61 protein-coding genes and 2 pseudogenes are annotated in these 55,991 nt (G+C 44.9%); 20 read left to right on the forward strand and 43 right to left on the reverse strand.

All coding sequences use genetic code 11. The features are described from left to right. The 6 genes and pseudogenes from ACOTYN_RS19750 to ACOTYN_RS19775 all read right to left on the reverse strand — a co-directional run. Positions 1 to 287: pseudogene (locus tag ACOTYN_RS19750) on the reverse strand (transposase); the annotation flags it as partial. A gap of 442 nt (positions 288 to 729) precedes the next feature. Then, positions 730 to 1,116 (reverse strand): hypothetical protein, encoded by a 387-nt coding sequence (locus ACOTYN_RS19755; RefSeq protein ID WP_000367710.1) that lies wholly within the window; start codon positions 1,114 to 1,116, stop codon positions 730 to 732. A gap of 189 nt (positions 1,117 to 1,305) precedes the next feature. Beyond that, a complete protein-coding gene (locus ACOTYN_RS19760; RefSeq protein ID WP_000228894.1) occupies positions 1,306 to 1,821 on the reverse strand; it encodes a hypothetical protein in 516 nt (171 codons plus the stop codon). A 564-nt stretch (positions 1,822 to 2,385) separates the two neighbouring features. Beyond that, positions 2,386 to 5,721 (reverse strand): hypothetical protein, encoded by a 3,336-nt coding sequence (locus ACOTYN_RS19765; RefSeq protein WP_000502666.1) that lies wholly within the window; start codon positions 5,719 to 5,721, stop codon positions 2,386 to 2,388. A 222-nt stretch (positions 5,722 to 5,943) separates the two neighbouring features. Next, positions 5,944 to 6,297, reverse strand: coding sequence for a hypothetical protein (locus tag ACOTYN_RS19770; protein WP_000769182.1), 354 nt, complete (start codon positions 6,295 to 6,297; stop codon positions 5,944 to 5,946). Between the two features lie 153 nt (positions 6,298 to 6,450). Then, positions 6,451 to 7,059, reverse strand: coding sequence for a hypothetical protein (locus tag ACOTYN_RS19775; RefSeq protein WP_000926374.1), 609 nt, complete (start codon positions 7,057 to 7,059; stop codon positions 6,451 to 6,453). Between the two features lie 193 nt (positions 7,060 to 7,252). On the opposite strand from ACOTYN_RS19775, the gene umuD reads away from it, so the two are divergent. After that, on the forward strand, positions 7,253 to 7,687 hold the full coding sequence (gene umuD / locus ACOTYN_RS19780) for a translesion error-prone DNA polymerase V autoproteolytic subunit (protein WP_000111290.1): 435 nt from the start codon (positions 7,253 to 7,255) through the stop codon (positions 7,685 to 7,687). After that, complete coding sequence (gene umuC / locus ACOTYN_RS19785; protein WP_001371894.1) at positions 7,677 to 8,930, forward strand: translesion error-prone DNA polymerase V subunit UmuC; 1,254 nt, start codon at positions 7,677 to 7,679, stop codon at positions 8,928 to 8,930. The genes umuD and umuC overlap by 11 nt, the downstream gene beginning before the upstream one ends. A gap of 45 nt (positions 8,931 to 8,975) precedes the next feature. Here the strand turns inward: umuC and ACOTYN_RS19790 are convergent, their stop codons facing one another. After that, complete coding sequence (locus tag ACOTYN_RS19790; RefSeq protein ID WP_000031378.1) at positions 8,976 to 9,785, reverse strand: DsbA family protein; 810 nt, start codon at positions 9,783 to 9,785, stop codon at positions 8,976 to 8,978. A gap of 262 nt (positions 9,786 to 10,047) precedes the next feature. Here ACOTYN_RS19790 and ACOTYN_RS19795 point away from each other — a divergent pair, with 262 nt between their 5' ends. Beyond that, positions 10,048 to 10,503, forward strand: a complete 456-nt coding sequence (locus tag ACOTYN_RS19795) for a hypothetical protein (protein WP_223230168.1) — start codon at positions 10,048 to 10,050, stop codon at positions 10,501 to 10,503. 59 nt (positions 10,504 to 10,562) lie between these two features. On the opposite strand, the gene ACOTYN_RS19800 is transcribed toward ACOTYN_RS19795, so the two are convergent. The 3 genes from ACOTYN_RS19800 to ACOTYN_RS19810 all read right to left on the reverse strand — a co-directional run bounded on the left by ACOTYN_RS19800 (position 10,563) and on the right by ACOTYN_RS19810 (position 12,185). Next, positions 10,563 to 10,823, reverse strand: a complete 261-nt coding sequence (locus ACOTYN_RS19800; RefSeq protein ID WP_001439466.1) for a hypothetical protein — start codon at positions 10,821 to 10,823, stop codon at positions 10,563 to 10,565. Positions 10,824 to 11,018: 195 nt separating this feature from the next. Then, positions 11,019 to 11,411, reverse strand: coding sequence for a hypothetical protein (locus ACOTYN_RS19805; RefSeq protein WP_000843243.1), 393 nt, complete (start codon positions 11,409 to 11,411; stop codon positions 11,019 to 11,021). Positions 11,412 to 11,435: 24 nt separating this feature from the next. After that, positions 11,436 to 12,185: a thioredoxin fold domain-containing protein gene (locus tag ACOTYN_RS19810; protein ID WP_000720274.1), complete on the reverse strand. Its 750-nt coding sequence runs from the start codon at positions 12,183 to 12,185 to the stop codon at positions 11,436 to 11,438. A gap of 147 nt (positions 12,186 to 12,332) precedes the next feature. Between ACOTYN_RS19810 and ACOTYN_RS19815 the strand changes: the two genes are divergently transcribed. The 4 genes from ACOTYN_RS19815 (at position 12,333) to ACOTYN_RS19830 (ending at position 15,213) form a co-directional block, all read left to right on the forward strand. Next, positions 12,333 to 12,872, forward strand: coding sequence for a lytic transglycosylase domain-containing protein (locus ACOTYN_RS19815; protein WP_000494968.1), 540 nt, complete (start codon positions 12,333 to 12,335; stop codon positions 12,870 to 12,872). A gap of 82 nt (positions 12,873 to 12,954) precedes the next feature. Then, positions 12,955 to 13,512, forward strand: a complete 558-nt coding sequence (locus tag ACOTYN_RS19820; RefSeq protein ID WP_001371950.1) for an HAD domain-containing protein — start codon at positions 12,955 to 12,957, stop codon at positions 13,510 to 13,512. Positions 13,513 to 13,635: 123 nt separating this feature from the next. Continuing rightward, positions 13,636 to 14,697 carry an HNH endonuclease signature motif containing protein gene (locus tag ACOTYN_RS19825; RefSeq protein WP_000902297.1) on the forward strand — a complete coding sequence of 354 codons (1,062 nt, stop codon included), beginning with the start codon at positions 13,636 to 13,638 and terminating at the stop codon, positions 14,695 to 14,697. A gap of 9 nt (positions 14,698 to 14,706) precedes the next feature. After that, on the forward strand, positions 14,707 to 15,213 hold the full coding sequence (locus ACOTYN_RS19830) for a YrhA family protein (protein WP_000654195.1): 507 nt from the start codon (positions 14,707 to 14,709) through the stop codon (positions 15,211 to 15,213). A gap of 122 nt (positions 15,214 to 15,335) precedes the next feature. Here ACOTYN_RS19830 and ACOTYN_RS19835 read toward each other — a convergent pair whose 3' ends face one another. From ACOTYN_RS19835 to ACOTYN_RS19855, 5 genes are all read right to left on the reverse strand, one after another. Continuing rightward, positions 15,336 to 19,286, reverse strand: a complete 3,951-nt coding sequence (locus ACOTYN_RS19835; RefSeq protein ID WP_000386160.1) for a conjugal transfer protein TraG N-terminal domain-containing protein — start codon at positions 19,284 to 19,286, stop codon at positions 15,336 to 15,338. Positions 19,287 to 19,294: 8 nt separating this feature from the next. Next, positions 19,295 to 20,710 (reverse strand): IncHI-type conjugal transfer protein TrhH, encoded by a 1,416-nt coding sequence (gene trhH, locus ACOTYN_RS19840; RefSeq protein ID WP_001257292.1) that lies wholly within the window; start codon positions 20,708 to 20,710, stop codon positions 19,295 to 19,297. Beyond that, positions 20,700 to 21,746 carry a thioredoxin family protein gene (locus ACOTYN_RS19845; RefSeq protein WP_094935607.1) on the reverse strand — a complete coding sequence of 349 codons (1,047 nt, stop codon included), beginning with the start codon at positions 21,744 to 21,746 and terminating at the stop codon, positions 20,700 to 20,702. Before ACOTYN_RS19845 ends, trhH begins: the two co-directional genes overlap by 11 nt. A gap of 591 nt (positions 21,747 to 22,337) precedes the next feature. Beyond that, positions 22,338 to 22,850 (reverse strand): hypothetical protein, encoded by a 513-nt coding sequence (locus ACOTYN_RS19850; RefSeq protein ID WP_001140952.1) that lies wholly within the window; start codon positions 22,848 to 22,850, stop codon positions 22,338 to 22,340. A 1-nt stretch (position 22,851) separates the two neighbouring features. Further along, positions 22,852 to 23,652 carry a hypothetical protein gene (locus ACOTYN_RS19855; RefSeq protein WP_000004208.1) on the reverse strand — a complete coding sequence of 267 codons (801 nt, stop codon included), beginning with the start codon at positions 23,650 to 23,652 and terminating at the stop codon, positions 22,852 to 22,854. Between the two features lie 759 nt (positions 23,653 to 24,411). Here ACOTYN_RS19855 and mobI point away from each other — a divergent pair. Genes mobI through ACOTYN_RS19895 form a run of 8 tightly spaced genes read left to right on the forward strand, consistent with a single transcriptional unit; the run spans position 24,412 to position 34,554 of the window. Further along, positions 24,412 to 24,897, forward strand: a complete 486-nt coding sequence (mobI, locus tag ACOTYN_RS19860) for a conjugative transfer protein MobI(A/C) (RefSeq protein WP_000071885.1) — start codon at positions 24,412 to 24,414, stop codon at positions 24,895 to 24,897. Continuing rightward, positions 24,894 to 25,631, forward strand: coding sequence for a hypothetical protein (locus tag ACOTYN_RS19865; protein ID WP_000995978.1), 738 nt, complete (start codon positions 24,894 to 24,896; stop codon positions 25,629 to 25,631). The genes mobI and ACOTYN_RS19865 overlap by 4 nt, the downstream gene beginning before the upstream one ends. A 9-nt stretch (positions 25,632 to 25,640) precedes the next feature. Continuing rightward, positions 25,641 to 28,787, forward strand: a complete 3,147-nt coding sequence (gene mobH / locus ACOTYN_RS19870; RefSeq protein ID WP_001011152.1) for a MobH family relaxase — start codon at positions 25,641 to 25,643, stop codon at positions 28,785 to 28,787. Next, entirely contained in the window at positions 28,787 to 30,871 is a 2,085-nt protein-coding gene (gene traD / locus ACOTYN_RS19875; RefSeq protein ID WP_001284073.1) for a conjugative transfer system coupling protein TraD, read from the forward strand. The genes mobH and traD overlap by 1 nt, the downstream gene beginning before the upstream one ends. Then, a complete protein-coding gene (locus ACOTYN_RS19880) occupies positions 30,871 to 31,980 on the forward strand; it encodes a hypothetical protein (RefSeq protein WP_000343600.1) in 1,110 nt (369 codons plus the stop codon). The genes traD and ACOTYN_RS19880 overlap by 1 nt, the downstream gene beginning before the upstream one ends. After that, the gene (locus tag ACOTYN_RS19885; RefSeq protein ID WP_000718549.1) at positions 31,967 to 32,629 is read left to right on the forward strand and encodes a DUF4400 domain-containing protein; all 663 of its coding nucleotides are present in this window, start codon (positions 31,967 to 31,969) and stop codon (positions 32,627 to 32,629) included. Before ACOTYN_RS19880 ends, ACOTYN_RS19885 begins: the two co-directional genes overlap by 14 nt. Positions 32,630 to 32,639: 10 nt before the next feature. Beyond that, a complete protein-coding gene (locus ACOTYN_RS19890; RefSeq protein ID WP_000952985.1) occupies positions 32,640 to 33,821 on the forward strand; it encodes a S49 family peptidase in 1,182 nt (393 codons plus the stop codon). A gap of 1 nt (position 33,822) precedes the next feature. Then, positions 33,823 to 34,554 carry a nuclease-related domain-containing protein gene (locus ACOTYN_RS19895; RefSeq protein ID WP_000338612.1) on the forward strand — a complete coding sequence of 244 codons (732 nt, stop codon included), beginning with the start codon at positions 33,823 to 33,825 and terminating at the stop codon, positions 34,552 to 34,554. Positions 34,555 to 34,840: 286 nt separating this feature from the next. Here ACOTYN_RS19895 and ACOTYN_RS19900 read toward each other — a convergent pair whose 3' ends face one another. From ACOTYN_RS19900 to ACOTYN_RS19950, 11 genes are all read right to left on the reverse strand, one after another. After that, a complete protein-coding gene (locus ACOTYN_RS19900) occupies positions 34,841 to 35,194 on the reverse strand; it encodes a hypothetical protein (protein ID WP_000210769.1) in 354 nt (117 codons plus the stop codon). A gap of 65 nt (positions 35,195 to 35,259) precedes the next feature. After that, on the reverse strand, positions 35,260 to 35,544 hold the full coding sequence (locus ACOTYN_RS19905) for a hypothetical protein (RefSeq protein WP_001091367.1): 285 nt from the start codon (positions 35,542 to 35,544) through the stop codon (positions 35,260 to 35,262). A gap of 356 nt (positions 35,545 to 35,900) precedes the next feature. Further along, positions 35,901 to 36,200 (reverse strand): hypothetical protein, encoded by a 300-nt coding sequence (locus tag ACOTYN_RS19910; RefSeq protein WP_000442693.1) that lies wholly within the window; start codon positions 36,198 to 36,200, stop codon positions 35,901 to 35,903. Positions 36,201 to 36,632: 432 nt separating this feature from the next. Next, entirely contained in the window at positions 36,633 to 37,001 is a 369-nt protein-coding gene (locus ACOTYN_RS19915; protein WP_000537761.1) for a hypothetical protein, read from the reverse strand. A 225-nt stretch (positions 37,002 to 37,226) separates the two neighbouring features. Next, a complete protein-coding gene (locus ACOTYN_RS19920; protein WP_000800251.1) occupies positions 37,227 to 37,763 on the reverse strand; it encodes a hypothetical protein in 537 nt (178 codons plus the stop codon). A gap of 67 nt (positions 37,764 to 37,830) precedes the next feature. Then, entirely contained in the window at positions 37,831 to 38,268 is a 438-nt protein-coding gene (locus ACOTYN_RS19925; protein ID WP_000286108.1) for a hypothetical protein, read from the reverse strand. Between the two features lie 44 nt (positions 38,269 to 38,312). After that, a complete protein-coding gene (locus tag ACOTYN_RS19930) occupies positions 38,313 to 38,609 on the reverse strand; it encodes a hypothetical protein (protein ID WP_000856246.1) in 297 nt (98 codons plus the stop codon). A 134-nt stretch (positions 38,610 to 38,743) separates the two neighbouring features. Next, a complete protein-coding gene (locus ACOTYN_RS19935; protein WP_000237191.1) occupies positions 38,744 to 39,445 on the reverse strand; it encodes a hypothetical protein in 702 nt (233 codons plus the stop codon). A gap of 314 nt (positions 39,446 to 39,759) precedes the next feature. Continuing rightward, positions 39,760 to 40,041, reverse strand: a complete 282-nt coding sequence (locus tag ACOTYN_RS19940) for a hypothetical protein (protein WP_000708863.1) — start codon at positions 40,039 to 40,041, stop codon at positions 39,760 to 39,762. A gap of 65 nt (positions 40,042 to 40,106) precedes the next feature. Beyond that, positions 40,107 to 41,291 carry a hypothetical protein gene (locus tag ACOTYN_RS19945; RefSeq protein WP_001272971.1) on the reverse strand — a complete coding sequence of 395 codons (1,185 nt, stop codon included), beginning with the start codon at positions 41,289 to 41,291 and terminating at the stop codon, positions 40,107 to 40,109. Between the two features lie 416 nt (positions 41,292 to 41,707). After that, positions 41,708 to 41,884: a hypothetical protein gene (locus tag ACOTYN_RS19950; RefSeq protein WP_001371930.1), complete on the reverse strand. Its 177-nt coding sequence runs from the start codon at positions 41,882 to 41,884 to the stop codon at positions 41,708 to 41,710. 510 nt (positions 41,885 to 42,394) lie between these two features. Between ACOTYN_RS19950 and ACOTYN_RS19955 the strand changes: the two genes are divergently transcribed. The 5 genes from ACOTYN_RS19955 to ACOTYN_RS19975 all read left to right on the forward strand — a co-directional run bounded on the left by ACOTYN_RS19955 (position 42,395) and on the right by ACOTYN_RS19975 (position 45,299). After that, positions 42,395 to 43,339 (forward strand): DUF5417 domain-containing protein, encoded by a 945-nt coding sequence (locus tag ACOTYN_RS19955; protein WP_000778029.1) that lies wholly within the window; start codon positions 42,395 to 42,397, stop codon positions 43,337 to 43,339. Between the two features lie 98 nt (positions 43,340 to 43,437). Next, a complete protein-coding gene (locus ACOTYN_RS19960; protein WP_001031420.1) occupies positions 43,438 to 44,037 on the forward strand; it encodes a hypothetical protein in 600 nt (199 codons plus the stop codon). Between the two features lie 59 nt (positions 44,038 to 44,096). Continuing rightward, the gene (locus tag ACOTYN_RS19965) at positions 44,097 to 44,447 is read left to right on the forward strand and encodes a hypothetical protein (RefSeq protein WP_000743059.1); all 351 of its coding nucleotides are present in this window, start codon (positions 44,097 to 44,099) and stop codon (positions 44,445 to 44,447) included. A gap of 46 nt (positions 44,448 to 44,493) precedes the next feature. Further along, positions 44,494 to 44,697 (forward strand): hypothetical protein, encoded by a 204-nt coding sequence (locus ACOTYN_RS19970; RefSeq protein ID WP_001015183.1) that lies wholly within the window; start codon positions 44,494 to 44,496, stop codon positions 44,695 to 44,697. Between the two features lie 281 nt (positions 44,698 to 44,978). After that, entirely contained in the window at positions 44,979 to 45,299 is a 321-nt protein-coding gene (locus tag ACOTYN_RS19975; RefSeq protein ID WP_000332796.1) for a hypothetical protein, read from the forward strand. 608 nt (positions 45,300 to 45,907) lie between these two features. Here the strand turns inward: ACOTYN_RS19975 and ACOTYN_RS19980 are convergent. The 17 genes and pseudogenes from ACOTYN_RS19980 to ACOTYN_RS20060 form a co-directional block, all read right to left on the reverse strand. After that, positions 45,908 to 46,027, reverse strand: a complete 120-nt coding sequence (locus ACOTYN_RS19980) for a type I toxin-antitoxin system Hok family toxin (protein WP_223152483.1) — start codon at positions 46,025 to 46,027, stop codon at positions 45,908 to 45,910. Then, positions 45,975 to 46,085: pseudogene (locus ACOTYN_RS19985) on the reverse strand (DUF5431 family protein); the annotation flags it as partial. The pseudogene ACOTYN_RS19985 and the gene ACOTYN_RS19980, both read right to left, overlap by 53 nt. Before the next feature lie 335 nt (positions 46,086 to 46,420). Then, positions 46,421 to 47,026, reverse strand: coding sequence for a hypothetical protein (locus ACOTYN_RS19990; RefSeq protein ID WP_000137794.1), 606 nt, complete (start codon positions 47,024 to 47,026; stop codon positions 46,421 to 46,423). A gap of 216 nt (positions 47,027 to 47,242) precedes the next feature. After that, positions 47,243 to 47,524: a hypothetical protein gene (locus ACOTYN_RS19995; protein ID WP_000703842.1), complete on the reverse strand. Its 282-nt coding sequence runs from the start codon at positions 47,522 to 47,524 to the stop codon at positions 47,243 to 47,245. A gap of 145 nt (positions 47,525 to 47,669) precedes the next feature. Continuing rightward, entirely contained in the window at positions 47,670 to 47,846 is a 177-nt protein-coding gene (locus ACOTYN_RS20000; protein ID WP_000802040.1) for a hypothetical protein, read from the reverse strand. A 53-nt stretch (positions 47,847 to 47,899) separates the two neighbouring features. Next, positions 47,900 to 48,211: a hypothetical protein gene (locus ACOTYN_RS20005; RefSeq protein WP_000633161.1), complete on the reverse strand. Its 312-nt coding sequence runs from the start codon at positions 48,209 to 48,211 to the stop codon at positions 47,900 to 47,902. Between the two features lie 222 nt (positions 48,212 to 48,433). Beyond that, positions 48,434 to 48,634: a hypothetical protein gene (locus ACOTYN_RS20010; RefSeq protein ID WP_000814953.1), complete on the reverse strand. Its 201-nt coding sequence runs from the start codon at positions 48,632 to 48,634 to the stop codon at positions 48,434 to 48,436. Positions 48,635 to 48,673: 39 nt separating this feature from the next. Then, positions 48,674 to 48,898, reverse strand: a complete 225-nt coding sequence (locus tag ACOTYN_RS20015; RefSeq protein WP_000551490.1) for a hypothetical protein — start codon at positions 48,896 to 48,898, stop codon at positions 48,674 to 48,676. A 54-nt stretch (positions 48,899 to 48,952) separates the two neighbouring features. Beyond that, positions 48,953 to 49,156, reverse strand: coding sequence for a hypothetical protein (locus tag ACOTYN_RS20020; protein WP_000781547.1), 204 nt, complete (start codon positions 49,154 to 49,156; stop codon positions 48,953 to 48,955). Between the two features lie 552 nt (positions 49,157 to 49,708). Beyond that, positions 49,709 to 50,200, reverse strand: a complete 492-nt coding sequence (locus ACOTYN_RS20025; RefSeq protein ID WP_259408559.1) for a DUF3085 domain-containing protein — start codon at positions 50,198 to 50,200, stop codon at positions 49,709 to 49,711. A 4-nt stretch (positions 50,201 to 50,204) separates the two neighbouring features. Further along, a complete protein-coding gene (locus ACOTYN_RS20030; RefSeq protein WP_001165367.1) occupies positions 50,205 to 50,516 on the reverse strand; it encodes a DUF957 domain-containing protein in 312 nt (103 codons plus the stop codon). A 516-nt stretch (positions 50,517 to 51,032) separates the two neighbouring features. Further along, the gene (locus tag ACOTYN_RS20035; RefSeq protein ID WP_000071366.1) at positions 51,033 to 51,353 is read right to left on the reverse strand and encodes a hypothetical protein; all 321 of its coding nucleotides are present in this window, start codon (positions 51,351 to 51,353) and stop codon (positions 51,033 to 51,035) included. 178 nt (positions 51,354 to 51,531) lie between these two features. Continuing rightward, a complete protein-coding gene (locus ACOTYN_RS20040; RefSeq protein WP_000336109.1) occupies positions 51,532 to 51,759 on the reverse strand; it encodes a hypothetical protein in 228 nt (75 codons plus the stop codon). Positions 51,760 to 51,933: 174 nt separating this feature from the next. Further along, entirely contained in the window at positions 51,934 to 52,827 is an 894-nt protein-coding gene (locus tag ACOTYN_RS20045; protein ID WP_000252081.1) for a hypothetical protein, read from the reverse strand. After that, entirely contained in the window at positions 52,817 to 53,929 is a 1,113-nt protein-coding gene (locus tag ACOTYN_RS20050) for a toxic anion resistance protein (RefSeq protein WP_000609386.1), read from the reverse strand. The genes ACOTYN_RS20045 and ACOTYN_RS20050 overlap by 11 nt, the downstream gene beginning before the upstream one ends. Continuing rightward, the gene (locus ACOTYN_RS20055; RefSeq protein WP_094935606.1) at positions 53,926 to 54,735 is read right to left on the reverse strand and encodes a toxic anion resistance protein; all 810 of its coding nucleotides are present in this window, start codon (positions 54,733 to 54,735) and stop codon (positions 53,926 to 53,928) included. The genes ACOTYN_RS20050 and ACOTYN_RS20055 overlap by 4 nt, the downstream gene beginning before the upstream one ends. Before the next feature lie 570 nt (positions 54,736 to 55,305). Further along, complete coding sequence (locus ACOTYN_RS20060; RefSeq protein ID WP_000280723.1) at positions 55,306 to 55,914, reverse strand: DUF6012 family protein; 609 nt, start codon at positions 55,912 to 55,914, stop codon at positions 55,306 to 55,308. Between the last annotated feature and the right edge of the window lie 77 nt (positions 55,915 to 55,991).

Here is a 55,991-nt window from a genome sequence, read left to right on the forward strand (position 1 = left end):
GGCAGGGCGCTATCCAGGGATAATCGGGCAAACAGGCGCATGGAGGCGATTTCGTACAGGGCATCTTCCATGGCACCGTCGCTCAGGTTGTACCAATGCTGCATGCAGTGAATACGCAGCATGGTCTCCAGCGGATAGGGCCGTCGGCCATTGCCCGCCTTGGGATAAAACGGCTCGATGACAGCGGTCATATTCTGCCATGGCAGAATCTGCTCCATGCGGGAGAGGAAAATCTCTTTTCGGGTCTGACGGCGCTTAGTGCTGAATTCACTATCGGCGAAGGTGAGTTAATGGCTCATGATGTCCCTCTGGGATGCGCTCCGGATGAATATGATGATCTCATATCAGGAACTTGTTCGCACCTTCCCTAGACTTAACGATGTTAAAATTTTGGTTGTATTAAAATCCTCCTGCGAAAGTGAAATCATCCATGTATTATCTTTATGATAGTCGGTGATATAAATAAAATGAGATGTAAAAGGCGTTGAGTGATTGAACTCTCCTAAGTTCCATCCATACTGTCTCACTGTATTTGAGCTAAGTTCTTTGTCGGTAATGTTCATAATTCATACCTTTCGATAAAGTCTGTAATGATAATTAGCTATCTCAAAGGCCCAGAACAACTCTTGAAATAACCTCACTCGAAGAATTTATCATATTGAACACCCCTACCTAATAACCTTGCCGACTTAATAAATCACAATAGCCCTCCCCTGTCATTTTAAAACGCTACTTGAATTTTTGATAGCTTATAGTTGTTTTACGTTCTTTGTGATACTCATATGTCATCTTCTCTTTCCAGTACCAATCTTGTAAATCCTGCAAGTCTAGCCCATTTTTCTCACGTATGCTTTCGTGTAATTCGCTAAGCGCGAGTTTATCATTAGGTTTATAAATGGCTAATTTTTCTTCAAATAAATCCAGCCAACGTTTCCCCATCTTTCGACGCAAAACAAACACCATCGTGATAATTGTACTGAAATGCACAGCAATTAGTTCCAACTTATGCGATTGCTGACCAGATAAAATTACTATTGTAACAACAGGGATGGCCGTATATAAAGCAATCAAAGCGACCATAAGTTGATATGGTTTTTCCCGTATTACCATGTCCATGGGTAAACCAGAGGACGCTACTGCTTGCCAAAATCTTAAATACCTTCCGATGGACTTAAACCTTTTCCCGTTTTTATGCATAAACCTGTTTTTATTTACTATCATGTTAGACCTCTATTTTTCTGTAATTCTAGAAGAATGTTACCTTAACCCTTAACAGGGATAACACCGCATGTATTATCTCCATAATCAAAGCGCAGGGCCGGTAATAAAAAGTACCATACCATCGATGTGTAGTTCGTTCAGTGCATCCCTGTCCGTGGATAGCTTTCTAATGTTGTCAGGAGTTGCATCAATCGGGTATAAATCTTGCGTCAGTTTGACGAGATTCTTCTCAGTGCAGGTAAGACCGCCTTCAGCGAGAGTGCGCAGGTAATCACTAAACACGACTTCTTTTTCATCAGAGGTAAGTCGCTCGAAGTACCCCATATGTTCGGACGTGAAATTCTCATCTGCAATACTTCTCACTACTGAGATGATATCCGACCTTATGACCAACTCCCGCACCGCAGCATAAAAAATCCTGCCGTAATGTCCTGACACGTTTTCCTTTGCGAGCCACCAGCGCTCATCCGTGGTAACGGGTACTGTGGTCGGGGATGCCAGTAGCAGAACGGGGCTTAAACCGGATCGCGATAACCCTTCAGCAAAAGCTTCTTCAGGAAGACTGCTAACAGGCTTGCCTTGATAACGTGCTTCTACCATCTATGCTTCTCCTTTCTGATGTAGGCATGACTGCCTTCTATTTAAGCAATCAGTAAACCGGATTGAGCTGAGCAACGTTATCCTTCTCCCATCATTGCTTGCCACTTTTACCATAAGCGCCAAACAATTAGCCCCATTATTCCGGTTGTAAACTGAACCTTAACACTAACCAGTATGAATCGGTCATCTGGGGCAAAGTGTCCACCGGGTTGAAGTAGCCAGGTTGTTAGCGGCGGATGGAAAGCCAGTACGAATCCGTAAACTATAAAAGCCAAGCTCAGTAAAAGAAGGAGCATGCGCCCAATACGTTTGAGTTGATAAGATAAACTCGCGCTAGTTTTTCGTGGGGGTACGATATGGTCTTTCAACACTGTCTCCTTGCCAGCAAATGCCGAAGCGCTGGCATAAAGATTAAACAATTTTTATGCCAGTTACTCCGGCGAGATGGGTGATAATCCTCGTTGCCATCATAAAGCCTTATCTCTTTCAAATTTGAGCGATAAGGGGTCTTTGAGCCTGTAATGGCTTTTTGTTTGATGTTTTGATGGCACCTGCCCCCGCGTTTTACCATGACCGAAGTACATAGCGGCTCACACCTTCTGCTGGCTGTTGCCACTCGCTATTCTCCGTTGACGGTCTGAGGCGCGTCGAGCCCCGGGAGATGTTTTTCATCGCCTGCTCAAGAGTGTCCATCCTGTAGGTTTTGATGTTCACCCCTTCTTCAGAAATAGGCCCCAGCAGTTCCGTAACCTCACGCTCACCCTGATAAATATCGACCCACTGTGTAATATTCACCTTATCACCATTCGCATCAATGCCACGTCGGTTAAAGTGGTCAATTTCAAACTCACACACGGTTACCGGTACCAGCCCCTCCGGGCGCGGATACCCGAGTATTTCATCAAAACCAGGTTCCCCTTCATCAGTGACCAGATCAGGCGTCAAATAGAGTTTTCCGTTACGGGAAAAATGCGCAACATGGCAGGACCACTGGTCATTTAACATCGTTGGCATGCTTGTGAACATTCCTGAATACCACCGTCTGGCATTATCAACTGATTTGGTGACGAGGATTTCATCTGGTACTTCCCCGTTGTCCATGGTGTAAAAACTGAGAGACAGAGCGGTATTTCTGCGTGAAAGTAGCTTTTCTTTATTGACCTCTTTATTTTCAAATTTGGACAGGTATTCCTCAAGGAACAGCGCCTGCAACTCGGGTGTCGGCGCTTTCTGATAAAACCAGTCGGCCAGGTCTTTAGTGCCAATATAGATGAGGCTGGCTTTACCTTTTTCGCTCTTGACCGCAACAGGAGCCATTAGGCTTACTTGCTGTACGTACTCACTGGTTTCATTGATACTTTCATAGGCCTCAATCCACTGGCCAAGCAGATTGGTGTAAATCACCGGATCGTTCAGCTTTAAAAACTGCTTAAGAGCCTGAGCGCCACGGGAGCATGTATCAAAATAACGCTGCTTCTCTTCGAAGCTTTTGAAAGCAGTCTTTTTGCCCGACCATGTGGCCACCAGCTGTTCATCTTCGAACAGGGTGTTTTCAGCTGGTAAGAAGTGTTTCATTTTCGCAAAACGTTGATGAGTGACGTTTAAGACATTTCGGGATGTAGCAAGTACCATTCGATGAACCCAGGCATGCCCTTCCATCCGGTTGTCGCATTCAAAATTTGCTGGTGCGGCATATGCAACAAGTTTCCCTGAAGCATTTACCGATAACCTGACCAGCTCATAGCCTTTGCTGCTAATAAAATTACGAACCCCGGGAAGATGTTTGAGCCCCACATCAGCGAGCATATAGAGCTGGTTCAGGAGCTCTTTGGAGCCCTTCTCTGTACTCATGGCAGCTTCCAGCGTCGCCCCCCTGTTATCAGCTCGCCAGGCTACAATGCATCGATCTATCAACTCTGATCTCAGATTAGGCTGGCCAATATTTCCATCGGCCAGAGCCTGGCTCAGCATCTGCCGGTAAGGTTCTTCTGCCTCACGCTCGGCACGAATATAATTTAAAGCCATCTTGAAGAAGCGAATGTAAAACAGGTGATTAGACCTGAATTTACGTCTGTGAATGTACCATTCGAGCTCCTCCGCTTTAATGGTATCCATGCACAGGAAACCCAGTTCAGCATCATTCCTGCTGGACTCCTTAAATAAAGACAAATTCACCTTACAATTGAAATCTCGATCCGTTGAGTATCTGTTTACTGTTGCGTTGACACAGATATCGTCTCCCTGACGGAATGCAATAACCGGCTCATAGTTTTTATGGGTTCTCCCAAGCCATTTATAGCCAGAGTAGCTGTTGTCTTCCTGAACTGCTCCTGGTGCTGTCACTGGGTTCATCAACGAATCCCAGTTGCACATTACCCGGGATCCGGACTGAAGGCATGAGTTTGCCTGTTCAAGATAACTTTGCAGAGACGGCCGTGTCTCAGCCATACCCAAAAGGCCAGAACCGTCTTTGTCGTGCAGAAATTGGAAGTACCGTTCCTGGAACTCAAGGCTCAGAAAACTGTAAGGGGTATTGGTATCATAGAAATCACCAAATAGTTTGAGCCGGTGATCGAGGCCGCAGATAAGGATCAGGAAACGACGGTAGTGAAGTGCCATAAGATCATGCTGCTTCAGTCGGTCGGTATAACTGACGTCCTCAAACTTTATGGTGCTGCCATCAATCCCCTGGAAATGTGCTTCCTGTTCGCTGGCGGAAGGGAATAGCTGCGAAGCCCCAAGATGGCTTTCTACCGAAGAGTAAACCTGATGAATATTTTGACCGTCCCGGACCAGAAGGAATACAACCCGGTTCCTGTCATTGCGGACATGATTTTCCCAGGGATCGCGGTAATCGATATAACGTCGTGTTGTGGCCATACATACGATGGAACGTTCGGATGGAAAAATCTGCTCCACCAGCCCGGGGCTGGTTCGTAAAGTTTCATGAAATTTTTCCATATCAGAGAAGTCGAACCAGCTATCGAGATCGCACCATACGGCCAGCTCTTCATCCACCATCAGCTTTGCCTGAACGACCTGGAGCGGGAGGTGTGATGGAGCGGATTCACCCTTCACGATATTCACTACCTCAACGTCTTTGCCGGTATACAGTTCCAGACTGCCAACGCCATCGTGGATTTTCTTCACATATTCCATGGCTTCTTCTGTAGTGGCCAGACTTGCCGCTGCAACTTCCTCGAAATAGGGCAGCATTCTTTTGCTGGCATTAGCGATTGCCTGCGTTCGTTGTGTGATGATTTTGCTGATGGCTGTGCTGATCTGCCCTTCTTTTAAGGCCGCTTCTCTGATTTGTTCAATGCGGGTATCTGAAATACCAGAGGACAGAGCATTTTGAACTGATCCAATCGCCAGTGAGGTTACCGCCTGCTGCTCTTGTGGGGGCACTAACGCAACGCTAAGGCCCGTCACAGGGTTTTCACGGTCATCTGTACCTAATTGCTCAATCGCAAGGTCACGGAGCCCCTGAGCATCGCTCACGAGGGCTGTAAGCGATGCCTGTAGGCTATTCACTTCTTCCTGAGCTTGTCTGAGTTCAGCATCCCGGATTACCTTATGGTCGGGTTCAAATACAAAACTGGACAGAAAATCCTTAACCAGGAAGCGATGCTCTCGCATTTCTTTGCCACGTTCCCTACGGTTGCCGCTGCTGTCTTCAGTGACAATAGCTACAGTCTGACCGTAAACGCGGGGATGGGCGCGTAGAATCACTGTGTGCAGCTTATCTTCAACGTAACGCAAAGACGTAATGAGCAGCGTATCCCCTGCCACAATACCCTCTTCAGGGATGCTGTCAGTGGACGTCCAGTACTGACCCGCCAGCAAAGAATGAAATCGCTCTAAACGGTCAATGTTATTTTTGCTGACCAGGTCACCCATATACCTTTCCTTCCAGATTCGTATGTTAGGTGAATCATACCAGATTGCACTTACCGTCTAATAACTCAAAAAACACCAACTTCGGCATTCACTAGAAATGAATCCGTCCACTATTATTCATTAATTAAATAGATTCTTAGATATGAATAGCGCATTGCTTTTAAAGCAGGTTTCGCAAAGGGTTAAAAAAGGCTTCTTAAGTGAAGCCTTTAATAATAAATGCTACTTATCTTCAGAGGGATACATTTCCCAGTATTTATTACGTACATTAACAAGGCAATGGTCTGCTGTTTCTGAAGCGCCTTTGTCGCGGTTTACAAAGGCTTCTGCAACTTCATCCAACTTATCCGGTACCGTATTTAATGGTAATGCCTGCTTCAGGTTGGTGGTTACCAGTTCCTTTGCTTTATCATGATTAAGTTCAGTTCGGATGCTTGCATCTTTACAAATATCATCAACCTTACCATCAAGAATAATGTTTGGGATAGGTTCGTTTTCAACTTTATGTGTAGTATTAGCAGAGGAGCCAAAAGCGACTGACATCATCGCACACAGCAGAATATTTTTTAATTTCATAGTTCACTCCATTATGACTATTGATATCTACTTATGAAGTATTAGTTATATCATGTTTGCCGTCAAAACATAGAACCCACTGTTTTGACTTTAAACATATCATGCTACAACGTTTTTTTGCACGTGACTTTAGTAGGCATGATTTATGAGGTTTCAGCAGGACGTCAGATTGTTGTCGATCCAGTATTGATGCAAGCCTACCGTCCATTTCTTCGATAAGGCCGAAAGTAAAAGCGCTAAACCACAGCAGTTACCAGGAGTAAAAATTCGTATGGGATCTGGAGAACCGACTTTAACACTCATAATGAACTCCAGAATGTTGCCATGGCATAGACTATTTCTAAGCCTGACGATATCTGCTTCAGGTTTTTTACCAGCGTCTATCTTTGCCAACATATTCTTCTCGGCTGGAAATGACAGTAATTCTATCGGCATCCCTTCCTGCTTAGCCTTTCGCATTAAAGCGTTACTCATTACTGACGTACCATCTAAGTCCACCAGTACAGGAACTGACTGCTGAACGTTAACAGTTGATTTCAACTTCAGCGTAACCCTGAGTGATGTTTCGATCCCATTCAGAAAGCTCGTACAGGCCGGTAACCATAGACCATGATGCAGCGCCTCGGTTGCTTGTTTAAAAAACCAGTCAATCACGGGGACAGTGCAATGCTCATAATAGTGATTTACCTCGCTGAACCTTGCCATATAAGCATCGTACTCAGCCTGGTCTTCAGGAGATAAAAAATTTGGTGGGAGGAGCATCAGAATCCTTTCATCCTAGCTTGTATACCTTCTTCGTAGGCCAGCTCGCCATTATCGGTAAAAGATGGTTTTTGATGTTTATGATAAAGCTTAATTTTTCGTCAGGCTTGATAGCGTTACCGGAGAGATTTGATCTTTTCTCTTCAACTCGCAATACTGTTTATACATACAGTACAAGAATTCGAGTGTAGCTATGTCTGTTATCCTTGAGCACATTAGCAACAAGCCTTACGAAATGGCACCTTTTTTCAGTGATTTACTAAGCTGTGGAGTGATGAGTCCGTGCGCCGGGCATGAAGATAATGAATTAAATTTGCATGAATATGTAGTCCGCAACCGCCCCTCAACCTTCTTTGTCAGGGCGGCGGGCCTCAGTATGATCAATGCCGGTATCAATGATGGAGCAATACTGGTTGTGGATCGGTCTTTAACAGCACGACACGGCTCTATCGTCGTTGCGCTGGTGGATGGAGAGTTTACGGTAAAGATCTTACACACGTATCCTGAGCTGCTTTTGATGCCTTCTAATCCAGCCTATAAGCCGATACGTGTAAATCCTGAATCCCTTGAGATATGGGGCGTCGTCACCTTTGCACTGAATCAGTTCAGCCATGTACATGCACGTTGATATTAACGGAGCCTATGCGGCATTTGAGTGTGCGATGGATCCCAAGCTGTCAAAAAAGCCGCTCATCATAGCCAGCAATAACGATTCGTCCGTCATTGCAATGAATAAACTGGCTAAAAGCGTTGGTATTAAGCGTGGGACCCCAATTTTTAAGTGCAGGGATTTGATTCAGCAACACCGGATCGAAGTCCGGAGCTCTAACTTTACTTTGTATGAAGACTACTCAAATCGCTTCCATGAAACGCTGGAAAGCTTCGCGCCTCAATCGAGTCGATATAGCATAGATGAAAATTTCATGTTATTGAAAAACATGAACAAGATAATAGATTATGAAGATTACGGCCGGTTGATCAGAAGTACACTTCTTCATAATCTGTCCCTTACCTGTGGTGTGGGTTGTTCAAGCACCAAAACCCTCGCTAAATTATGCACCTATGCGAGCAAACGATGGGCAGCTACAGGCGGGGTTGTAGTTTTGACTGATCAGGCCAGGATCAGGAAGCTCCTGAGCCTGATCAGTACCAGAGAAATATGGGGTATTGGTCGAAAGATTAGTGAACGCCTGTCGGCTTTCGGGATCATCACTGCCGGTGATTTTTATAATAGCGACGTTCGCTTTTTACGTAAAAGCTTTGGCGTTGAAATCGAGCGTACCTGGCGGGAACTGCATGGCGAACCATGTTTCCGGCTGCACGAGTCTCCTCCTGTCAGGCAACAGATTATCGTTTCCAGAAGTTTTGGTCAGCGCCTTAATGAGATAGGCAAGCTACATGAGGCAGTTTCATTTTTTACCGCCCGGGCGGCAGAGCAGCTGCGCAAGGATGGCTCGTGGACCCGTCAAATCACAGTCTTCATTCAGAGTAGCAATTATGCGCAAGGTGAAAACCGCTACAGCAATTGTGGTATCGAGCCGCTTACCGCTACACAGGACACCCGCGATCTGGTTGATGCAGCCATGACCATCCTGAACCGCATTTACAGACCCGGGATAGCGTATGCGAAAGCAGGGGTAATGCTCTCCGCTATGACTGACGGCACAGAGCAACTCAGCCTGTTTGATACTCGCCCGGCCAGGCCTGGCAGTCAGGCACTGATGAAAGTTATGGACCGGTTCAATAAAGAAAAGCGCGGAGCTCTGTTTTTACTGGGGGAAGGCATTCAACAGGATTTTCGTATGAAGCAGGCCATGCTATCACCGAGATATACGACCCGCTGGGATGAATTACTCGTTGTAAAAGCGTAGCGGCCATGACCGGCATGGCCGTACTCATCAAATGTGAAAGTAACTTTAGGCCCCGCGAGCTTTTTCGATTGCGCCCTGCAAAGTTGCTGCGTCCATAGCCCCGGGGATAAATGTGGTAGTCGCCGCATTCGGCTTTTTCATATTCATAATGATGAAACCGGGTGTGCCGGTGATCCCGAGCGCTTCGCCCAGCTGCATATTGCCGGAGATCACGTTTTCATACCGGTTTTTTTCCCTGTCAGAAAACGTGCTGTTAAACCCTGACTTTTCCACCACAGTATTAAAGTCAGTGAGTTCGAATTTGCGTTGAGAGGTCATGAAGGTATGAGCCACAGCCATCAGGTTGTTGTGGTACTTACGATAGGCTTCAGCACCGAAATTCTGATAGACGTGCAGACCCGTAGCGGCCCCCATGGCAGATACAGGTTTTGAACCGGCAAAAATCGGGAATTCTTTAAAGAAGAATTTTACATCTTTGCTCTGATTCATTACCGATTCAACAACAGGTGTAACCCGCATGCAGTAAATACACTGATAGTCGAAGAACTCGATTACCGCGACGTCGGCGTCATCAGGGCCGATGTTTGGCGTCTCCTTGGTATCCAGCAGAGCTGGCGCATATGGAATTATTCGTTCCACTGAGGCACTCACGTTCTGATTTTCCAGCGCCTTACCTGCTTCCACTAAATAATGGGGATTTTTTACCAGGTAAGTAGCGGCAATTTTGCCAATTTCTTCCTCACTGAGCACCTTCGGTTTAAAATAAGTTGCCGTGATTAACGCCGAGGCAGCGGTAGCAATAACCGCAGAAATTAAAATCGTGGCCATCGGTTTTAAATAAAATTCTTTAGACATAGCTACCTTTATGCTTTTCAGCCTGTTAGTTATTAACCTGCGATGGATTATACTGGCCCGGTAAATCGGAATTATTCGTGAAACAATGCTTTTTGGAGATTAAAGGATGATTAGGCAGGGCTTTATACTCACAACCGCAATGCTTTTGAGTGGATGCGGATATCATTTCGCAAACCAGGTAGATGCGTACGATCTAATGCCTCGTCCTGTTACAAATAAAAGGTTTCAGATAGTCCCTCCGGACGAAAGTATTCAGTCCAGAATGTTTTCAGGCCGTTTTGCTGATGGATTAGCAAAAAAAGGAGTCATTATTTCCACTCACCAGCCAGATTATGTGCTCAGGTTCCGAATCAGCAGCTCACAGGAGAACATGCAGTATAGCGAGCAGCTTCTTACTGGGGTGACAGGCTACGTTGTAGATAAAAAGACAACGAGAACTGACAAGCATGGCGAATTGCATACTGACTATGACTACAAGCCAGTCGATGGGGTAATAGGCACTGAGACGATGTCGCAGATGCACTATATGCGACAGCTGGATGTCGAGGTATACCCGTCAGCGAAAGGAGCAAAGCAGGTTCTGAAAGTGAGTATGCAAAGCAATGCACCTGTGCCGTCAGACAGCATTGCTTATTCAGCAATGATCGACGCCTTTACTGATAAATTTGATGCGCCGCTGCGTTCCGGAAATTATGTTGCAGTGATCCCCTGGAACTGAAAGCAGACGGCGGGAAGAGAATGTTCAAAAGTGACTTTTGGACACGCACATTAACGTGGCTATCGCCCTCCCCCATTAAAATCATAAAGTCGGTAAAGATCGCCCATCGTGATGGAATTGGGCTTATTAATGAACAGATACTGTAACTGTTCTTTATGTTGAGTACTGGCAGCTGCATTCATAAGCACTTCCAGGTAGAACTTGTAGCCTATGCTTCGCTCTGAATACATATACTGGAACTGCATCAGTAAAATGCCTGACATAACATACAACAGCAGCAGACTGAGTAATACAGTGCTATCAGGCTGTTCCAGTGCCATACTGACATACCCTGAACCCAGAATGCACAGAAGCCACCCCGTCATTAGAGCAGGCACCCTACGACTCAGACGTTTATAACAACGTTTTATTACGGGATCCCGGAGATACTTTTTGTCAGGTATCCCCGTTGCTCTGATGACGAAGCTACTGAGTATCGACATCTTTTTTCCTTCTGGACGCTCTCAGTCAATAAATCAGGCCAGGCGCTCATTGAAAGCTACCACGAGCTGCGAATCGGGATTTTTTACCAGTTCGGGCCGGATAACTTTTAGTTGCCTCGTTGGGGCGAGCTCATCTGTAGGCCTGATGGTGGTATTACCCGGCCCCTTGCGGGTACTGTCGGTGTTTACCTTGAGCTTTTTATTTCCCAGGTAGCTTTCCATCTTTTTAGAGATGGTGTCACCTGTGGTCGCAACACCAGAGAGTTCCTTTAGATGTTCACCTTTATCCATTTGTACCGATGACATCAGAAATCCGATTCCGGGATCGTTTTCCGTTCCACAGGCTCCGTACTGACATTGTGCAGCGAAAACGGGCTGTACACCTACAGCAACCAGCATTAACGTACTCAGTAAAGTAGATTTCATACACACCTCTTACAGTCGGAAAAGTTACTTTTGCGCAGCGCCCATTTGGGTCACCAGGTTTTCCGGGCTCAGCCACCCCGTAAATAACTGCGGTTTGCCGCTTAGTGTCACCATGGTAGGAGTACCTTGCAGCGGGATTGTTGAGGCCACCTGGAAATGCGATTTGATAATGTTTAAGCAAGCCTCATCAGGACGTCCTTCCGGGATAGTTGAAACCGGATTCATCGCTGCATCCAGAGCTTCGTTTGGCTTTGCTGAACACCAGATTTTGGCCATGTTCCCGGCTACTACCGAGTTCAGTCCTGCACGTGGGAATGCAAGAAACTTAATCGAAATACCGGCATCAAGATAAGACTTCAGATCATGATGCAGTTTTTGGCAGTATCCACAGGTTATATCGGTAAAGATAGCAAGCCGGTATTTTTCGTTTGGTGATTTGTAGTCGATGGATTTTGTTTTGGATGCGAATTCCCGGACGCCCATTAAAATGGCCTGCTCAGTGGTGTTTACCACATCTTTACCTTTCACGTGGAATAAGCTTCCGGTAAAAATGTAATCTCCGTCTTTGCTCACGTAACTTACCCCCTCCCTGGAAATCACCGTAAAAATATCTTTTACTGGCGAGGGTTCGACGTGCTCGATTGAAAGCCCAATGGCTTTGAGCTTATCCCGGGCTGCATCTGGCAGTACCATTGTATTAACCGGCTCGGCATTCATCGTGAAGGCGGTACTTAATGAAAGAAGTAATACCGATGCCTTAATAATTTTTTTCATTTCCGCTCCTTAAATCGAGCACTAATATTATCACGCCCCAAAATTCCAGAATTTTGCTTAAACGCTTAAATCAACGGGTAAAGCCGAAAGAAAGTCGATAGATATATGGGAGAATAGATAAAACGTAGATTCAGTGGAGAAATCGTTGTGTTTACACCACCAGCAGATGATGTGAAACCTATTCCCGTTCCTGATGAGATTTACACTCAGTGCATTACGGATGCCGCCCGCTACTTCGGAATTGATGCTGAACTGGTTTTTACGTTGTTTGACAATGAAGGCGGTAAGGTTGGTACTTTCAGCAGGAATACTAACGGCACTTATGATATTGGCCCAATGCAGATCAACTCATCCAATCTACCTGAAATAAAAAAGCATTTCCCGACGGTAACGTGGCGGGTTCTGGCTTACGATGCTTGCGCAAGTTTCTGGGTTGGAACATGGTGGCTCTATAGAAAAATTGTTGATCGCAAGGGCAATGTGTTTGAAGGGATTGCAGATTACAACAGCAAAACCCCAAAGGTACGTGCAAAGTACATATTTAACTTCATGGTAAAGTACAATCGCCGGATCCAGCAGCGTAACGGGATGGGTGAGCTTTATCAATGGACCCAGCAACCTCCTCGATACAATGGCCATATAGCTAAAAATGTCCCGGAGCAAAACCCGACTCCTGTTGTTAAATAAATACAACCCGATATTACAGAAGATCATCGAGTGGCTTGGGTAAACCACCACAAATATTTCACACTGACTCAGGAGTAATATATTGTCTTCTTCTGCAAGAAATTTATTTAAGATTCTCTCTTCTTTCTTGATCCAGAAAAACCCTCATCATGAAGAAGTATGTGTTCATGAAGAAACAACAGCTGGTTTATGGGCCCCTCTCCCTGATTCGCATGTCGTGCTTTTCTTAGATTTCGATGGGGTTTGCCACAGGTGTAAAAATGAAACCTTTGAGCGAATGCCACTGTTAGAGAAATTGCTGGATAACTGCCCTGCCATGGTGATTGTTATCTCCAGCTCATGGCGTGAGTGCGCTAATACAAGTTATCTGAAATCTCTGTTCCGGGTGCCTTATAGAGACAAAATCATAGGTGCAACCGGTTCGGTATATTTAAAACACGGACAGACTGGTGTGCGGGCTGCCGAGTGTGAGGACTTTGTCTTTTCACATCGAGTTAAAGCATTTATCTGCCTTGATGACGACGAATCATTATTTCCGGCCGGTTATCCGCATTTGCACAAAACCGATTATTACACGGGCCTCACCGAATCTGACCTTGCAGCTCTTAACGCAAGGTACCATCAGCTCATGGGACGCTGATGAACAAAGTAACTTTCCTTTTACCCTGTCACTGCTGATCTCGTACGCCCATCCACTTTAGGATTGATTGTTTTATACCATACGCAATAATGTCTCATATGAATTCGACAAGAAAGGGACATTATGCTGCATCACTGTCAGGCTAAGTCACTGGATGACATATACCTTGAGGATATTCCCCACATCATACATCCGGCCACGGCGGTACATGACCTCGAAGATACCGCCCTGCCAAACCGGATTATTCAGGAATGGAATTTACCGCAGGGATATACACAGTTTGTCAGCCGGTATCACCAGTTCCACCATCAACGCCCCTGGCTCGCTTACCGCGATACGCTTGACGACATCAGATACGGTAAGATCGTTCTGCTTAGAAAAGACATAACCGGCAATGCCGGGCCGGGGGTTATATCAAATGGCAACCTACGCAATGACCTGCCCCTGTCCCTCTTTACCCGTCTGCGCGATATCATCTCTCGTCAGTTGAAACGCCCGGGGTATTACGTTCGATCAACGACACCAGCACAGCACGCCCAATCAACAAAAACCATTAATTCCAAAGCGGCTGGTCGTCTTCTCGCAGCTGGCGGGCTTTATAATGGAAATGTGGAGGGATTTCGACATACGGCTGAACAACTTGGCGGCGAAGCTGTTGAAGGCTATGACCAGGTATTGAACGAAACAACTTCAGGTATGCTGGTTGCAGCGGCTTCACTTCTGGTTATCCGAAATCCAAGGTCTGCGGATGAATTGACAAGTTATCTCGGCAAGTACAAAAAAGCACACGTTTTGCTCGATGATATGAATGTTAGCGAATTGAACTACATGCGCCGAGACAGAGCTGAATATTTAGCTCTCCGTGGACAATTCAACAATACTGTACGCCCTAACTTCCTTAAATCACTTTCAGACCACCCAGATGCCCTGGCTACGTTTGAACCTAACGATTTGATGAAACTTGCAACAGGCAAGGTCCCCTCTGGGTGGCAGGTTCACCACAAGATCCCTCTTGATGATGGTGGCACAAACGCTATAGACAACCTGGTACTTATTCAGAATTCACCATACCATTCAGCACTGTCGAAAGCACAATCCATCATTACGAAGGATCTACCGTATAATTCAAGCACCAAAGTTCTATGGCCATCGCCGAACGGTGTTATCTACCCGGTAGGAAAGTAAGAGGCGCTCATGAAAGATTTAACTCAACTACTCAGCAGCTTAAAGAGGTTGATGGTTGCAGATCACTACCCTTTAGCCAGCCCGGTAGCCCCGGAAGTCTTGAAAGACTTAATCTGCAATCCGCCTCCAGTGGAGTGGGCAGATCACAAAAAGAGCGCCTATATAGATATACAGAAACTCATTAAAACCAGGCTTGATTATGCCCAAGTGTTTAATGCTATGGATGGTTTTGAGTACAACGGACTTACGTTTTATAACCTTGTTCAGGCAGAGAACGAAAATCTATTGTGGTCAAATATTTACATACGCAACTTTGAAGCACGAGACAATGAAATCTACGTTGACCCAAATCTCACTGATAAGGTGTTAATCGGAGAAGATGGCATGTCACTTTTCGCTTATAGTTTTGCAGACGACTGCTTTCAGATAAGAGACAAAGCATCTACTGATTATGTTATTGAATCTCATACAGAGTTTGATAGATTTTTGTCTTCACTGATTCAAACCGTCAGTTGAATGTTCCGCAAGAGCGGTACTTCTGAAAAAAAGGCCGCAAACACATACTTTGCGGCCTTAATTGTTTAGCAGTAATTTACAATCTATTGATAGTCATTTCAGGAGGTTATATTCAACCTCCCTTATTTTTTATTTTCATTAAGCCACTGATCCGCTTTATCGACACGTGACTGGTAAGGCTCATTTGTGTTGCTCAGCTCTGACTTCATGTACTGAATGAATTCATCTGCTTTCTGAGGCCCAAAGCGTGGGTCATCCGTCAATTGCTGCCGGATAGCCCTTTCAGAGTTCTGCGCTGCATTCGCATAAGTCGAAACGCCGTCGCTGCTAATACTCTGATACCGGTCACTTACAGCTGCGACGCCATCAGACATCTGCATGTGATTAAGGACTTTACCCTGGAGAGAATCAGGCATATTTGCAGGGTTAGAGGCATCATTTGCTATCGATGTCTGGGTTTGAAGGATGCCCGCTCCCGTAAGCATCTCATTTACCGGTTTCGCCCCAACGCTGGTTAGCGTATCCGAAACAAATTGCTGGCCCCCGAGTAGCGCACCAGAAATCGCGCCCCGCTCAGTGTTGGCCTCTATCTTTTCCCCAACCAAGCGATCTGTGACGGTCTGAGTGCGGTTACCAACGAGACCACCGCCCGACCCACCTTCTCCCAGGTTTGCCCGTACGACTGACTCAAGTGAACCATCAGCTCTGTTATGAGTGTTGAAACTGCTATGGATGCTCTTAACGTCATTCATACTCCAGTTAACGTTATAGTTACCCAGTTCATTAAGGATCTTCTGGGTATCCGCTTTGAGCTGCTCTCTTTCGGCACCGGTAGCCATGGTGCTGGCACCATAGGTAAAGACAGCTTGCTGTGCCAATTCAGCTCGCTTATCGTCCCGGCTTAAGTTCGGGTTGTTGGCAACACGACTAAAGTAGTTATCAGTGTTATTAGATAAGCCACGAACTTGCCCGCTCTGATACATACTGTTCAAAGCAGTGGCTCGTTGATCCATTCCATCACCAACCACCCGACCTCCAACCTTTTCCAGATCGTTAAATGTGCCTTCTGCATTTCTGACATCCTGACCCGAATTGACGACTTTCTCTACACCCTGATTATTCAGTACAGGTCCATTCTTTTCGAGAGAATTAAGCACATTCCTTTCTTCATCAGAATAAGTGCGGCCCACGTTGTTGTTATGTATTCCCTGAATATCGCCTTTGCCCGCGTTATCAAGGTTATACGGAGTAAAGCCAGCTTCACTTTTTCCAGGGACATGCTGTGTCGCGTCCTGAGCGTTGGAGGAAAGACCGAGTTTAGCCTGCGAATCTACACTTCCACCCAGTTCCCCTACGCGTGACGCACTCATCACGCCAGACGTATTTACGCTGTCAGGAGTTCTATCCTGTGCCTGAGTGATAGTATTAATTCCTGACCCGTCACCTGAAATTCTGTCGAGCTGATTGGTGATAGGTAGCAGCTGCTGTGCATTACCACCGAAGTCGGAAACCAGACTTTTAAGCAGGCTGGAGGTTTCACGGAGATCCTGTTTATTACTTTCGGCCGTCTCTCCCCGGGCGGTATCAATCGCAATTTTTTGCTCACTGAAATCTCGGGTTGCAGCCACAAGCGCGTCAGTACGTTGAAGCTGCGATCCAAGCTGATTACTGGCCTTGAAGGTATCGTTATAGGAGTTGAATTTCTCCATAAACGCATTCTCATCCAGCCCATTCTTACGAGCAAAATTCCTTACATCATCATCACTGAAGTTTTTGTTGCGAATAGAATCGGAGAACCTGTCCAGGTTAATGCTTTGTTTAGAATCAAGGCTCATTCCACTATTGGAGCTTGCGTTAGTCGAAACCGATGTAGAAATATTTTGCGCCATCGTCTGTGTCGCCTGGTTCATTTTCGACGATGCTTCTTTAAACGCATTAGTATTGGATATCTGATCGCTGCTTACCTGAGACGCCGCTTTACTGAACTGGTCAGTTAACGCAGAATCCTGGCTAAGCTGATTCGTGATTGCTTTTGAAAGGTCATTTGAAAGCGAGTCACTGCCTGTATTGGTCTTAGATGCACCGCTACTCAATTGCCCTGCTACAGCCGCTTTCAGCCCGGCTCCATTGCCAGTTCCAACACCTCCATTAAGCCCAGCGTTGAGAATAACATTTGAAGCAATGCTGGCCATCTGAGACGCACTCACCCCATGTTTCGTTGCAATACCTTCTGCTACAGAGGCACCAATCTTATCCGAGATCTGCTTCATTGTTTGCAGGTTGGTTGAGAACTGCTGGCTCGACTGTCCTGACCTTCCAATTTCGCTCATCTGACTGTAACCAGCCTGGAATGAATTACTTGCCGCACTCATAACTGATGAGGTTACAGCTGATCCTTGTCCCTGGCTGTTAGCGATACTTGAACCAGCATTCCACATTCCAAGACGGAAATTACTTGAATCAACTGCGCCGCCATCGCTGTATCCCTGACCGGTACTGGTTAAGGCGGTTCGTGTCACGTCACCAAATGAAGATTTACCGCTGTTAGGGCCATCCCATACTTTGGGCGTTACATGACCAGTATCCACCGGCGCATCGGGGGTCACTCCCTTAACCGCATTCATCATCGGGTGAATCGACTGTGTCATCAGGAATAATGTGAGTACCGGAATCAGAGCATAGAGGGCGGAAGCAACAGACAGGTATGAACTGTATGTTTCCGCAAGCCCTGGGAGTCCCATCCACGTGACGGCATTATTCTGGCTGTTGAGGGTGCTCCAGGTATCCAAGTCGGCCGTCGCGACTTTCTTCACATACGCGTTGACCATTACTGCCGTAAGCGGCCACATATTCACGAAGAGGATAAGTTGCAAATATTTCGCCGCAGCGGCAACACCATTACCACCTAACGCCAGCAGCATAAGCAAAGCAAATGGAGCAACCATATAAGCAAACATTTCAAGGAATGCGATTGCTGCTCCCGACAGTTGTAACCACAACTGGCCCTGTGAAGCCATTGTGTTGGTTCGCTTCAGAGAAGCCTCAAACAACTGCATATCGGAAGCCAGACCGAGTGGGGTCTTATATTTGCTTGCGCCATTTCTGAGCTCATTCATAATGAACAGGTTCAGGGTGGCGTCATACGAACCAATAGCCTTACCGTACATACCATTTGCTGACGCCATAACATCAGTAAAGCTTGCGCCGGTAGGTGCACCATTTGCTTCGTCTGGAGTAAGGATGCCGTTTGTCTGTCCTATAAGGGAAATAGTCTGGCGAGCTTCAGCTGTACTGGTAACCTGTTTCACAGTTGACCAGACCTCATCACACGTACCAGATTTTGAACCGTTAGCGCCAACAATACTGGCAGAGGCATTCTTCAGTGCGCCTTTCATCGCCTGATTAATCCGGTCCATGCTATCTGCCAGATTAGCTGAGAAAATATCGTTAAAAATAGTTTCTTTACCGGCAATATTTGCGCTTGAGTTTTGGGTAGCCTTCAGGCAGTTGTATGCAAGAGACTGAACGGTAGCACATACGTTCATTGGCCCTAGCCCGCTGGCCGGTTCAGGAAATGCGGAACAGTAGCCCTGGCTATCGCCGCCCCATTGCAAAAACTTCACGAATCGGATCATCGGACCGAGGGTGATGTCATCGTCCAGAGTTGTTGCAGACAGGTCCACCGGAGAAAGCGGATCAAACGCTGTTTTATAATCCTTCAGCAAACCCTGGCTTAAGTTAGTGGTGACGGTTGCCATCGCAGCAATAAAAATTGGAATTCCGTCGACGTTTCTGACCTCTCCCGACTTTACAGATTCAATAGTTACATCCACTCGAACCATTGCCATCATGAAAAGGATCAACCCCAAAAACCAGGAGAAAAACGGTAATTCATTTTTGGTCGGAGCCTGAAGCCATAGCCACGTTTTATAGAATAGGCTCACACCTGCTACAACGGCGGCCGTGGTCAGGAACTCTTTTACACCAGTATATTGAGAAAAGATCAGGGCAATACCGGTAAAAGCCGACCAGACAAAATCAATATCACCCAGGGTATATATGTTGTAATCCATGTCAGACCTCAGTTACGTGTGCCACGAATACTTTCAGTGAAAGCCTTCCGTTGCAGGCGACGGTTATCCCAGGTTGAAATGACGTCCGAGCTGGTACCGACCTGGCTGTGCGATAGCTCATAGGCGGCTTTAACCTGTTTTGAGAGATTGTCTGTTAATCGGTTGAGATCATCCCTTTTACCCGACAGCGACTCACTCGGTATGCTCATGGTTGAAATTTTGGCCTCAACCTGGCGCAACATGTTGATTACGAGGCTCGTCGCAGCAATAGTGCTGATGTCCTGAATGTATGCGTACCCTTCCGGTGCTTCGAATGTTTGCAAAGAGTCGATAATGGTCGGGATGCCGATATAGGAGATAATGCGTAATTCATCATCTGAAACACGAACGTCGTTGATGATTTTTTTCTGTACGTTTAAAAGAAGATCAGAAATGGTATCCTTCAATCCCTTAAAACCACCGTCATTAACTTCTGACATGACAAGGCACTGAGCCTTTCGTGGGGATGATGGATCTGGTGCCGGAGAACACTTGAGCATTTTAATTGATCCGCCAGCTGGTGGCCCCATGATGTAATCCGTGACAGTCATGGTAGACGGGCGGACTTCCATTCCCGCTTTTTCGCCTTTGCTATCCCAGTTGATAATGACAGTACCTACGAGAGACATAAGTTGTTCTGCCAGTTTATAACCGGATAACTCCGTTACCCCTCCGATGTTCATCGTTCCCTTATCAATATCCATGAACGACATATAGAAGAGGTTACCACTGAATTTTTCAGCGAACTCTTCGGGATCCTTTGCTTTAACCTGAGAAGTGACAGCTTCAGGTGACTTTGTCATCGATGAGCCAAAATCAGGAATAAGACCATTAATCGATCCCAGAATTGAGGCTGGTCCAGAGCTAACTGAGTTAGCGAACTGGCTTGGCGTACCCACGTTTTCAGAAAGGAAAGAGTAAGTTGCATTGCATGAATCTTTCGCAAATTTATTTAGCGCTTGCAGTTTGTTTTGGATGTCATTAATCGTTGCAGCACAGTCAGCACAAATAGCTGAAACAGCAACGTTAAAAGCATAGATAGCCGCACCCTGGGCAATACCACGGGCCACCTGCACAAGCTGGTCCCCGTTGATCATGCTGAAGGACCCAAGAAAAACGTCAATACCGTTACAACCGACAGAAGCTTTTGGAAACGACATGGAAACAAGGTTGGTATTAACGTTTGTTGTTCGGTAAGACATTGACCCGCCAACTATGCCTGTACGGGTTGCTGTGGAAAAGGTGGCCGGGCTGGTAGACGTCATCATGCCATTGAAAATGTTACGCATTGCGTTGTCTGCATTTGCAGTCGGGGCTAAAATTGCAGCACAAACAGAAAGAGACAAAAGTAACTTTTTGAAGTTGAAAACGGCATTACTGCGCATAAGTGCCTCCAAAACTGCCGCCAGCATTGAGATAATTGACCGGATCGGCCGTAGGCATGTCATAGCCTTCGAGTTTTTGGTCCATTATTTTTTGAAGTAGGAATGGGTCTGATTCCATTTCGGATTTATTAACGGTAATAACGCCATCATCGCCGATGGTATATTGCCTTTTAATATCTAGAGTTGACTGGAACGAAGCGTCATCGATCAGATTCATGCCCTTCGCGGCAAGTATAATAGTGTTCTTTAATTCATCAGCGGAGATCATGCCTTCACTAATGCGCTGAGCTGATGTCCCATCCTTTGAAACCAGGAAAATTGTAGGTACCTCTCGAATTTTAAATTGATCAATAATTTGTGCGTTGGGGATGTTAAAATCCTGAAAAAGGCCATTATGCAATGGCCTTCCATCCATACTGATTGGAAGAATATCTACCGAATAATAGTTCTGCATAAATTGAAGTATTTGGCTTTCTTCGTGGCAAAACTGGCAAGTACTCTGGAAAAAGAAAAATAAACCTGACTTAGTAAAGATATCTTTCATTACCGTTTGCTGATTTTTTTCAACAACAGTGCGGTGAGCATCCAGTGCCACCTTTTCCACTGGTTGCCTGCGTTTTTCAGACATCATCGGGTTTTTAAGAAAATAATCTTTTGATTTGTCAGAAAAACGCGTACTGATATCCAGCATTAACCTTTGCGCCGTGTAATAACGTGATAGATTTTCTGCGGTAGGGTTATCCATTGCCTGCGTTAACAGTCGAGGCATATTCTCTTTTAGCCATTTTGAATTTAAATCTACCATTTCCTCTTTTGAAGGCGAGCTAGCAGCACCGGTTGGTGGCAAAACCTCTTCTTGTTCAGCTTCGCTTTTTTTAGCAGGATCGTCATACCAGAAGAAACCCTTCTTATAAGCCTGGCCAGATACAAAGGGCGTATCTTTTATTAGGGGTTGCTCAGGGCTGGCGTGGGCACCAGTAATTACCAAAGACATAAGCAAAACCATCTTTGAAGGCGCTAATGCAATACGAGTCATAGACCGTTCTCCTTTTCTGATGCGGTTATGATGGCATACAAAAAAAAGGTTAGAGCTCGTATAGCATGGTCGTTTTTATGTTGAAAAGGACGGAAAAGGAGTGCTGACTAAGAAGATAGTCTCGGTGATGGAAAGATCATCCATCTTGCACGTTGTCAAAAATCCGGTGTAACAAAAACATGGTTTTATCGAATATCTAAAAGCAAATATTGCTTTGAAAACAGGTGTATTTAGAGCTGAAAAAAATCATCACAAGTAATGCTGTTTCTATATTTCAAAAAAGGAATAGCTAAGGATCAAAGAAGCGAACTTAGACAAGAATATAAAATATATTAATTGAAAGCGATTAAGAAGTCGTCATGCATAGAAGGTTTTGAGAACCTAAGTAGTTTTACGTTTTCAACAGAAAAAAAGGTGCACATTTTTGGAACGAAGAAAAACTGAATAAAGAAAAATCAAATTATATCTTTACTTGTCAAGAGTTGATATTTAAGTTGTAACTAATATTTGATTGTAAAGCAAACAACAGAATTTGACTTAAGTCAATATTTAGATTCAGACAAGGCAAGTTTCGCGATATCTTTTTTAAATTTAATCTAATTCTTCTTGAGAATACCTCTCTATGGCTGAAGCAGTTGAAGATAATCTGCAACGTGGACAATGAGCATCATTTGTCACTGGCACAATGTATGGGCGTTTACATTTTTCGCAGGCACCTAGTTCTTCAATTTCTTTCATAGAAGTAAGGATTTCTATTATTTTATTAACTTCCGGTGCGCATACAAAGTATCCCAGATTATGAAGGACACTCATTATTCGGTTGAAGTCAATTTGCCGAAAACTCGCTTCCGGATTTATTGGATCAAAACCAAAATAGTTAACTGCGACATCAATAACAGCAGAAAAGGCTCGGCGGTTATCTGTGCGTTTGCTCCAGCCCCGGATACCTTTTTTGAGTTTTGTTTTTGCACCAGGCTCAAAATCGATATTTTCAGCAACATGATTACCGTACAAAATTCGTATTGTATTTTTATTTGCCCCAAGCGACATAGTTCTTGCTGCTCGCAATAGAGCATTAGCTTTTGTTTGATCGACCTTTGCCATATCAATAATCCTTTAACATAACTTTATTTGTTAAAGTGTTGAACACATCCTGACGGTGACTGGTGAACATAGTGTCATAACGTAATAGTTCCATCAAATCATCACTAACTTTTCCTAACCGGATGTCAGCAGACAATTCATAAGCCCAGGCAAAAACTTTCGTTTTAAGTGAAACACTCTCTTCAATATGCCCTTGTGAGAAAGCAATTGTACGTGGGAAAAGAACGACATCGTTAATTGTTTTTAACGATGAATAACCAATGTCTTTAATAGCATCAGCTGTAGTTGGTTTTAAACCAAAGAAAATACTTACAAACTCTGGTGCGAGCATTGAGATAAAGAACACCTGCATAAAGTAGTCATTCTGTATATCAACACATTTAGAACGCAACTCATGAATCTTCTTGGGATTATAGATATCCACTGTACCATTCAGAAAAGTCACTTTTTCACCGGCATCGTAAATACCATAGTCAATATCATTTGTATCATATTCACGAATTACATTGGAATCACCGTCCAAGACCGCAGAAAAAAACCTCTCCCATGTAATTTCCTTTCCGAGTGTACGCGGAACCAAAAAACTACCTGGACGTGTTTCCACTTCAAAAGCTAAATCAGCGGCTGTACTAAATCCTTTCCCAAATAGGCGACGCTGGAGAAGAGGAGTCCCAGTTTGATATGCAGAAGATCCATGCACAGGCAATAACATTAAAAATGCACGGTAACTACGAATAAGCGAAATCTCAGTGCGGAAAAGTTTACCGAGTAAGCTACGAGTTAAATTATCAGATTCTGACATGTGCTGATTGTCCTTGCGCCATTACAATTGTTCAAATCTTCAACATGGATTTTTTGTTAGGTGTTCGGTAGGGTGAAAAGTAACTTTTAGTATTTTCTTAAGGCTTGAATAAGCCTTAAATCTATCCCTTCAACCACACCGCTTACTTGTAACACTTTTTAACCAAACTAACCAGAATTTTATCAAAAATTCCTGCGCATGCTAACGAAATGTGAAGCGATTAAAAAAAAACCTAAATCCAGCCCCTCCCAACGTTGGATTAGAATAACGACGTCTTTCACTGACCGTCATAAACTGACATTTTTACTTTTCATCAACCTCATGCTTACATAGGATCACTAAACAAAGAAAAGTGACCCTATGAATGCCTCACATAGGGTCACTTATGTTTGAAAAGTGACCCTATGTAATGTCGTCATAGGGTCACTTTTTATAAAAGTGTCACTATGGACAAAGTTCCATAGGGTCATTTTTTTTGGAAAAGTGGCACTAGATATATGTATAACTTTAATAGAGCAATGCACATTATCAAAAGCAATAATCCACAATGGTCATTCTGTCAAAAGTAACTTTAGGGGGTAGCGATGGAAGTGAGGCTAAACTCGCTGTTACTGTTTCTGAAGGCCCCTCCCGAATGGGGGAAACAGCGAGTGCATTACATCTGTTCAATTCCCTCATCAAAGAGCATTCAAAAATCTTCTGTTCGTGAAAAAAAACGGAAATTTCCTCCGGTATAGTAATTTCACATCAGGAGGCGTCATGAGTAATTCAAATCTTATAAGTTCTATAGAGCTAACACGTAAAAATTTACGTGCTCAGATTGAAGGTTTGCGTGTTGAGGCTGAAGATCTCATTACAAAATACTGGATCAAGTGGAAGGAACGAAACCACCAAGAGATTAACCTTACCCGACATAGCAAAGTTCCAAAGAGGGAGTACCTGGGTTCTTACGCACCAAAAGTTGAGCTAATTGGTAATGCCAGAAAAGTAACGATCACTTGGCATCAGTTCAGCCCTTATAAAACAAGAGCGCCTAGCCACATGTCAAAACGGGTGCAACCAATGAAAAGTGGAAAATATTCTAAGAACTGTTTTGTAAACCATGCCAGCTGGGAATACGAAATGATTTCTGAAACGGAAGCATTGCTGGAGCCTTACAGAGAAATGCTTGAGCTCTATCATTCAGCATATATCGAACTTGGACGAAAAATCCGTCAATACTCAAAAACTAAGGTGGCACAATGAACGACGCAATTATCACGGACAATGAGCGTATTAACATTGAACCAAAAGATGTAATGGTAAAAGGTTCAAATAAAAAGCAAGGCGTAAACGCTCAAACTTCTACTCAACGTAGACCAGAGCACCAGGGTATGGCCAAAGTTATTATTAACCCCGGCACCCCAGACTTTAACCGGTTTTTAACTGCCAGAAATGGAGCAGTCATCAGAGGTTTTGATGATGTGAGTATCGCTATTTCCTCTCTCTTTAAAACGGTTGATGCAGTTAAACATCCTGACCTTGTTCAGGCTATTCAGGATTGGTTCAACGAGCTGCATGAAGAAAACAATAAGATGAAAGAAAATCTTGTTGCTTATATTAAGTCAATTGAGTTCGACAAGAATGACTCATTCATGTCATCAACTCAGTTTGTACCTTTCAGTTTTGAACCAGTACAACTCAACTTCAATAACCACAACACCATGAGGTTTTACAAGTACATCTTCGAGATGAACCAGCTCATGAACACAATGTATGAGTACAACTCATTGGGTTTACTGGCTGTAAGCGACTATCCGGTTATGTCTCACAACATTATAAAGAGTATTAATTTATATGTTGAGAATGTGAAAAAGACTCTGAATGTTTCTCGCCGTAAGGATGGGCCATACAGTCCAGCAGAGTTCATCACCAAAGTAATGCAATATAAAAGTGTGCAGGCATACATTGCAGCCGAACTGTCAGGCAAACGTCGATAAGGTATGATGATGAATTTCAGGGCGCTGTATTTATGTATTAAACGGATTTTGGGGATATTCTCATCTCAGGAGAATGATGCAACCTCTGTAATGATTGAGGATATATCAAGCCTCTCTCCTTTTGCGCAGATTCTAGGAGATCAGAAGTACACTGTTCCTGATCATCCAAATCCAGAAGTCCTGAAATTCATCGAGTATCCAACTCGTCCGACGGGCATACAGACATTTAATGAACAGTCAATCCTGTCTCTGTATCGGGAAAAGCTGCACTCAATTTCAATGATGTTAGCTATCAGCGATAGCGACATCAGGGACGATGCATATACATTTACTAATTTAGTTTTAAAGCCCTTGGTTGAATATGTTCGCTGGATACATCTTTTGCCAGCTTCCGAAAATCATCATCATAATGGTATTGGTGGGTTACTTTCTCACAGCCTGGAAGTGGCCATACTCTCTTTAAAAAATGCGCATCACTCAGAACTGAGACCAATCGGATATCAAGATGAAGAAGTAGTCCGTAGAAAAGTATATCTCTATGCTGCGTTTATCTGTGGTTTAGTCCATGATGCCGGAAAGGTTTACGATCTCGACATTGTAAGCCTGAATTTAGCTAGTCCGATCATTTGGACGCCAAGCTCACAAAGTCTTCTTGACTGGGCACGTGAAAATGACGTGGTTGAATACGAAATCCACTGGCGAAAGCGTATTCATAATCAACATAATATCTGGTCCAGCGTTTTCCTTGAGCGAATCCTAAACCCGGTATGTCTTGCATTTTTGGATCGGGTAAATAAAGAACGTGTTTATTCAAAAATGATCACCGCCCTAAACGTTTATACTGATGGGAATGACTTTTTGTCTAAATGCGTGAGGACCGCTGATTTCTATTCTACTGGTACAGACCTTAATGTTTTACGTGACCCTATCATGGGTCTGCGTTCTAATGATGCAGCAGCAAGGGCCATTAGTACCATCAAGCACAACTTTACCAGTATCAATATCAACAATTACAATGCTAAGCCTATGCACATCATTATCGTAAATGGTGAGGTATACCTTAACGAGAACGCATTCCTTGATTTTGTTCTCAATGATTTCGAATTACATAAATATAACTTCCCTCAGGGAGAGGCTGGTAAGACCGTATTGGTAGAATCCCTAGTTCAACGTGGTTACGTCGAGCCCTATGATGATGAGCGTGTCGTTCACTACTTCATTCCGGGTATCTATTCGGAAAACGAAATATCAAACATCTTTAGAAATGGGATAGGGAAACTAGAATTCTATAACCTTCTTAAGCTAAGGTGGATTGGTTTAATCTTTGATTCCTATAAAATCCCTGACTCAGTGCCGGGTCTTTTTAGCGTTAATGCCAATAAAGACTTTATTTACATTGACGAGCAAAAAACAGTTACTGAATACAGAAGACCAGTGCCCGGTCGGGACGTTATAACTAAAATTACTGATACTGTTGAGACGGCTGTTCTTAAGGTTAATGATTTAGGCCGCTCCTCTGCCTCTATTGATGTTGATATACATTCTAAGAAAAATGAAGGCTCATCCGACGATTTTGAGAAGAAAGCCGAAAGTGATAATGAAATTGATAATGACACGCAGATAGTTAAATCTGAGGGTGAGGAAGCAGCTGATCCTGTCATTCCTGATATAGAAGAAAGTGAAGATGAATCGGCAAAGGACACGGAATCCCATGTCCTGGTCAACCAACTTCATGAACTCCTTTTAAGCGCTCCACTTTCCAATGACTATATAGTGTGTGTTGATGCTGTCCCCTACCTCAACATAGATACCACTATGGCATTGCTGCCGGGATTAGATGAAAAAGCATTCAGTGAAGAGCCCTATTTCCAACTGACATTCAGAGAAGGCTCTCTCGATGGAATGTGGATAGTAAGGGACATTGACGATCTGCGTTTAGTCCAGCTCGGCGATAACTGCGCCGGGTTCCAGCTCACCTATCATGAGCCAAGAAGGCCAACAACTTTAAAGTCACTTTTCAATACTTCTATGTATCAGGCATTAGTGATTAATGATGAGTCTTCTGTTGAAAACTCTGCCCCACGTCCAAAGCAAACGCTTGAGCTGCCTCCCCCACGTGTAAATGCAGTCGAAGAACATTCTGGCGACGTGGAATATCATGGAACCGATAGTGCATCCGCGACTGGTCCGCTGAAAACTGAGGCTGTGGAATATGAACATTATCAACATCTTTTTGAGAAAGAAGATGAAGAGCATGAGATCATTGATTATACCGATTTCTCACAGCTTAGTGTTTCTCGGCCAGAAGTCGGTAGTTGTGCAACAAGCTCTTCGGTCCATAATGAAAAGCTTCTCTCCGAGCCGTCAGAATTACCAGAACTTAACCGAGAACAGAACGCTGATCCCCAGGGTACGAATGAACGCTCTATGGATGTTTCTGTAGGACAAGAAAACTCAGAACCAGATACTGAGGGTAACTGCCCACCACCAGCTGAAGTTGTGTATTCCCAGACCGAAGCAGCCGCAACCAGTGTGATGGCAAGTGAAGAGCCCGCCTTACCTCCTGTACTTGAAGAATCAAATGGAGAGCATGCGCCCACAGACGCTAAGGGGCATCATCTTTCGCCAGCACTGGCCAGACTGTTCGCCCCAACAGCACCGGTAGAAAAACAAAATCCCAAGCGCAACCGGAATAAATCATCGGACAAAGCAGAAGTACAAAAACCAGCATCACCTGTTTCTGGTCACAATCTGAACAGTAAAGTCTTTGCATCTACTGAATCAGACCAAAATGGTGAATTCTCGCTTATAAGCGAAGGTGACGTTACAGAGCTTGAATTTGTAGAAATTGCGTTAGTACTGCATCAAATTCTGTCCAAAATGGAGGTGGCGTTTAAAAGAAAGCGCAAAAACAGATTTATGGTAAGTACTCCTAATACTCTCTATCTGACCCAATCTTGCGTGGAAAAATTTGGGTCGCAGTTAGAGGCTCAAGATCTTTTCAATAAGCTTCCTCAGTACCTCGTTAATTCTGGTGCTGTGATCAATACAAAATGCCATGCATTTAACATGCCTACTTTGCTGGCCGCATCAGACCGGGCGAAAGTGGACATTGAACGAATTATCAATAACCTGAAAGAGGCTGGGAACCTATAATGTCAGATTCGAAGAGGACTAACCTCCATGCACAAGAGAATTTTTATCGGCCTATTCTTGAGTATCGTAGTGCCTCAATACTTTTGATTTGTTCGGTTTCTATGCTTTATATGGGACTTTCTTCAGACGGACTGGACATCGCCCCAATAGTTCTGTTCACCTCAATATTGCTTTTTTTGCTGTGCCTTTATCGTTGCAAAACAGCAGCGCCATTTTTGATGGCTCATTGGCGTGTATTCAAGCGACATTTCATGTTCGTTAGTCTTGATTCACTGCGTGTAATTAACAAAAGTAACTTTTTCTCCAATGAGCGAAAGTATCGTCAACTGGTTCAGGATTATCAAAATAAAAATAAGGATATACCCGAGCGAAAGTCCTATTTTTGTGATGGGTTTGAGTGGGGTCCGGAACATGCGGATCGGGCATATCAAATAGCTAACCTCTCCAGTGATAAACGTGAGATCGAGTTGCCATTCGTCTTCAACCCAATTAAGAGACATTTTGACGCAATGGCTCGTAAGATGGGCGGCAGCAATGCAATTTTTGCTGTGGAACGTAGGGAACCCATATTTGTAACTGAAGACAATTGGTTTGGTCATACTCTGATAACCGGAAACGTGGGTACCGGGAAAACGGTGCTACAGCGTTTACTAAGCATTAGCATGCTTCATCTTGGTCATGTTGTTGTTGTCATAGATCCAAAGAACGATGCAGAGTGGCGAGAATCTCTAATGGAAGAGGCTAAGACCCTCGGTCTTCCTTTCTATAAATTTCATCCTGGCCAGCCAGCATCTTCGGTCTGTATTGATGTCTGCAACACCTATACTAATGTTTCTGACCTAACATCTCGTCTTTTGAGCTTGGTGACAGTTCCCGGTGAGGTTAACCCATTCGTTCAGTATGCCAAGGCTCTCGTTTCCAATGTGATTTCCGGGCTTTCTTACATAGAGAAAAAGCCTTCTATTTATCTGATTCACAAGAACATGAAAAGCCACATGTCTATTGTGAATCTTACAGTCAAGGTAATGGAGTCATGTTACGCGAGATATTATGGTTACGATGTCTGGACCGAAAAAGTTAAGTACGTCGCTAACGATACCTTGCCGGTACGTTTCAAGCGTCTCGCTGAATGGTTTACGGCTCATTTCATGAATTACGAGGGGTCCGAACAAATAGACTGGTTAGATACTGTTTCCCAGCTTATTGATTACTCAATGTCCGACCCAGAGCATATGGCTAAAATGACCGCAGGTATTATGCCTGTTTTCGATATGCTCATTGAAAAACCTTTAAATGAGCTTTTATCTCCTAACCCGAACTCAGTATCATCAAGAGAAATTGTAACAAGCGAAGGGATGTTCAGCACTGGCGGGGTGCTATACATTTCGCTTGATGGCCTTTCAAACCCCGATACAGCAGCTGCTATTTCTCAATTAATAATGTCAGATCTGACCTCCTGTGCCGGTAGTCGCTACAACGCTCAAGATGGTGATATGTCAGCTAATTCCAGGATAAGTATTTTTGTTGATGAGGCACACTCAGCCATTAACAACCCTATGATTAACCTTCTGGCGCAGGGTCGTGCAGCGAAAATTGCACTGTTTATTTGCACCCAAACCATCTCCGACTTTATTGCTGCGGCAAGTGTTGAAACTGCCAATCGAATTACGGGGCTCTGCAACAATTATATAAGCTTGCGAGTCAACGATACTCCTACTCAGACGCTTGTTGTAGAGAACTTTGGTAAGAGTGCGATAAGCACAAATATGGTCACTTATACGACCGGTTCAGAAACATCTTTGCCGCATAATAACTTCTCAGGTTCAATCTCAGAAAGAAAGCAGACAACTTTAGAAGAGAGTATTCCAAAGGATCTCTTGGGTCAGGTCCCTATGTTTCACATAGTTGCCAGGCTTCAAGATGGCAGGAAGGTTGTAGGCCAAATCCCTATTGCTGTTGCTGAGAAACAAATGAAGCCAAACACAACTCTGTCGGAAATGCTTTTCAAGAAGGCCGGAAAAGTTACTTTGCGTCAAAATCTCGATATCAAAAATCTTAATAAATTTCTAAGGAAGTTGCATTGATGGATGAAAAAATTGTCCTGACGCGCCAGCAAATTTTAAGCTCTGCACTAAAAGTCAGCAAATGTCGCTCGCTCGTAAAAAGGCGCTTTCAGTCTTTGGGTTTAAAGTACGCAGATTCTCAGGAAGTTCGAGATCGGCTAACTATGATAGAAAAAAACGCGTTTCATCATTTGGGAAAATTTTGTCAGAGCAACGATATCGATTCCCTATTCTCCATGGCAAATACCCTGTCTGAGCTTTTCCTTTTAAAGGGAGAGTTGATCACGACTGATCCCTTTGGGGACCGTGAAACCAGCTACTGGTCGGTACCACAAGGATCATGCCATGAATGGATTCAATCACTGACCACCAGCGAAGGTCCTGAACGTAAATTCGTTAGTTTCCGTATTTCTTTCGATAACAATGACGTACGGTGTGATCTTGTAAAAAAGAATGCCCGTATGCTTGGTTGTTATCTTTTGCCTTATTTCGTCGATTTAACACGCACGGTGGGCGCATTCATTAATTTGCCAGGTAGTGTCTCTTTTAAACAAGTACAGCGCATCAAACCCCAGATTCATCCAGAAACAACACATAGTCATATAGTTACTATTGAGGACTCTCCCTTTCTTTCTCGGTTAAAATTTAAAATCATTACTGCCATAGATCAGCTTCCTGACCCTAATGGCCTTTATACAAACACCTTTAACAGCATTATTGACCGTGCACTGCTGACTCATCTCAAAACCGAACAGGAAAAAATAGATAGTCCAAGAGTCTGCAAAAATGTGATTTCGGCTTTTGCCGACTCAACTCTTTCTCTGCCGGTGTTTAACATCGGCCTAAACGAGCAGTACAGATACTGGACGCCGTGGGGCATCAACTTTATAGAATTTTCCCGCCAGGCCGCAAAAGCAAGGACCGCTGTATTTGTTCCTGATGTGGGACAGATCGAGTGGAAAAGCGCAGAGCATAAAGAACTGGCGGAGTTAAGCCTCATCGACCAAATCATACCTAAACAGTACCACTGGCTCCTGGGTATCCCGACGATGTGGCGTAACAACTATTGCAATCACGATCAGAGGCTAGCTCTTTTTCGTGAATGGAGGGAAAGCAATGGCTGCGGATAATACAAGCAGGGCAGCAGTGCTCAGAACAATGCTTTTTTTTGGCATGGTCATTTATTTTGGTTACAGCTTGGCTTTCCAGAATACTGAGGAGCTCAAATATCAGATTACTCAGGAGGTTAATGCAAGCCGGTCCATCATATCAAATGACCGTTGGAAGTCTGTCATTGCAAATAGTGAAGCGACTTTAAATTGGTTGGTACATGACTATAAGTTAATTGACTATCTGAATACTATTCTGATCCCTGACACCAAAAAACCAGCCAGAGGTATTAACATTGTTGCTGAAAAATTTACCTCTATTAATTACACTATGGCCAAAAACATACCCCTCTTACTTTATCAGTCCATTTTCCGGTGGAACTTAATCCTGGGGTGGCTAATCGTTTTTCTGCCCTATCTATTTGCCATGCTAGCAGATGGAATGTACCAGTGGAAATTGAAGAGGTACGTATTTGGTAAGGTTACAGTTCAGTTTTATCGTATTTGGTTTCGAGCATTTTGGGTGATCAGTGCTTTAACGATGGTCTACCTGGTCATGCCAAATATGTCACTATTTAACAATATCGCTCAACTTTTCCCACCAGTCGCTTTATTGATACTGGGAATTGCATTGAATCGCTTGTGGTCTAACTTTCAAAAACTCATGTAAAGGTGGTCAGATGTTAAGCAGTAAAAAAAGGAAGTCCCCTACAAATATCAAAGAATCGCTCAATGATAACGCTGACCGTTTTTATAAGATGTTTCGCATTCATACCACGGCAAAAGTTGCTATGTCGCTAATTGCCATGACCGCTGTAGGGTTTTCTTTCTACAATCTTTACGAACAATGGCAGGACGCTGAAGGGAAGAAAGACCATATAGCTGTAATACGGATTTCTGGCGAGATGGGTACCGGCTCGGAAACGGGCGATGGAACAGTGATCGCAACAGCTCTTGCCAAAGCTTACAATAATCCCCATGCCAAAGCAGTTATTATCGAGGCAGAGTCAGGTGGTGGTGGTCCCTCTGACGCCATCATTATTTACCGCCAGATAAACGCGCTTAAAAACCACCAGCCACAGATTGAACGCGTATCAGATGCCGGTGGCTCTCTTTCATCTGTAGCCGCTGACAAGAGTAACAAAACCGGGAGCACAGAACGTGGCGATGAAGCACGGTCGAAGCAAAACTCCCTCGAAGTACTCTCCAGCGGTACCGGTCGTTTTTTCTCTGATATCGCAGACTCATATAAACCAATCATCGTTAGTGTGAAAGGCATATGCGCATCCGCATGCTATTACGCGGTATCGCCCGCTGATGCAATTTATGCCGACAGTAATGCCCTGATCGGTTCTATCGGTGTGCGTATGGACCACTGGAATCTGTCAGAGATCATGAGCACAGTAGGCGTCAAGAATGAGCCCCTTACGGCCGGTGAGTTCAAAGATGCTCTTGACCCCTTCCACCCATTGTCCGATTCAACGAGGGAGTTCATGCAGAAGGAGATCCTGAACACGATGCATGAAAAATTTATAACTGATGTTGAACTTGGACGGGGTAAAAAGCTTCTCTCGCGTCATGATGCCGATGCTGTTTCTCTCTATTCAGGCCGTGTATGGCCAACACCTCAGGCAGTTAAGTACGGCCTGGTGGATGGAGATCTTACGTCAGTAGAGATCCGTACACGTCTTTCAAAAATGTACTCCACTGACACGTTCAAAAACTACAATGAGCCTCATCGTAATCTCCGTTCTGCACTCGGCATGCTGATGAGCCTGTCTTCAAATATTGAGAGCCTTACCGGTACCACTACCCGCTTAGTAGAATCTGTTAATGCCACCAGCTACCCCTCTGTGAGGTAACATGGATGCTTTCAATCTGCTGTGGAGCATTACGGGGGTAGCTTTCATTATCCTTATTTTCGTCGTGTTGCTGTGTCTGTTGGGATTTATGACCTCTGCCATAGCGGAACGGCGGACTGCAAAGGCAATTGAATCTGGGCTTCCTGAAGAAGCTCAGGGGCTACTTAGTGATCTCACCTTTCAGTTGTCGGCTCATAGCACTACGCAGGTTGATCACATTCTCGTAGCCCCACATGGTATATACGTCATAGAGCAGAAAAACTACGTAGGCAAGCTCTACGGTACTCTGGAGGAAAGCCACTGGCGGAAATGGACTCAGTCCCGAACCCTCAAGTTGCAGAACCCGTTTAAGCAAAACCAGGGGCACATCAGGGCTATTCAGTCTGCTCTTAAGGCTAGAGAACTGGAATGTATCAATGTCGTCATCATAAACGGACGTTGTAAGTTTGATGGCATCAAGCCGGAATGGTTATGTATGGGGATGGACGATTTTATCCATAAAGTCAAACAACGACGAGGGCTACGGTTGTTCACACCGGAGTCTGTTCAGCACATCTGTTCGGTGTTGAAGTCAACAAGGAAGTCGCCAGGGCTCTATACGGACCTTACTCATATTCATAACATAACGACAAAGTACAAAGCCCCGATGAAATTCGAGCAACGAGTAACATACATTCTGCTCAACTTTATCCATTATCTGTGGGCAAGTCTGTTCACTAAGCAGAAGCCTTAGCGCTCTATCATTGGTAAGGCTGTAAAATGTCTGCAAAAGGCCCCATCGGTAAATTGTTGGGGCTTTTTCTTTGCGTAGTTCTGATACGGTTTATCCTGTGGAGCATTATGGCCACCAGCCAGCTGGTGACTGGCCAACGCTTTGTATGACGTAGCCTACTCAGGGCAGGCTATTTTAGAGGGACCGATTTTTATCCGGGCTAATTTAGAAAGAGATAATTTGAACTTAGGCGGGCTGACCACCAGCAGAGAGGTAAATCACTAGCCGGTGATATTGACAGAAGTCGTCAGGGGTTTAACGCCGGAATATTTTGCCAGGCCTCCTGCAAGGTCTGCAAGACTTCTACAAGTGATAGTGACGGCCACAGGACTGTTTCCGTCATTATCACTCCAGGTGGCTCGCACTCTACTGGTACCAGAATTAAAACAACACGAGTTCCTTTTACCTGGTAGGCAAGGTTTACTGCCGGTTGGCGGTAGGAGGCCAGTACACCCTCACCATATTGAGCAGGGTTACTTGCCCAGTTCCGCACCATTGCATACACCTGAGGCATATACCGACTATCCAGATCCCCTTTGGGCCGTCTGAACGGCACGATTTCTTCTGAGCGGTAGGTGGTCGTTGTTGTATTGGTTGTCATCTTTGTCACCTCCCCTGTTCGTCCATTTAGAGTTTTAAGCTGCTTTACACATCACACTCAACTGATTATTTAAGCTGGTCATCGTCTCTGGCCAGCATAGCCCAACCATTCGCCTGGTTTTCGCGGGAGTAAGGATTCATTTCAAAATAACTATCTACCGCGTCGCTGTCCGCAACAGAACTGTTGTTAGCTCTCTTTGAACCCTGAACCACTACAGCATCAACCTCTGCGGCTTTCCCGTTGCGCTGTACCAGGATTTTAACCGTATTGGGCTTACGTCTTGCGAGCAGTTTGTTGGCGATAAAAAGCACAACAATCCAGGCCAAAAGCACGTATAAAAATGTATTCATAATGCCCTCCTTTGTATGTGATTATTATACCTGCTTCCATTGCAGGCCAAACAGGTTCGGTGCATGAAAAATAGACTTCTCTCCGGCGTATAGCAATCTACTTACTGATCTGTTTTCGTATCAAACTGTATGGCATAACCGAGGGGCGTACGTGGTGAGTCAGAAAGTTACTTTTCCGTAATAGTTAATTTCAGATCCTTCTTCCAGTTACGCTTCAGTATAAAACCGATACCCTCTAATTCAGCATCCTTCACGTTTAATACGCTTCACTTTAAGGCAGGGCTTTTCGGTTGAAATGAATTCTTTTTCCGGTTGCTGGACATAGGTTTCATCCTGATAGTTAAAGTTGCAGGCTATCAGTCACCACCACCACCTCCGTCACCTCCTCCACCGCCACCATCACAACCACCAGCTATGCTATTTTCACCATTACAATCACCTCCGAGGGGGTTCAAATGGCTGCTCCCCTGTAGATGGTGTCCTTGCCAGATCGAACCCGAACCAGCGCCTCCTGAGCGTCTTTGCTTGCCCTGAGGCAATTGTGCAGGCTCACCAGCACCGGCGGTACCAAAAATGTCCCGGGCAATTTTATAAAGAAGGTAAAAAGGTACGCCCAGCATCATAAAAAAGATTACTGAAAATATTACACGTTCCATTGATGATCTCCTGTCTTGTGAGAGACCAGTTATATCAGGGTGATTCAGTATTTCCGTTTAGAAAAGAGTACTAATTTGGCCCTGTTCGCTCTTAATTTGCCATCCGGGAAAAAGTCATAGGGATAGGCCTGCCAGAGTCAATAACTTCCAGTGATCTGGAGGAGACCCCGGCTCTCTGAGCCCTCATGGATGGTACGGCTTTACCCCTTGTAAACAGATTCACGTTCCGCAGGACAAACATCGACTACTGACGTCTCATATTTGCTGACGCTAATCCGACGTCTCATTGCCGTCTGCTTGTTTTCTTTAAAGGGTGTATTAGACGAATATCAAATCGGAATGGTAGGGGATGTGTGGGCACCATGCCCGGCCCTCTTTGAGCATCTGAGAGATTGGAGACCTAGCCGGGTAAGATAGCTACTTTCTTACGGGTTACCCTTCAAATCCAAAGACGAAACGGACGCTGCCGTTCTCCACGTGGAGACGCTTTACTTCTTCGACAAATTCCTGGATCACCTCTCCGGCGTTATCGGGTGGTATGGCTGACAAAATTTCTTCCGAAGTCAGCCATGAGTATGAATGTTCACCGAATAAATCATCATCTTCGGACGGTATATCATCAGGTAATCCGCGTAATGCGTGGATAAAAACTGCTGATGTGCTCGCCCTTTCACGATCTACATCAAATCCGAGCCAGGCAAAGTGGAGATATGATCGGTCCCCTTTATAATTGCTTGATAAATTAATCCATTTACCAGGCTTTTCTTCCCTTTGAAATCGCCAGCAGATATCAACGCCCATTAAGAAACTCCATTACTATCGTTCGTATGAGATAACTATCATTTCAGAATACTATGACTTCTTCCCGTATAGAACTAATCGCTCACGCCATTTAGCTACTTACTTTTTTTACGTACGCTTGCAGCGCAGTACCTTGAGAGAAGTAAGTAAGACTGGGCGAAGCCAACCGGTTCCGCCACCTCGCTCACCGGCTTTTAGGCGTAAGCACTGAAGTCAGCCTCCATGCTAACTGGCGAGCCTGCGAAAGTCAGACTCGTTGTTATAAAGCGGCATATCGTAAGCAGTGTCTGAAATGAACATTCGGATCTGCTCAAGCGTCATGCCACAATGAAAACGGGTTACGCTCACATTGGCCCGGGGGAAGTCAGCACAAAATGCATTCAAAACATTCTCATGGACAATACCAATGTTGATTAACGCAGCTGGCCCGTTGTCACGGAAAGATACGACACGGAATCCCCCATACCAGCCTGACTGGGAGAAAAATGAAAATGCACTCGTTGCCAGACCATTAGACAGGTCATAGCGCAATTTCCCGCTCAGAGACTGGCTGTCTCTGCTGTACACGCGATTAATGAAAATGCCGGGACCAACTTCTACCGGCTGCTTGTTGCTTGCTAAACACGGAAAGCCCACCAGCGAAACCTCCCTTTCTCCTAACCAGTTTACCTGATACCCGGCAGTGAGAAAGTCAGTCAGTTCTACGCCAGAAAGAGCATTAATGGCCGCAATATCGGTATCCAAAATATTTACGTTTTTCATATTCATCTCATCTATATTCTAAAGTGCGTTTTTTGTCTATCAGCCCGAGGATTGAAAATTTGAATATTTAATGTGACAGAAAAATACCTGTCACCTTTTCAAAAACTGCCTGCAATTGAATATCGAGAGAGTCCATTTTAAAATCCACCAGCTCAGCTTTATTATCGCAAACCGAATAAAAATAGGAGTCAAATGCGTCTGTATCTTCATCTTTAAAAATACGGAAGGAATTAATTTTATTATGCCCTTCAAATTCGGCATGAATACCATAGCGAACCGAGCCGTCATCGAACTGAACAACCCGTCGTACAGAATTAATCCGGACGTACTGTTTTAAGGCCCTCGCGAAATCGGCATTTAACGCCAACGCTCGTAAGATTGAATCAGCGGTTTCATTCTGCTTTTTACGATCATATTCAAACATCCCACAGCCGGTGTTACGAAAGACCGGCTGAAGAGCATTAACCAGGTTGAAGGAATCCACGTTTCTGTCGTTTCTGTACATGAGATATCTCCTGCCCCTCCGCTATACGAAGGGGCTTGATAGGGTTACTGCCAGGCTGCGATCACTTCTTCGCACTGGAAATGAGATAAGCACTGCTGGAGTAAAAGGGCCAGCACCGCTGTGTTAGGGACGCGATTGTTACACCACGCGTTGAATAGCAGCTGCCATGGACCGGCATAATACCCGGCCAGTTTCTTTTTTTGTTTATCTGTGCAGCAGCTGGAAATGGCCTGCTGATAAAGGCTTTCATTCTCGGCACCAGAGCGTTGTTGCAGTGCCTGATAAATATAGGAGTAGACAGAATCGGAGCAATTAGATGCATAGGCCAGATTGGTTTTCATAATACCTCCTGTGTTTTTGGGTATTATATAAAACTCCGACCTACTGGCTAATAACCCACACTGTAATTTCTTTTAAAAACACAATAAATTTTCAAAATTGGACCAGTGTGGATTTAAGCGAGCAGTTTAAATCTTTATGAACTAGCTTTCAAAGAGGTTGGTTTTTCGGGAAGTTTTTTGCCAGACCAGCATGTTGGTTTTTTTTCTGTAGTGCAGATTAGCTGGTACCTGCCCCTTCTTACCTCTTTGAGCAATGACTGTTTGAAATATGGTAAGCCCAGTTCAAAAACCCAGTAACGACCGTCTGCAAAAACGACTGAATTTTCAACGCCATCCGAAGCCACCAAGGATGCATCATTAAGTAGACGTTCTTCATAATGAAATGGTAATGAAAATGTCAGATATAACGCACAAAGTACAAAGATTCCTGTGAGACTAACTGCCAGTGAACCACAATAACCAGAATAAACATTTAAATTTCTTTTGATAAATTTCTCATGCAAGATTACAAGCAGACAGAATACACAAGCTACCAGCCCAAATCCTACATGCAGATAAAACTGTCTTATTTCATCATTCCAGACGATGTTGTCCCATTTCGTGCTTAAGATTGAACCCAACAAGGAGATAATAAAAGCGGCAATTTGAGAACTGATAAAGTAGGAGAAAGCTGACTTTGAAGTTATTTTTTTCATAGAAACAGGAACCTCTTTACCTCGTTCCTGATCAGAGAAAAGACACAAAACGCACCATGCGCAAAAAACTGCAAGTCCAGATGCAATAATCTCGCGTAAAAACATATTAAACGTTTCCGATAATGAATAAGTAATTACCATATCCTCTCCGTAAGTCTACATATAATTCAGACGTGACAAATAATTAAAGGCATTGCTATTCTATCATTATGCATTGCGTTTAAAATCATTTCTAATTCAGCAGAGTAGCGATACAGGCATTTCGCTATCCTAAAATCTGGTAGCTTTCCATTTCCTTGCTGAGATAAATCAAAATAATTCTATTTATTGCCTATTCGGATGCTGCAAAACCTTATAAATCCGGATGTATATCACTTAACAGTGAACCATTCGGTGACTTGCTCTCCGTGAGGTCCACCGGGTTTATCCAGTAGGGAACATTCTGCTTTTACCGTTTACTGCATACGCGAGCAGGAATTCTGTTGCAGTTCTGCATTTGCCTGCTTTTCCAGTGCTGTCATAACCCGGCGGAGCATCGCCAGAGCCTGAACAGGCGAGCTCCCAAACTGCACTTTCACTTCATCCGTATCATGATCCTGAATCAGGTCGAGGATGTTCACTTCGATCCCTGCCCCGTTTTCATCTTTTGCCGTGCACTGAATACTTACCCGGGTCACCGAATCCGTCAGGACTGGCAGTGGGTTAGTCTTGTCTACGTTGATAAAAGCCTTCTTCATTGCCCTGTTTCCCCTTGTCCTGAAAAAGTTACCGACCCGTCCGGATGGAGGGGTCGGTCAGAAAATCATGCCTGTCCCTTATTCATCTTCTCAGCATGCTTACGCAGGTACTCTTTCAGGTCAGCATGAGCATTGATGATATCGTTCATTTCATCATTGGTCAGAACAAGCGTGTAAGTATCAGTGCTGACAGATTCACCTTCTTTAAGCTTGGCTTCTTCAGCAATACGTTCAAAAATCGGGATCGCGGTGTCGGCAATGACGGTCACGGTCTTTTTGTTCAGAACGCTGGACATGGATGGTGCTTTACCTGCCGGGTTCTGTTTAGGAGCGCTGTCCTTTGGAGCCGGAGCTGGTTCCTGTACCGGTGGCGTAACCAGCGTCTCTGTATTGCTTTCATCATTCAGTTGATCCGGTACCGGGGTGTTAACGGTAGCATTACCTGCCGGTTGCTCATCACCGGAGTTTTCCGGAGTCTGCGGATCTGCCATGCGCTCTTCTACCTTGGCAGCTTTGACGAATTTCAGCGTGTTTTTCGTCGCTTTACCATAGATGGAGATCGCCTTGTTGATGTTATCTACCGCATCCTCACCGCTGTACATATACTCGTCCAGCGCAACGTACATGCTCACCTGATCGCTCACAAGCATGGTCTGTAGTTCAGAAGGCAGGTCCAGTACGCGAACCATCTGGCGAAGATGCTGCTCTGATTTACCACGTTTTTTTGCCAGTTCCGCAAAGGTCTTAGGCTCTTCTTTATCTTCAACAAGACGCTTAATTGAAAGCGCTTCAGCTACGACAGACAGCGCCAGGTTGGAGTTGCCGGTCAGGGTGAAGAGTTCTGCTTTTGAAGCGCTACCGCGAAACTCTTCGCAGCGAATACGAGTAATGCGTTCACGCCCTTCTGCTTCCAGCTGGCGGTTTGCAATAGCGATGGAACGGATACGGCAAGCCCCCTGACGCAGTACAGGTACGCCATTAACCATCTGAACAACGATAGGCGTCACGCTGAACGGGTCTTCCATGTAGGCATCGGCCAGGCTGTTCAGGTGTTCCACAACGTGAGGCATTGAATAGTAGAGCTCGCCCATACCGGCCGTGCGGGTGTTAAAGCCTTCCTGCTCTACAACAACCGAAGGGTCAATGATAAGGCCGTTACCTTTACGGGCACCGTTACCAGTGCGTTCCAGGTAACCACGAAGGCTGATTTCGTTGCTGTTGTTTTTTACTTCAGTTTCGATTGCGGACATTTTTGTTCTCTCTTTTGGTTGGTTGTTTAACTGCGCTACAACACAACAATACCAGGTTCGACATTTTTTCTAATAGGTTGCACAGAAGAAAAAGTAACTTTTCTTAAAAAAAATTCCTGAGACAATACTACTCGATCCGTCCGTTTTAAATCTTCACAACAGTGGGCCGTTTTTACGTTTAAGCAAAATAGCTGGTTCAGAAGGTGAGTCGGAGAGAAAAGTTACTTTTCCGGTTGTCTGGGCCAGTGATGAGAGAGTGGCAGGACAGGAATGGCTAAACCGGTGCGGGTCTCTTGTAAGTCGCAGGGGATTGAGGAGATATAGAGGTAAACCGGTACGTTCAGTTTTTGGATTGAGCCGGGCTTTTGGCCCGGGCTTAAGGAAGCGGAAATTTGAACGAACTGGCAGGTAATGATTTATGCCGCCGACAGCTGGCCGTCAGTGCTTTGCTGTTCTGGTTTGACAGTTGGGGGATAACCGGCAGTTAGCCGCTGGCATTCCGCATCACAGAAAGCCCTGAGGTTGCTGAAGACGGACTCCATGAAATCAGCATGAGCATACGAGTCTACAGGACGTGTCTTGTTATCTTTCATCTTGTTCTCCTCAATCATTATTAAAACCAGCGGATTTAGTTCCTGGCGCTCCATCTGCTGACCGGCTTTCCCAGAGAGCAGCGATGTGTCGGGTTCTGTTTCTCATTTTATCGTTTTCATCGGGCCCATCCGGCCGTATAAGAGACCGATTTGGCATGTTTAAGAAACGTACTGGCGACATTAAAAGCTGAGGTTGGCTTTGGAATAAAAGGATACTTTTCCCGTTTGTCAGGTCTTTCGCTACCGCTGCACGATGATTCTGTCAGGCATTCTGCGCCCTCCTTGGCTGTACATCTTGAAACAAGCGGTGGGATGTTCCCTTCCCCCTGCTCACCGCAGAATAATTGGCAAGTCCCGACGGTCGTTCCGTACGAGCCGGGTCCAAATAATGAATAAATACAACGCCACTTCAATTGTATTGACAATAGAAGTTAGGAGGATCATAGTGTCATTCATGGTGCGGCTTTCGCACCACCGCCCCGGCGGTACCGGGCAGAACTGGAGTACCTCATGAAACTTTCCCGTCAGACGACTTCTGATACTTCTGTTGATGGCCGTTCACGCGCATATGCCTGGGGCCGTGTCCATTATTTCATTATCGAACATGCACCAATGGCTGAGCTGGTCGCTATTGACGAGCTGCTGGAAAAAGCTGGCTGGAGCAATGACGGCTGTCCGAACTATGAGAAAGATGACGAGTTTGGTAATGCTGGTTACAGCTGTGGTTACTGGATCGATATTGACAGCGTGGGAAGCTTCAAGGCTGACTACAAACGTCTTAAGGGTGAGATTAGTGCGCATATCGCCTCAAAGGCGGCAGAGGTGGAGATCCGCGTACTGGACTCGATGTCCGACAAAGAATGTAAAGATGTTGCCTCGGTGGCATGTACTGTTCGCCGTGACTTACGTACGCAGTCCGAATCGCTTCATTCACTGCGTACTATCGTAACGGTTGATCATTACAATCCCTATGTGATCACCAGCCGCCCGCTGAGCATTTCCGCCTGGACACTTATCCACGACTGTCTGAAAACCGGCACCATCAATGACGTCTGTTCACGGTTGAGTTCATTAATCCTGCACTCTGAAGCCGCGATTGCCCGTTGTAAGGGAAGCTCCGACTACTCTTCGGAACACGCTCAGCTATCGTTTTTTGCTGGTAACGACTATGTCACCAGACGCACCCTTGTTGATGCAGCTCACGAAGAGGCTCTGCGAATGAACCGCCGCTTTGATGAACGTATTGCAATGAACGCGGATTCTGATGCCAGAAGGCTCCAGTGCGAATTCAACCTGAGCAACCATGTCGTACAGCGTCGGACCGTTGAATCTGCTCATATCCAGGCAATCAACGAAGACGTCACCCGTTCACAGGCGGAACCACGCTGCCCTGGAAAGCTTCTTCTGAAAATGACCAGTCATGAGGAAGTGCGGGACTCACTGAGCACCTGTTAGTCCAGCGACACCCCCTGCGGCTCTACTACCGGGCCGCAGTCTGCTCCGGCCAGATGGTGCCAGTGGCGTAATGAATTTGTTTAATAAGGCTGAGTATGATGAATAAAGAACAACTAATCGACAAACTGGAACGCGTGGTATGTGGTCAGTACTCCTACGAAATGCAGGAGCTTGCGTATTCGGCCCTCTGCTGCATTAAAGGCACCCCGGACGACTGCGCTAAGTTCCCTGTTACGCGTCCGCTGCCTGACACCTTAGTGGACGTATGGGACGAGATCGGGCAATACCTTGGCACAGGCAAAGCCATTGAAACTCGCAGTTGCGGCGTTTCGCTTCTGCTTCATGGACACTGCTACGATTCAAATCATGTGCTGTACTGGCGCAATGCTGGCGCACTTCCAGCAGCTTGCGATACGCCACTGGCTGGTGGGTCTCGCAAACTGTTCACCTGCTCAGCCTGTGGAGTGGACGGTCTGGATGAACCACCTGAAACCAGTTGCCACTGCTGCACAGAGGGGGCCCACTGGATTGAGAGCAGGCTCTTCACCTCCGGGCAGGCAGACCCTGAAGAATTTAGACCCGTGGCGGTCGTGAAAGAGTGTGCAGGCTCAACGCCGGATGATCGGCTCATCTGGAGCGTGATTGAACAGCTCAACGGCGAACTGGCGGAAGGCGATAAACTATTTAAGCGACGCTGACAGATCACGTCAGCATTTATATCAGACGAACTCCAGAATAATTTAAAGCAACCATGAACATGAAAAAGCCCAAAGCTGCATTACAGAATGCCATGAAAGAAGATGTGCCAGCTGTGACACAGATTCAGATGCGATCTACGGTTTCCAGAAAGGTTCGCTATGTAAAACAGGCAAATCGAGAGGGTCTGAAATTATCTGAGTGGATGTCGCGGCATCTCGACGCTGTCTGTGATACCGCAGATGAGATTCATAAAGGCAAACGCTCAACTCCGGTTGCGCCTGGGAAGATTCCCCCTGAGGTATACCAGGTGATATACGATCAGTGCGGCGGGTTCGTGGAGTGTGATGCTAATGCCCAGGTAATCTGGGAAGCCTGCCGTGATGCCATTCTTAACGGAGACAAAGGGTAAACGGCAGGTATCGCCTGTCATTTTTACCCTTGTGAGGAAAATCCTGATGAACCATGAGAGCCGAACTGTATACCTGAACACGGCCATTGAGGCCCTGTTGAAAGCTGAGGCGGCTCTGAACGAGCTGGCATTAGCCTATGTACTCAAACCAGGTGAAAAGGCAAGCGCATGCCATCCCCGAACCGGTACGCTTTCCACAGCTTCCCAGGTAAGAAAACTTCGCCGTGTTCTAGAAAAAAACAAGTTATGACGGCCCTTATACGCTGGCATAATGTACCGTGCTTCGCTCATCCCAGCAGTATGGGTTTTAAACTCTTCCATTTTTAAGAGTACGGGAAGAGCCTTATTATTGTCGCATACCCTACGGATGCATTGCAGTTCAAACCGCTGTTCGGTGCAATTATTGCTGTATCCGGCGGATTTGAAAATGACAGAAATAGTGATGTAAAGCTCCGCCATTAAAGAAATGCCCCGTAGTTTGGCGAATCAACTTTCTGAATTATCTCGATGAACACCATTTAAGGAAATCGAATGTGTGATTTTTGCAGGGCTGACGAAAATTACTTTCATATGGCAGAATGCGTGTATGACCAACTGGTTAAAGAGTATCCCGTAATGTGGCTGCGGGATTCAACCCGGATCGGGGCCTGCTACCTCTGTCGAGAACTGCTGTCGCCGGAGGGGATGGTCCTGGCGATGCAGAGCGCTTTCCCTGCGAAGGGATGGCGGCTGCGTATTTGGTACAATGAAACCATTGACGAAGAGATAGAACCGCAGCGTGGAGACTGTATTGAGCTGTCCTCCAGGGCGGACGCTCTGCTGTCCTTCATGTCGTTCCAGGAAAAGGTTTAGCGCTGCGGCCCCCCTCACAAAAAGGCGCTTTCCGCGACAAATCTGGTACGACCGGACAACGTTGAGTCAATTCTTGCTTCCCCGCAGAAGAATCCCTATGAAGTAAAGTAGAGGTAGGCATTACGCCCACCAGCAAACCTGATAACTGTTCTTTGCGTAACATCCTCAAACTTCTGGTGCCTTCGTAGACTGCGATGCGAATGCCCATGAGCTGAATTCACCGTATCATTTGACCGGATGCAGCGAGAACAGAAATGACAATGTTTGAACGATTTGCCAGACGGCCATAAAACTCTACTGGGTACAGAATAAGGACTGACCGCAATGGCTACGTTCTATGAGCTACCGACCAGTGAGAAGTCCATTGTTTCCGGTACGTGCCCGGACGAGCACCGGTGAAATTTTTCCCGACTGGATTACGCTAAGGCTTTTGAACGGTTTGCGTGAAGTGGGACTCTTTGGGTCTGGTTCTTGATTTATACAAAAGGCTATATGCCACAAGACGGGAGGAAAAAAGGGTTTCCCCGACTGGAGAAACCCTTTCAAAAGGTGCCGATGGCATACTAATCCACACCCCGAAAAGAGGGGGTTGCCCCCCTCTTTGTCAGCTACTTACCGGATTCGTAGGCCAGGATAGCAGATACCTCCCTTGTTCCGTCTTTCATCCGCAACTCGCAAAGCGAGTTTCGTGTGAGCCAGGTGAATATCAACAGCGTTAAACAAACTATTAATATGCACAAAACAATGGGTTGGTTCGGCATTTTCATGGCCTTCTTCTCCTTGCATTTAAGCAGGCAAGAGGCTACTCTGAATGTGACTAGCATACAGGGGCCTCGGGTTAATTGAAAAATTACTCGGGGCTTTCTGCTTTTACCACAGTCAAACAGTGTTACCGCTGGCTGGGGCAAAAGCCTCCAGCACCAGCGTTATTATACCACCCTGCCCTGATCAGCCAAACACCCCGCCTACATAAATTACTGATTTTTCATTTATTTGACATGATTCACTTCCGGTTGTCGGCGAAAGTCATTTTATACTAAAGAAAAGGGTAACGGGCAGCTGCTGGGTCGGAACATACAGTGCAGTTCCTGCCCGTTTAATTTCCGGATGCAATGGTAGGATCAGGAGGCACTGCTTCCGTTGATTAGGGAAATCTTATGTGCCTGAATACGGCTGTATTCGAGATGGGATGCAATATTACAGATGCGCTCCAGTCGATCATGCAGCCTCGTGTAGGTCAGTCGATGAATACCGGACATTTCATCAAGTAGCCAGCGCTTGATGTAAGGGTTACAGGAAAGCCGGGCAAGATCGTCGTCATCCACTTCGTCAAAGAACCAGTACTGCTCCATCGGGACTACCTGAAATATCCACGGCCGGGGATAGTCCCCTGTGACAACCAAAAACCATGCAAGAAAGCATAGACACAGCTCAACGACCATAAGCATCGAAAATTGCGAATAACTTAGACCGGGCACATAGGGTGAACTATCCGCAACATACCCCCTGAGCAATTCCGCCACAAGGTAGCCCAATAGCGTCAAGGCCAGCATCAGGGTCAGGATTAATCCCCCATTAAACGCTACCGAAGCCTTTTGAACCCGATCAGGTGCTGTCCGGCTGCGATAGTTGGTCACTACTCTTTCTACAAGTGCCCTTATGGCAGCCTGTTCTTTACTGACATCAGCTCCGGAAAAACCGGACGGGCTTTTATTTAATTCAGTCATACCCCACTCCTGTTATGTGCTCTACTTAACAAACACGTAGATCATACAGAGCTCACGGACGCACTCCTGCCAGATAAAGGAGGGAATTTGGCTGTAAGACGGTTAGCCAACAGTTCAGGTTATGCGTGGGATCCGCCCAGTCAGAAAGGATTCCGTTAATAACAGGCAAGGTTAAAGGCAGATGGACGGTGAAATTGTGGGTGCTAAAAGGGGGTATTACTCTTTTTCCTGCATAGCGGTTTTTTCAGCCCGGGTGGCCAGACGAACATTTCCGAAAGGCTCACGGACAAGCAGTGGCTTCTCCTTCTTCCAGCCCCTGATAGCCGTTTCTCCAAACCGACGTGGTGCATTGCCGTTCCAGCGAGCAATCACATGGTTATCATGAATTTCAATAATGACAACGGGGTGGACAATGACCGTTGAAATGGTGGTATTTCCCATTTTGGTACGGGTTACAGACCAAACCTGCATCCCGGATTCCAGCTGGCTGATTTTCATATTATATCCTTAAGCCATCACGAACTGCGCCACAAACAATTAATGTGGCGCAATTTACCATAAACAATAAACATCAGATACCCGTGAAAAGATTTCCCTTTATTTTAAAATTCTTCTGGAGAAAAAATGATATTTCCAGAAGAGGTCAGCGAAATTCAGAAACGGCCATCACAATGGTGCTGCGCTGACGCTGGCGTTCTGCCTTGCGCTGCCTGCGGCGATAGATCTGTTTTGCGCTGACGTAAGGGCAGTCCTCACGGGTATACCAGCAGCAGCCGCAAGGTTCGGGCCGGGGTTTTCCGGCAAGTCCAAATGGTTTCATCAAGTCACCTTTTTAATGTTTTTAATGGAAAGATACTTACCTAACCCATTGTTTTATAGGAAATAACGTTGTTGCATAAACAGATACAGATAACCCTCAGGAGAAAACATGCAAAGGTTATCAGTGATAACCGCGTCCAGATACCGAGTGTCAGTCTGTAAACGTTTTATCACCAGAAAATGTGCTGCCGCAGCCTTAATGCCAGAACTACCGTTTACAACATTATGTATACCCGCTTTGAATAACGAACGAGCATGAATTACCTTTTCCCGGGCCGCTTCGATCTCAGCATTAATAACGCATTGCCGCGCCTGGATGACTGCCTCTCCGGTTAAATCGCGGAAATTCATTAGAGATGTGATCATGATTGACTCTCCAGATTATGTGGAATCATTATAACAACTGGCACCACGCCACAAATAACCTGAGATAAATTCTTTGAAATATTCCTATATATAAGGAATTACAGTCGGAAAAGAAACAATGAAATAGCGCCGACCGCTTAAAATCGATAAATTAAAATGGACGGCACTGGAATGAAAAACTGAAAGTAGTAAGACCGTAATTATCCTTCACGGATGTAAGCTTTAAAAGAGGAGTACTGGCAAAGCTTTGCCAAGTACTTCGGCGGTTGTGTCTACGATTTTACGGATGTCATCGATCTGCGAAGGCTTATTCAACACCACCGTAAAAAGCTCTCCTTCGTTATCAGCCTGCTCGCAGTTTCCGTATCGGCTCCCGTCGTACAGCTGCACAATACGTGACATAGAAGACTTTGTTTGTTTCATGGCTTTGCACCTGCTTTTAGGCAGTTTGGTTACTGGTTATCAGAAGCTGGTTTCATGCGCTTCCGGCTGGGACACGAACTGGTATTTGACGCCGCCAGGCACACCTACTGCTTCGGCAATAGAGTCGCAAAGCCGCGATAAATCATTTAGTGTCATCGGATATTCAATATCTACTGAATATAAAGCACCTGCATTTTCAGCATCTTCGATGTTTTTATACTGGGCACTAAATATAGCAATGGTCTGAATTTCGTGGTTATGCATGAACCGGTCCTTATTAAATTATAAAAGCCACCCGAGAGTGGCCTGAGTGGAAACTTAAATCTGTGAAGTATATTTGAGAGATTTTTTGCGATCCAGATGCCGGGCAACAATGGTTCCGATAACAAGTAGCGTGATGACCGCACTGAAGAAGGTGCTGTCAGGGACGCCCTGGAAAAAATCACTGAAACTGTAAACAATAAAAATCAATGCGCAAAAATAGAAAACGATACGAACATAAGGGGTAAAAAACATTTTCATCGGTTGCCTTCCATTCAGGGAGAATTCTCAGTAATTACATCACACCTGAAGAGAAACTATTTTCGTATAAATGAGCATTTTCGACATATCAGAGGGGGGTTTTACTCATAAATGAGGTAGTAAGGGTCACACTTGAGATGAAAGTTACTTTCCTGGCTGCGAACGAACTATCTCAAATGTTAGAGGTGTGCGTTCGCCTTAAGAGCTTCATGCCCTGAGGAGCTCAACTTGAGCCGATAGTATAAACCTGGCTCCAGATGCCTTACTGGCTGGCATAACTCCACGAGGCCCAGCCGGAACAGGACCGGAGAGCTCCTGCACGTCACATCATCAGGATTCCCCATAAACGTACGCCGTTCTCTGGCCCGTCTGAAATTGCCAGAGATATCATAGATCGTGCCGGATGCCATCCGTCTTAACACGTAAATCTGCGCCCTTGTAAGCTTCTGGGCGGAACTGCTTAAACCTGACATACCTTCCCGGCCTTATATAAAACAATCCGCCAGCAGCTCGACTGGCGGACAATGTTTGACTGGATACAGCAAGGACATACTATTTGCTGACAAGTTTGATATTGGTTTCACTCATTCGAAGTCGAAACTCCTGAAAACCCTGCTCTACCGCTAACTCCAGCCACTCAACGGGAATGGTATAGCTACAATCAGACCCATCCAAAGCGGCATCACAAGCGTAATCCCAGTCCTCATCCAGTTTTGGATTCATCCCCTGGGCGTAAGCCACAGTATCGCGGGATGCGGGAGAGCCCTCAAGCTCAGCATTAGTGATCAGGTATACACCATGACTGTGCGCGAGAAGCACTTTTGGCACCAGATGTGTGCTGGCAATTTTTGAGGATGAGGGAAAGAAAACCCTACCAGCTTTACGCGCCTCTTCTTCAGTCTGTCCCTCAGCGTTAAGGAGGGCTCCCCCCGGATAGCATGCCGGGTCATAGATCTGATCTGGGGTGACCGAAAACGTTTTTGCGGTGCGAATTTCTTCGATCAGTTTATTGATATCTGCCATTTCAAATACGAGAGTGGTCACAGGCTTACTCTCCCTCTTCAGTGGACAACATCAGATACTTTGTTGCCAGCAGAAGCTCTCCCACATCCTTGAGGGACAATTCAGCTTTGCCTTCTACGGCAAGCTGCAAGCGCTGTCGAATTGCATGAACAGAATCTGAAGATAAAGATGCCATTTTGCGCAAAACGGCATTAGCCTTTTCTACAGCAGGATACAGAATTTCTGAGTTGGTATTATCTTCGTCATTATCAAAGATAATTTCAGAATCCATATTGATGTTATCTTCAAGCCAGCTTGAAAGCACTTCAAGTAATGACATCACCTTTTCAATTTGCATATCGCCTCCTCTGTTAACATGAAACAAATATAACAAAGTGGCTTACCCGGCTAATAACCTGAGCAGAAAGTTTTCGAACTTAGTTTGAAAACAAGTTTTCTGCTCAGGTTAATGTTAAAGTCGCTGGGTAAAAGATAAAAGGCACTGAAGATGATTTAAGCATCAAACAGACTAAATAGGATTCCGTCTTTTATAACGCTTTTAAAATAGAATGAATGAAATATAAATTTTGCGTTTAAGAATGAACGCTGTAGAGGATGATTTATCCAGTGATATGCAGTTTGTGGCCTTTAAAAAGGCTTTATTATGGACTTGAATTGCAAAGAGAGCACCGACATTTTTCTGGGGGCTCCCGCAGAGAAAAAGCTGTGAGGTTATGAAGACGTATAGGAGGTATTCGGCGAAATACTGTATGGCCACAGGAGAGCTTCAGCACCCATATCCTGCCGCCTCGCTCGCCTGTGGTGATTTCAATATGTTCTACGTCATACCACGTAGTTGTATTTCTCACTTTGTTTATGCTTCCTGACACCGCGTGAACGCAATCTTCGTCTGGATGCGTTCATAGATGGAAAACTGCCTTTCAATGGAATCGGCATTAGACAGTAATTCATGAAGCTCAGCAGAATCTGTATCAGGAACGATAGCGACAGAAACTCCATATTTACGCCCAGTTCTGATCAGGTGCGCAAGTTTTTCCTTCTCTGATTCTGTGAGCATTGCCAGATCCCTTCCGGATACCTGCTCGATAAATGGACCAAGGTTTTTCGGAAAAAAGGGTTCGGCATCAGAATTATGTACCGGGAGCGTTTGCGGCTTATCGAAGCTATTGGACATGAAAAGAACCTTTATAGTTAGAGAGGTGGAGACTGAATGCGTAGCCCATTAAAATTAGTAGTGCCACACTCGAATGCTAATCATACTTTATGATGGCTATGGTAGGAATGGCCGTCAACTTAAACCGCCAGAAGCGAGCCATTCACCGTTAAAGTAACTTTCCCGTATGATGTTCTTTTTATGGAATGAGTTGTTCACACTCCTCTTTAAGAGCCGCCCTGGAACGAGATCGACAGACTTTGCTTAATGAAGAGCGTAATTGATGTTCATCAACCCCATCAGCGACAAACTGACCAATTTTCTTTTCAAGACGCTGCATTGCCTCATAAAGCTTGGCATCAGTATTATTTTTAAGAAACCTCAGTATATAATCAGCAATAATTTGAACAGGAGTAAAGTTACACATCATGTATCCTTAATAAGTTGTGTAAAAATAAAACCATAAAAAACATAATCAGAAGTAGATTATTATACTTGAGTAAGCTTTTCAGCTAACAAGCTGGAGAAGCAGATTCCGGTAAATTACTACATATTTGATAAAAGTTACTGAATAAAAAAGCCCAGCGTACCGGGCTTTCATTCAATTTGATTCTAAGAATCTGACTCGCCGCCTGATTTTTATACCAAGAAGAGCGAACAAAACGCCAACGAATGCGACGGGACTACCTACTTTAAGACAATTAACCGACGCTTTTGAAAAGGTATGTGATTTAGACATACGTTTTTGCTCATAACGAATCGCAAGTGGTGAGACGGATTTATCTAAAGCTGTCTTTTCCAATGCATAACGAACTTTCACGGGAATATTTGACTGTAATACACCAGACATATACGCCCTAACAACATTCTGTGTTAACTTCACATCTGGCTTGCCGAGTTTTATATGTAGTTGCGCCTTTAAATAGTTTACAGATACCTCTTCGCCTGAGGGCCAATTACTATCATTTAAATATGCGACAAGTTTATCGTATTTTTCATGTTTTACATATTTCTTGATAACCTTTACAGTCGAAGCTGAAGTGGCATCAGTCTCTTCCGAACCTAAAGCAGATGTAAAAACTGACAAGCCGATAAGAAAAGCGCCAGCAATTAGAAGCATCGGGAATATCTCACCTATTTCCTCCCCCTTTAAAATTTTAAAGGCAGTTGAAGAAACTACTAATAGCCCCATAATCCCTAATAGCAACTTAGAATATGTAGTTAGGAAGCCTCCAAATGCATCGCCAAAATCCGAAACCACTAACTTATCTTCACCTTCAGATGAATTGAAGAATGACAAGGGCACATCAATATCAAAGTCCAGAACTGAAGGTGAGAGGTGTAATGACAGCAACCACAAGCAAAGACCAAAAATCATTATCAGCAGGCCCGCACCAAATATCGCGAAACCTGAATTTCTAATCTTTATAGACCGGTGAAAAAGAAATGACAGTTCACGGGAAAAATCGTCACTACTCTTAAGGTTACGCACCATGATCTACCCCTTTTTGTGTCAGTCGGGTGCGCAAATTCTCACGCATGGCAAGAACCTGTTTTTCTGTTTCCCTGAGCTTAATAGCCCCTTCTCTCTGGATTTTAACAACATCGCCAACCGTCTGGATAAGCGTATCCTGCACCTCTTTAAGGGTGCTTATATCAATAACCAGCCGTTGGTTTGCTTTCATAGTTTCTACTGCATTGCGATGCAGTAATTTTGCATTACTACGGAGTAACTCATTGTTGGCATTATCGATATCATTGGCAAGATTTACAGCGTTACGCTGTCCATTTAGAGAAATGGCTAACAGAAACTGACGCTTGAAATTAGGGACAGTAACCTCTTTGACGCTATGAAACTTGTCGATAAGACTTTGGTTATTTGCCTGTATAATCCGTACCATTGGCAATACTTGCATAGCAGACTGCTGAGAAACAACTAAATCGCCAATACGTTTTTCTAAATTAGCAATTAGCGTATCCAGATCAGATACTTCCTGGAACTTAGCAGGATTGTTACCAACATTAGCTCTGAGATTTTCTGCTTTTAATTGTAATTCTCCCAGCCTTAATTTACCGGCAGCAATATGTACACCTGTTAAGTGGTGTTCTTTAACGACTTCATCAAACATTTGCTGGAGCGAAATATTATTAGAACCGAGGCTATTCTGTGTAACTGAAACCTCTGAAACCAGAGCATCGATTTGTTCACGAGTTGATTCAAACTGTGCGGCGAAATTCTTCCCACGGGTGCGGATTTTATCCAACAAAGGGCCAATAACTGGCAGATTTGAACGACTTTCAGTTAAGTTCGAGATGTTTACATTTCTTGCAAGGTTGATAATTTCAGTTAATTTGCTCCCGGCTTCGTCTAAATCTTTATTGCGAATTTGCTCAAGCAGGCTATCCGCATAATTAGCAGTGTTTTCCCCCATTGCCCGGCCAAAACGATAAACTGTTCCTGGATCATCGGCATTAATGCATTCCGCGACGGCTTTAATCTCTTGTTCATCTTGCTCATTCAGCCCGAACTTTTCCAGTTCAGCGGAAGTCAAAGTAAAAGCAACAACCTCAGTTTTGGTGGTCAAATTATTAATCATTTTTGGAATCCCTCTAAATTTTGTCGCAGGCTTTTTAGAAGAGCCTCGTGGGCCTGATTAGCTTTTCTAACAATCGTAGGGTCAGTGTTATTTACTGATAACAGCGAAAGTGTGTGTTGCCGCCATACTGGAACCAGGACTTTTATAGTTTCGTTAAAGCGGTCAGCAATATCTATACAAGTCCCGCGAGTGATTTCCATCTGCATGGCGGCCATTTCATGAGACGCAAGCAGTGTTGCCAGGTTAGCTAAACGTCTGGCAAATCTTTCCCTCGGTTTATCGAAGACAAGGCTTAGATCGTCACTATTTTTTTCTTCGGTAGAATCCCTAAGGAACTCATGGCCTGCCTGGATAAAAATTTTAAGGCGTTTGATTTCTGACACATATGTTTCAAGCAGCTCTTCTAAAGCCAGTAGCGTCTCATTCACATGTGTCAGATATCCGTTCCCCTCATTAATAAGATTTTCCACCTTCTCACGTGCGTGTTGGTAACGAACGCGCTTTTCAAGGTGTTTGCCCGTAAAGCGGGAAAACCAGGATGGATTGCTACTGATAGAACGTGGATCTGCCTCCGCTAAGGCACTTACGATACGGTTCAAGGCTCCTGATAAAGCGGTAACTGCGTCTTTCTCCAGAAGATTTGAATACTTATCCATAGCCTTCGAAGATAAACCCGAGTCGCCGTAATGGCTTATTGCCCCAGCATTAAGCAGAAGACCGGGTATAAATTCTTCTTTGAGTTCTGCTATCGATATGTTGCTGCTGTCAGTTGAAACGTTCATTTTTGCCTCAAAATGGTTATCCATGACAGCCTATCATTTACCGTTCTGCTGATTTTTCGGTTAAAGCGCCAAAACCTGGGTTTATCCGTTTTCGAGGCAAAAAAATAGAATCTGATCCTCACGTAACCCTTTGCCATTCTGATTAAAGGAGAAGTCCCCTACTGTCTGTGCACTGAATTCAGCACTGGATGAAGTTAGGACATGAAGTGCACATAGATCCCCTGCTTGACCTACCAATCACCGCCTTCAATGTTTAGATCTGGTGACCTTACAGCGACCATTTCTCTAACCGGATGGTCATTGTTGTCGTGGCTGCTCCCCAACAGCAGGCTTACCGTTCCGCTGGCAGAGTAATACATCGCGTCAGGAAAGTGCTCCCTGACCTCCTAAAGCAATTTGTTCATGCTGTTAGTTAAACGATAAAAGCGTCGGGCTGCGTTCGGCATAGCTTCTTCCAGGAGGTCAGAAGCATCAATCTCACGGCCGTTTATAACGCGGAGAATATCTTGCTCATCCATAGGTTACTCCCAGGCAATAAATCAAAGTGGCCAGGCAAAAGGAGACTCGCCTGGCATCAAAAAGAATAAAAGGTCGTTACGAACTGATAATGATGGCCTGGTCAGTTTGAGGAAGTCGGTTTCCTCTGATGAATGCTGGATGGCTTAAACGAGCAGATGACATGGTCATCGCCAGAAATGTCTCTTCACGCGAACGCAGCAATTCCCCCCATGAATAGGTTTCCCATACGTCGTGGGAAAGATCGGATTCCTTTATGTACCTTGACTGCATTGTTGGTTCAAAATCGACGGGAGCTAGACTGTCATAGGATGGATGTACACGGTACCCCAATTCTTCCTCCCTCTGATGGTATGCATGTGCCAAAAGGACATCATGGGAGACCAAGTCATAGTCTTTGTCCTGAACGAGCGTTTTTACGGTATGACTAATTTTTCCAAAGCCTTCAATTTCCCAGATTGTTATCATTGTGAACTCAGTTAAAGTCCGTGGGCTTTTTACCAGAAAGCCATTTAATGCACGTCGCCCCTTCAACATGACAACGTGGTAGGACTTGTTGGGATAAGGTTTCATTGCCACCAGCGAATCAGCTTTAAGCTCAAGTGACAATTCAGGTACAGAAACTGACACGAGAGTACACTTGTTTTTCATATGGTGAAGAATACGGGGCACAAGATGCAGATACATCATTTTCTCCTTTGAAGGGGCTTTGTTGAATAAATCGAACTTTTGCTGAGTTGAAGGATCAGATCACGCATCTTCCC

It is taken from the genome of Enterobacter cloacae complex sp. IR5458, from assembly GCF_049238025.1.
Lineage (GTDB): Bacteria > Pseudomonadota > Gammaproteobacteria > Enterobacterales > Enterobacteriaceae > Enterobacter > Enterobacter kobei.

Coding starts and splice junctions, on each gene's coding strand:
- ACOTYN_RS19755 (WP_000367710.1), bottom strand. CDS start 1,116: ATGGACATGGTAATACGGGAAAAACCATATCAACTTATGGTCGCTTTG.
- ACOTYN_RS19760 (WP_000228894.1), bottom strand. CDS start 1,821: ATGGTAGAAGCACGTTATCAAGGCAAGCCTGTTAGCAGTCTTCCTGAA.
- ACOTYN_RS19765 (WP_000502666.1), bottom strand. CDS start 5,721: ATGGGTGACCTGGTCAGCAAAAATAACATTGACCGTTTAGAGCGATTT.
- ACOTYN_RS19770 (WP_000769182.1), bottom strand. CDS start 6,297: ATGAAATTAAAAAATATTCTGCTGTGTGCGATGATGTCAGTCGCTTTT.
- ACOTYN_RS19775 (WP_000926374.1), bottom strand. CDS start 7,059: ATGCTCCTCCCACCAAATTTTTTATCTCCTGAAGACCAGGCTGAGTAC.
- umuD (WP_000111290.1), top strand. CDS start 7,253: ATGTCTGTTATCCTTGAGCACATTAGCAACAAGCCTTACGAAATGGCA.
- umuC (WP_001371894.1), top strand. CDS start 7,677: ATGCACGTTGATATTAACGGAGCCTATGCGGCATTTGAGTGTGCGATG.
- ACOTYN_RS19790 (WP_000031378.1), bottom strand. CDS start 9,785: ATGTCTAAAGAATTTTATTTAAAACCGATGGCCACGATTTTAATTTCT.
- ACOTYN_RS19795 (WP_223230168.1), top strand. CDS start 10,048: ATGTTTTCAGGCCGTTTTGCTGATGGATTAGCAAAAAAAGGAGTCATT.
- ACOTYN_RS19800 (WP_001439466.1), bottom strand. CDS start 10,823: ATGGCACTGGAACAGCCTGATAGCACTGTATTACTCAGTCTGCTGCTG.
- ACOTYN_RS19805 (WP_000843243.1), bottom strand. CDS start 11,411: ATGAAATCTACTTTACTGAGTACGTTAATGCTGGTTGCTGTAGGTGTA.
- ACOTYN_RS19810 (WP_000720274.1), bottom strand. CDS start 12,185: ATGAAAAAAATTATTAAGGCATCGGTATTACTTCTTTCATTAAGTACC.
- ACOTYN_RS19825 (WP_000902297.1), top strand. CDS start 13,636: ATGCTGCATCACTGTCAGGCTAAGTCACTGGATGACATATACCTTGAG.
- ACOTYN_RS19830 (WP_000654195.1), top strand. CDS start 14,707: ATGAAAGATTTAACTCAACTACTCAGCAGCTTAAAGAGGTTGATGGTT.
- ACOTYN_RS19835 (WP_000386160.1), bottom strand. CDS start 19,286: ATGGATTACAACATATATACCCTGGGTGATATTGATTTTGTCTGGTCG.
- trhH (WP_001257292.1), bottom strand. CDS start 20,710: ATGCGCAGTAATGCCGTTTTCAACTTCAAAAAGTTACTTTTGTCTCTT.
- ACOTYN_RS19845 (WP_094935607.1), bottom strand. CDS start 21,746: ATGACTCGTATTGCATTAGCGCCTTCAAAGATGGTTTTGCTTATGTCT.
- ACOTYN_RS19850 (WP_001140952.1), bottom strand. CDS start 22,850: ATGGCAAAGGTCGATCAAACAAAAGCTAATGCTCTATTGCGAGCAGCA.
- ACOTYN_RS19855 (WP_000004208.1), bottom strand. CDS start 23,652: ATGTCAGAATCTGATAATTTAACTCGTAGCTTACTCGGTAAACTTTTC.
- mobI (WP_000071885.1), top strand. CDS start 24,412: ATGAGTAATTCAAATCTTATAAGTTCTATAGAGCTAACACGTAAAAAT.
- ACOTYN_RS19865 (WP_000995978.1), top strand. CDS start 24,894: ATGAACGACGCAATTATCACGGACAATGAGCGTATTAACATTGAACCA.
- mobH (WP_001011152.1), top strand. CDS start 25,641: ATGAATTTCAGGGCGCTGTATTTATGTATTAAACGGATTTTGGGGATA.
- traD (WP_001284073.1), top strand. CDS start 28,787: ATGTCAGATTCGAAGAGGACTAACCTCCATGCACAAGAGAATTTTTAT.
- ACOTYN_RS19880 (WP_000343600.1), top strand. CDS start 30,871: ATGGATGAAAAAATTGTCCTGACGCGCCAGCAAATTTTAAGCTCTGCA.
- ACOTYN_RS19885 (WP_000718549.1), top strand. CDS start 31,967: ATGGCTGCGGATAATACAAGCAGGGCAGCAGTGCTCAGAACAATGCTT.
- ACOTYN_RS19890 (WP_000952985.1), top strand. CDS start 32,640: ATGTTAAGCAGTAAAAAAAGGAAGTCCCCTACAAATATCAAAGAATCG.
- ACOTYN_RS19895 (WP_000338612.1), top strand. CDS start 33,823: ATGGATGCTTTCAATCTGCTGTGGAGCATTACGGGGGTAGCTTTCATT.
- ACOTYN_RS19900 (WP_000210769.1), bottom strand. CDS start 35,194: ATGACAACCAATACAACAACGACCACCTACCGCTCAGAAGAAATCGTG.
- ACOTYN_RS19905 (WP_001091367.1), bottom strand. CDS start 35,544: ATGAATACATTTTTATACGTGCTTTTGGCCTGGATTGTTGTGCTTTTT.
- ACOTYN_RS19910 (WP_000442693.1), bottom strand. CDS start 36,200: ATGGAACGTGTAATATTTTCAGTAATCTTTTTTATGATGCTGGGCGTA.
- ACOTYN_RS19915 (WP_000537761.1), bottom strand. CDS start 37,001: ATGGGCGTTGATATCTGCTGGCGATTTCAAAGGGAAGAAAAGCCTGGT.
- ACOTYN_RS19920 (WP_000800251.1), bottom strand. CDS start 37,763: ATGAAAAACGTAAATATTTTGGATACCGATATTGCGGCCATTAATGCT.
- ACOTYN_RS19925 (WP_000286108.1), bottom strand. CDS start 38,268: ATGTACAGAAACGACAGAAACGTGGATTCCTTCAACCTGGTTAATGCT.
- ACOTYN_RS19930 (WP_000856246.1), bottom strand. CDS start 38,609: ATGAAAACCAATCTGGCCTATGCATCTAATTGCTCCGATTCTGTCTAC.
- ACOTYN_RS19935 (WP_000237191.1), bottom strand. CDS start 39,445: ATGGTAATTACTTATTCATTATCGGAAACGTTTAATATGTTTTTACGC.
- ACOTYN_RS19940 (WP_000708863.1), bottom strand. CDS start 40,041: ATGAAGAAGGCTTTTATCAACGTAGACAAGACTAACCCACTGCCAGTC.
- ACOTYN_RS19945 (WP_001272971.1), bottom strand. CDS start 41,291: ATGTCCGCAATCGAAACTGAAGTAAAAAACAACAGCAACGAAATCAGC.
- ACOTYN_RS19950 (WP_001371930.1), bottom strand. CDS start 41,884: ATGAAAGATAACAAGACACGTCCTGTAGACTCGTATGCTCATGCTGAT.
- ACOTYN_RS19955 (WP_000778029.1), top strand. CDS start 42,395: ATGAAACTTTCCCGTCAGACGACTTCTGATACTTCTGTTGATGGCCGT.
- ACOTYN_RS19960 (WP_001031420.1), top strand. CDS start 43,438: ATGAATAAAGAACAACTAATCGACAAACTGGAACGCGTGGTATGTGGT.
- ACOTYN_RS19965 (WP_000743059.1), top strand. CDS start 44,097: ATGAAAAAGCCCAAAGCTGCATTACAGAATGCCATGAAAGAAGATGTG.
- ACOTYN_RS19970 (WP_001015183.1), top strand. CDS start 44,494: ATGAACCATGAGAGCCGAACTGTATACCTGAACACGGCCATTGAGGCC.
- ACOTYN_RS19975 (WP_000332796.1), top strand. CDS start 44,979: ATGTGTGATTTTTGCAGGGCTGACGAAAATTACTTTCATATGGCAGAA.
- ACOTYN_RS19990 (WP_000137794.1), bottom strand. CDS start 47,026: ATGACTGAATTAAATAAAAGCCCGTCCGGTTTTTCCGGAGCTGATGTC.
- ACOTYN_RS19995 (WP_000703842.1), bottom strand. CDS start 47,524: ATGAAAATCAGCCAGCTGGAATCCGGGATGCAGGTTTGGTCTGTAACC.
- ACOTYN_RS20000 (WP_000802040.1), bottom strand. CDS start 47,846: ATGAAACCATTTGGACTTGCCGGAAAACCCCGGCCCGAACCTTGCGGC.
- ACOTYN_RS20005 (WP_000633161.1), bottom strand. CDS start 48,211: ATGATCACATCTCTAATGAATTTCCGCGATTTAACCGGAGAGGCAGTC.
- ACOTYN_RS20010 (WP_000814953.1), bottom strand. CDS start 48,634: ATGAAACAAACAAAGTCTTCTATGTCACGTATTGTGCAGCTGTACGAC.
- ACOTYN_RS20015 (WP_000551490.1), bottom strand. CDS start 48,898: ATGCATAACCACGAAATTCAGACCATTGCTATATTTAGTGCCCAGTAT.
- ACOTYN_RS20020 (WP_000781547.1), bottom strand. CDS start 49,156: ATGAAAATGTTTTTTACCCCTTATGTTCGTATCGTTTTCTATTTTTGC.
- ACOTYN_RS20030 (WP_001165367.1), bottom strand. CDS start 50,516: ATGCAAATTGAAAAGGTGATGTCATTACTTGAAGTGCTTTCAAGCTGG.
- ACOTYN_RS20035 (WP_000071366.1), bottom strand. CDS start 51,353: ATGTCCAATAGCTTCGATAAGCCGCAAACGCTCCCGGTACATAATTCT.
- ACOTYN_RS20040 (WP_000336109.1), bottom strand. CDS start 51,759: ATGTGTAACTTTACTCCTGTTCAAATTATTGCTGATTATATACTGAGG.
- ACOTYN_RS20045 (WP_000252081.1), bottom strand. CDS start 52,827: ATGGTGCGTAACCTTAAGAGTAGTGACGATTTTTCCCGTGAACTGTCA.
- ACOTYN_RS20050 (WP_000609386.1), bottom strand. CDS start 53,929: ATGATTAATAATTTGACCACCAAAACTGAGGTTGTTGCTTTTACTTTG.
- ACOTYN_RS20055 (WP_094935606.1), bottom strand. CDS start 54,735: ATGGATAACCATTTTGAGGCAAAAATGAACGTTTCAACTGACAGCAGC.
- ACOTYN_RS20060 (WP_000280723.1), bottom strand. CDS start 55,914: ATGTATCTGCATCTTGTGCCCCGTATTCTTCACCATATGAAAAACAAG.